This window comes from Bradyrhizobium sp. 18BD, from assembly GCF_054185225.1.
On the sequence record NZ_JAVAYL010000027.1, the window covers coordinates 1 to 55841 of the forward strand.

The window sequence follows — 55841 nt, forward strand, 5'->3', positions numbered from 1 at the left end:
ACAAAGCGAAGGCGTTCTTCCATGACCGAACTCGCTCTCCACGGCATCCACACCTCCCGCAGAACAAAAGCGGAAAGTGTAACCCATGTGTCCGGTACGTTCTGTCACCTATGTCTCGGGCCGCTCAAGGCCGGGGGGGGGAGTCCCCCCTACTTGCCCTGAATCTTCAGCCCATTGGGACCGACATGGTTCCCGGCTGTCGGGGAGCCGGCGCCGGATGTCAGCTTGCGGGAAAGACTGTGCGCCGGGCCCGTGCCAGCGTGTCTGAGGGCGCCTCGTGGAAGGTCGCGCGGTAGGCCGCGGCGAACTCGCCGAGATGATGGAAGCCCTGGGCGCGTGCGCATGTCGCAACCGACGTGCCACCGCTCCTGAGAAGCTGGGTGCGGGCGGCCCAGAGCCGCTTCAGGCGGATGTATTGATGTAGACTCATGCCGCGCACCTTGTTCACCGCACCGCTGAGCGTCCGGACCGAGACGCCGAATTCACCCGCGAGATCGGCAGTGTAGATCGGTGAGGTCGGATAGGCGGTAACGTAATCGTCGATCCGCTCAACCAGCCTGGCGCAGCGCGCGCCGGCACTCGGGGCGGTGCGGTCCGACAACGGGTCAATCCGAAACAGGTCATCGAGGGCGAGCAGCAGGCCCTCCTGCAGATGCGCGGCGACCTCCCTGGTTTCGAACATGTACGGGTTGACGGACGCGGTCCTCAGGATATCGAGCACGAGCTGTCGCGCGTGGAGGTGAGCCGCGGGGTCTGCGATGAGCACCCACACCGCATCGGCGCGATCGAACCAGCCGCGGTCTTTGAGCGCGGGGGAGAACATGATCAGCGCGTGATGATTGACCTTGGGTTCGACGAAATGGCAATCATGCGTGCCGCGCAAGGCCACGTAGAAGCGCGAGTCGAGCTCGATCCCGCTCGAGCTGGCCTGCAAATCGTCGGTCATGGGCAGGATCACCATGCCCCCCGGCGCGCGATAGACGGTATCGAGGATGCGCGCAAACGACCTCGCCACGATGATCCGGCATCCCGGCAGGTTCACAATTACGCGCGCCGCGGCAAAATTGGCGACGTCGAGCGGAATGCTCCGGGAGTCTTCCAAATGCTCGGCCGGCCGAAACGCATCGATGTCGGCAAACCGGACCAACTGAAGGGCGGAGGAGGGGGCGAGAGCGTCGAAAAACATGCGCTGGCCAAGTTCTGCAATATGACAATTAAATGAATGTCAGTACACGTAATCAATGGCGAAACTTGTCGCACCCGTAAACTGGATTCCTGGCCGTAGTATTGCGGACGTCATGCCACTAGGGCGCCAGATCATTGTCACCGTCAACGGTCTCGGCTCATCGGCTGGCCGGACGAAAGGTCGATGAAATGAAGCCGCGTGCAGGCGGGACAGGCAAAGGACTCGAAGCTGCGTCCTTCCGGTCTCTGCTGCTTTTCCAGATGCGTCTGCACATTCATGCCCGTCTGCGGGCATCTGAAAACAATTAAGTCGGCCATCGACGCAGAATGACGGCGCTGGGAATTTTCACTTTGATCTAGATCAGTTTTGGAGCTGCTCCAGGCTGGTCGCGCCGGTGCCTTCATCATCTCGCAAAAGCGAAGGGGCCCCGAGGGCCCCTTCGACGTCACCAGCGGCGATAGCCGTAATAACCATAGCGCGGGCCGTAGCCGCCGCCGTAATAGCGCGGCGGTCCATAATAGCGGGGGCCGTAGTACGGCCGCGGTCCGTAATAGCCATAATAGTTCGGACGCCAGAAACAGCGCCCCCAGGCGTCGCAGACCATGCGGACCTGCTCGACGGCAGAGACCTGCGGGACCACAGGTGCAGGCGCAATGGGCATGGCGGACGCCGCCGGCGATGCCAGGACGGCACCGAACAGGGACGCGGCGACGAGGCCAATCTTAAGCTTCATGATGATGTCTTCCTCTACTTACGCAAAACAGGTTATCGAAGTTGTTCTGATGAAATTGTGGCGGAACCGAAATGTAATGCTGATGAACAAATCTTCAGCCAACCCGCCCCGGACCTGATCCAACGCCGCTACACTAGCTTGGTCTTGCCCGGCTTGCCATGCCGCCACTGCCGAGCCGTCCGCACCGCAGCACATCGCTGTCATCCTTGATCCTGCGCAATTCGCACGCGCCGCTTCGTCCCTAGTCTTGCCGATGTGGGCAGCGTTGCGCGGAATGCGAAGCGCCGCCGGGCCGGCCCGCAACCGGTCAGGCCCACGGTTTGTTTGGAGCTGTGCAATGGACAAGATGAGAATCGACAAGGGTGACTGGCTGGTTGTGTGCGACGGGCGCAAGGCGCTGATTTTGGAAAACCTCGGCGACGAGATGTTTCCGAACCTCCACACCAGGGAGGTGCACGAGCAGCCCAATCCCGCGACCAGCGCGCAAGGCAGTGACGCGCCAGGCCGACTGCATGGCGCCGCAGGCGGTGCGCGCAGCTCGGTCGAGCAGACCGATTGGCATGATGAGGCCGAGCGCGCCTTCCTGCGGAGCCTCGCCGGCCGACTCGATGCCGCGGTCAACGCGGGAGAGACCTCGGCGCTGACCATGGTGGCTTCGCCGCGTGCGCTCGGCATGATCCGCGCCGATTATTCGGACGTCGTGCGCAAGGCGCTTCAGGGCGAGGTCGGCAAGGACCTCGTCAAGCTGCCGGTCTATGAGATCGAGAAGCAATTGCTGCAGTCGGGCGCCGCGAAATAGGGACGCCCGAAAGCCGACGCGCCGGTGCCCCTCAGAAGCAGGGATGCCGGCGGCGGTCCTGGCCGACATAGGCGGCCGAGCTCCGGTAGCAATGGTTGGTCGAGGGGCCGTCGTAAAAGGCGAAAGTGCCGGGGGCGATGCCGGGGCCGTAATTGTGCAGATAGCTGATCGGGTAGGGCAGCGGATTGGCGGCATGGTAGCGGTGGTACCGGTGATGTCCATTCGCCTCCGCAAGGCCAGGGACTAGGATTGCCGCCGACAGGGCAGCAACCGCGGCTACAAGCTTGAACTTGCTCATCTCGATTCTCCGGAACCCGCGCAAATAGCTTAGCCATTATAACCATTTCGAGCGGTCTGGGCACCGTCCGGCGGCCGGAATCCGGGGCCCGTCCCGCCGATTCCCGGGTGGGTGTGACAGAATTGCCGGAAGGGCCGTTCCGGCCTGCCCATTTTTGGCCTTTTCGGGATGCTTAACGAATTTCCCACACAAGTATGACCAAGAAGAATTCGGTAAAAGATTCCTGCGGGCCATTTGGGGTGCTTTGGGGTGCTCTTGAGGCCGGCCCGTTCCTGCAAGGTTTTCACCGTCCTGTCGCCATGCGCATCACGCTTCTGAGCCTGTTGTTGCTCTGCCTCGCCGCCGTCACGCCGGCGCGCGCCGATTTGCACATCACGCGCGACCACGGCGGCTATGTCGAGGAGTACAAGGTCAAGTACAAGCGCGTCCGCGAGAAGGGCGAGCGCGTCATCATCGACGGCATCTGCAACTCGGCCTGCACCCTCGTGCTCGGCATCGTGCCGATGAACAAGATCTGCGTGACCCCCCGCGCCAGCCTCGGCTTCCACCAGGCCTATTACGACAAGGCCTTCACCTTCGGCATCAAGGTCACCAGCGCGGAGGGGACGTCCGACCTGATGTCCTACTACCCCGACACGGTGAAGGACTGGATCCGCCGCAATGGCGGGCTCACCACCGACATGAAGAAGATCAAGAACGGCATGGATCTCTGGAAGATCATCGACCCCTGTCCGGAAGAATGGTGAGCGGCTGAGCCGCGCCGCGGTCCGACGCAGCGCAGCATCGCCGGACGAGAAATTCGCATTGCCGCATAGGCCCCCATCAGGCAATGAGGGCGGCAATGAACCATAATCAAGAAGCCCTGACCGCCCGCGCCGCGCCGATCCTGTTCGTGCTGCTCTGGAGCACTGGATTCATCGGCACCAAATACGTCATCCACAACGCCGATCCCTTGACCTATCTCGCCATCCGCATGGCGATCGTGGTCGGCCTGATGGCGATCATCGCGGCGATCGCGCGGCCGAAATGGCCCGATCGCATCGGCATCGCGCACAGCGCGGTCGCCGGCATCCTCGTCCACGGCTTCTATCTCGGCGGCACCGCGATCGCGATCGCGCATTCGATTCCGGCCGGGCTCTCCGCGCTGATCCCGGGGCTGCAGCCGATCCTGACCTCGACCATTGCCAACCGCTGGCTCGGCGAGAAGGTGACGCCGGTGCAATGGGCCGGCCTCGTGCTCGGTCTCGGCGGCGTGGTGCTGATCCTGCACGGCCGTCCCATGACCGGGGAGGCCGGGCTCGGCTGGCTCGCCTCGGTGGTCTCGCTGATCAGCATCACGCTCGGCACGCTCTACCAGCGCCGCTACTGCAACCACATCGACTGGCGCGCCGGCAATCTGGTGCAGTACATCTCCGTCACGATCTTCTTCACGATCGGTGCCTTCCTGTTCGAGGACCGCGTGGTGCACTGGACGCGCGAGTTCGTGCTGGCGCTGGCCTGGCTCGCAGTGGCGCTCTCGATCGGATCGATCGGGCTGCTCTACTGGCTGATCCGCCACGCCGCGGCGACGTCGGTCGCGAGCCTGTTCTACCTGGTGCCCGCCGTGACCGCGCTGATGGCCTATCTGCTGTTCGGCGAGAAGCTCGACATGCTCGCGATTGCCGGCATGGCGATGTGCGCGGCGGCGGTGTTCGTGGTCAACCGGAGGTTCTAGGCAGAAGGCAGCAATCGGGAATACATCCCTGACGTGCAGGGCGCCGCGTGCTAGGCTGGCCGCATTTCAGTTTCCCTTTCACACGGTGATTTCCATGAAGAAGGCGAGACGTGCGCTGCTCGGCCGGTCCTTAAAGCCGGTCCGGATTGCCTGCATCAACTATGCGGAGGAGAGCATCAGCGGCCGCATGATGAGCAAGCTCACCGCGGCGCTGCAGAAATGCTACGACCGGCATTTCCTGCCGGTGTGGGGGTATCCGGTCGATCTCTATGTCACGCGCAAGCCGAAGGCGACCGACTGGCAGCTGGTCTATTTCGACGATGCCTCGCACAAGAACATGCTCGGGCGCCACGAGCTGACCCATCGCGGCCAGCCCATCTCCAAGATCTTCGTCAAGGCGCTGGGCGAGGAGCCCGTCAGCGTCGCGGCCTCGCACGAGCTGTTCGAGATGGTGCTCGACCCCATGGCCAATCTCTGGGCCGACAAAAATCCGAACACCCAATACGCCTATGAGGTCTGCGACGCCGTGGAGGAGGATTCCTTCGTCGTCAGCGGCTTCGAGATGTCGAACTTCGTCTATCCATCCTGGTTCGAGCCGTTCAAGCATCCGCGCGGCACCAAATTCGACCACAAGGGAACGCTGACGGAGCCGTTCTCGATGACCGAGGGCGGCTATGTCATCAAGAAGGTCAATGGCAGGAAGGTGATCAAGGCATTCGGCTCGGCCGAAAAGAAGCGGCGCTTCAACGCCGAGGACCGGCGCGGTCATCGCAGCGAATTCCGCGATCCGCAAGGCGAGCATCATCCGGGCCGGCGCGCCGCCAAGCGGCGAGGGTAGGGAGAAGTCCCCGGGCGCGCCCGCACCCGGAGACCCCGCGCGTTGCGATCAGCGCTTGGCCTTCTTGGCCTTCTTCTTCGACTTGGGAGCCTTCTTCGCGGACTTCTTGGCAGCTTTCTTCGCGGCTTTTTTTGCCGACTTCTTTGCAGCCTTTTTCGAGGTCTTCTTCGCAGCCTTTTTGGCTTTCTTCTTGGAAGCCTTCTTCGGCGCTACTTTCTTCGCGACCTTCTTTGCAGCTTTCTTGGTAGCCTTCTTCGCCTTCTTCGCCTTCTTGACGGCGGTGACGGCGGCATCCTTGGTCGCCTCCACGGCGGTGGTCATCGTCTCCATCACCTGCTCGGTGACCGGCTTCTCGTCGTCCATATCGTCCCCCACGGTTTGTATGGAGCGATGACGATAGCGGGTTTCATAATTGTGTCAAAGCAACGCTCAACCTTTGCGGATGTTTGCGTAAGCGGCGAGCGCGCGCTCGCGTCCCTTGGTGTGATCGATGATCGGCAGCGGATAGGTCTTGCCGAGCGTGACGCCAACGCTTGCCAGCTCGATCGGTGTTGCCTGCCAGGGCTGGCGGATCAGCTTGGCCGGCCGTCCTTCAGCTCCGCCACCCAGCGCTGGACATGGCTTCCGTCAGGCCTGAGGTGCCCTCGCGGTCGGGGCGGTCGCGATCGCCGACATAGCCGCGCGCGATGTGCTTGACGAAGTCGCGCACGCGCGCGCGCCGCGGCCTCGCCCCGGGGGCCAGGTCTCGCGCAGGCCGCCGGCCCAATCCGGCTTGGCCGGCTCGAGCTTCCAGCTCTCCAACTTGTCGCTGGCGAGCATCAGTGCCGGGCGCAGCTCCTTCGGTGCGGGCAGGGGCTTTGGCGGATCGCCGAGCGACAGCCGCGGGTGGCGCTGTGAACCGTCGTTAATAGGGCCGTAAGCCGATTGCATGAATATGCAAGAATTCCGAGGGTGGTTCCATTCATGTCTAACTCATTAACGGCGAAGGTCTTGCCGCGCTTCAAGCTGGGCACCAAGGCCGTCCTGAGCGCGGTGCTGCTGATCGCCGTGAACACGGCGCTCGTGGTCGGTGCCGGCTATTGGTCGCTCACCTCCGCCTTCAACGACCGCGCGCTGCGCGACATCGAGGTCAATCTGCGCACGCTGGCGCTGGCCTTTGCCGAGATCGTGCCCGACGCCAGGATCACGATGCGGGACGGCGCGGTGGCGCGCATCGAGATTCCCAAAATGCCGGACTTCAGGGATCACGCCATCGTCGATCGCGCGGTGTCCTATGTCGGCGGCAATGCGACGCTGTTCGTGTTCGACGATGCGAGCGGGCAGTTCGTGCGCCGCTCGACCAATGTGAAGAAGGAGAACGGCGACCGCGCCGTCGGCACCCAGCTTGCCGCCGATCATCCGGGGCAGGGCGCGCTGCGCCGCGGCGAGGCCTATCGCGGCCCCGCCATGCTGTTCGGCAAGTCCTTCATGACCGCCTATTTCCCGGTGCAGGATGCGGCCGGCAAGGTCGTCGGCATTCTCTATGTCGGCATCCCCATGGCGCAGTTCGAGAGCATGCTGGCCCAGGCGATCTCGAGCATGGCGATTGCCGCAGGGCTCGCCGCGCTGCTGGTCCTGGCGCTCACCCTGCTGATCGTTCGCCGCGTCACCAAGCCGCTCAGCTCGGTCACGCACTCGCTGACGGCGTTGGCCAACGGCCGGAACGACGTCGAGATCGAGTGCGAGGATCGGGCCGACGAGATCGGCGAGATCGCCCGCACGGTCGCGGTGTTCAAGAGCAATTCGCTGGAGCGGGCGCGCCTGCGCAGCGAGCAGACCGCGGCGACGGCTGCCGCGGCCGAGCAGCGCAAGGCGGAGCTGCGCAACTTCGTCGAACAGTTCCGCGGCAGCGTCGGCGGCATCCTCGACAAGGTGCTGACCTCCTCGGGCGAGTTCGGACGGGCGGCGCGGCAGCTCACCGACGCCGCGCGCTCCACCGCCGATCTGTCGGCGCAGTCGGCTGGCGCCTCCGAAAGCGCGTCCGAGCATGTCCGCTCGGCCGCGTCAGCCTCCGATGAGCTGTCCCAGTCGATCTCCGAGATCACCCGCCGGGTGCAGGAATCCAACGAGATTTCGGCCGAGGCGGTGCGGCAGGCCGAGGCGACCGACCAACGCATCGCGCAGCTCTCCGAGGCGGGCGCGCGGATCGGCGACGTCGTCAAGCTGATCACCTCGATCGCCGAACAGACCAATCTGCTGGCGCTCAACGCCACCATCGAGGCCGCGCGCGCCGGCGATGCCGGCCGCGGTTTTGCGGTCGTGGCTCAGGAGGTCAAGACGCTCGCCGGCCAGACCGCGAAGGCAACCGAAGAGATCTCGAACCAGATCGCGAGCATGCAGCTTGCGACCGAGGAGTCGGTCGTGGCGGTCAAGGGGATCGGCCAGACCATCGAGCGGATCAGCGGTATCGCGAGCTCGATCTCGGCTGCGGTCGAGCAGCAGCGGAGCGCCACCCACAACATCGCGGCCAGCGTTCGCGCTGCGGCCTCCGGCACGGCCGATGTTGCGGTGAATGTCCGTCACGCCGCCAAGGGCGCGAGCGAGACCGGCGAGACTTCGAGCCGGATGTTTGCCTCCGCCCAGGCGCTGTCAGGCGAGAGCCTGCATCTGAAGGCCGAGGTCGACGGCTTCCTGGACCGCGTGCACGCGGCCTGAGCCAGGTCCCAATGCGCCGTGGCGCATTGGGGGAATCGATCGGTTGCTATCCGCAACCGCCAGAAGTCATTTCGGCTGCGGCACGATGCGGATGTAAGGCTTCGGTTCCTTCCAGCCCTGCGGATAGATCGTCTTGGCCTCGTCGTTGGAGACCGAGCCCGCGATGATCACGTCCTCGCCCTGCGACCAGTCGGCCGGGGTGGCGACGCGATGCTTGGCGGTGAGCTGCAGCGAGTCGATGACGCGAAGGATCTCCTGGAAGTTCCGGCCCGTGGTCATCGGATAGACCAGCACCAGCTTGATCTTCTTGTCCGGCCCGATGATGAAGACGTTGCGGACGGTCTGGTTGTCGGCCGGCGTGCGGGTGAGGGGATCGCCCGAGGTCGAGGCCGGCAGCATCTCGTACAGCTTCGAGACGTTGAAATCGGTGTCGCCGATCATCGGGTAGTTCGGGGCTGCGCCTTGCGTCTCCTTGATGTCCTCCGACCACTTGGAATGGCGGTCGACCGGATCGACCGAGAGGCCCATCAGCTTGACGCCGCGCTTGTCGAATTCCGGCTTCAACTTGGCGAGAGCGCCGAGCTCGGTCGTGCAAACCGGCGTGAAGTCCTTGGGGTGCGAGAACAGGAGAGCCCAGCTGTTGCCGATCCAATCGTGGAACTTGATCTTCCCTTCGGTGGTCTCGGCTTCGAAGTCAGGGGCGGTGGCGCCGATCGGAAGTGTCATGGTTCTACCTCATCTCATTGAATATACTTGAGAAATAGTCTGCGGCCGTCGCCCCCAGTATAGGGACTTGATGGCCCTAAGTGAACGGTGACTGAACTGCTTGAAGTAAAATGTGAATTCCTCCTCTGAAGGGCTGATCTTACAGCACATTTTTGTTACGGGGGCGGCTGCGGCGAAACATCTCCACCGGGGCTTCACGGTCTCGATTGCCGCGATAAAGCCTTTTATGACCCTCATCACGCTCGCCCGACGCTCTCTGGAACCCAAACGGTCCTCGTAGCGACTAATCGGCAACCATTGAGAAAAGTCGCGATCCCCGTATCGAATCCTTAACCGCCCCTTTACGCCCGCATGAAAATGCTGGTCGATCAGAAGAAATCTGGAAGTGAACTATGTCCGCCGCTGCGCCTAAGTCTGCCGACTCGCCTTCCCTTGAACCGTCCTGCCGCGATACCTCGGCCCACGCACTGACCATCGTCCGTGACGGCGTGATCACGGGCGAAGGCCCCACCACCAAGGGCCGGGTCCACTTTTCCCGCTCGCTCGATGCCGATGACACTGCCTGGTGCGTGCGCATCCTGACCGCGACCGCCGTCAACGATCAGCCGGTCAGCCGCGCTGAAGCCGAAGCCCTGTTCGAGATCAACGAAGCTGCGACCGAGCGCACCGATGGTGGCCGGTTCGACGATTTGCTGGCCAAGGCCGTGGCCCACTACGCCGCGAGCGCCTCGGGCCTGAAGGTGCCGCCGCGCAGCGTTGCGCTGTCGGCCGATAGCGACATCGAGAGCTGGGCGCCGGCCTATGCGTCGAAGGTGAACAGCGAGATGCTGGAGTGGATCGCCGGCCAGATGCGCGGCAAGCGCCAGAACAACCGTCGCCTGATGGCGATGGTGGCGACCTTCCTGGGCGCCACCGCACTGCCTCTGGCGGGCCAGCTGCCGAACGTGTTCGACATCGGCATGTAATGAAACGAGATTGTCGCGCCCCTTGCGGGGCGCGAGCGAAGCGGCGGGGGTTATTTCCCCGCCGTTTTTTGTTTGTCGGTGTCCGGCTCGAGGCCGAGCGTGCGGCCGGGGAAGCCGGCGGCATCGAAGTAACGCTGGCTGCCGACGCGCTGGACGTTGAGCACGGTCTCCAGACCGTTCTCGGACTTCTTCTTGGACCGCTCCACGGACTTGAATGCCTTCGGCACGATGCCGTTGGGCAGCGCCTCCGACATCACGCGGCCGACGAGGCCGCCGTTCTGCGCGCCGCGCAGGCCGAGCAGCTGGGCCGCGGTCATGCCGACGTCGGCGTTGCTGACCGGGATCTCGCTGACATAGGCGGTTTTGAAGTCCGGACCGATGGCGGCCATGAAGTTCATGGTGTCGCCGCGGCTGAAGCTGCCGTGCATGCCCTGGCCCTGGCGCAGCACGGTGTCGGCCACCTGCACCGAGCAGTTGGTCGGCGCCTCGCCGCAATCGCTGGCATAGGAGCGGAAGTTGACGACGATCGACGGCGTCGGCGTCGCCGACTTGCCGCGCAGATTGATGCTCGAGAGCGGCAGCGTGCCCGGGAAGCGGCCGAGCGAGTCCTCGACGAACAGGCCGGACACGTAGTCCTGCTCAAGCAGCGCCTTGATGGTCTTTGCCGCCAGCTTCTTGTCCTTGCTCGGCAGGTAGATCAGGTCGGAGCCGCCATTGGTGGCGACGACGAGGTCGGGCTTCTCCGGATCCTTGCCGAGCACGCCATTGCCGGCCTTCGGATGCTTGTTGCCTTCGATCTTCGCGTTCTTGTCGTTGGGGTCGAACAGCGGCAGGTCGAGCGCCTTGGCAAGGTCGATCGCCAGGAAGCCCATCGGCAGGAAGTCCTTCGGCGTGTCGTCATAGCTGAGCTTGGCCGAGGGGCTGGTCTTGCTCTCCTTGGAGATGGTCGAGAAGCCGTGGTCGGCCTGGATCATGATGTTGGTGCTCGCAGTGAGCCCAAGCTCGTCCAGCGCCTTGCGGATCTGGGCGAGGTTGTTGTCGGCGTTCTTGATGCTCGCCATCGTGCTCGGGCCGTTGATGCCCGGCTTGATCTGGTTGAGGCTGTCGCCCTGGTTATGCTGGGTTCCGTCAGGATCGCGCGACCAGAACACCAGCACGAAGGGCTTGTTGCGCGCCTTGAACATCGGCAGCACCACCTTGGTGGCGACGTCGGCGAAATAGGCCTGCTGCGCGACGTTGGCGACGGTCGTGCCGGGCGTCTTGGCATCGCCCGCCTTGGAGTTGTCGCCGCGCGGCGGCGTGGCAAGGGGCAGGCCGGCCTTGGTCAGCGCCGCCTTCACCTCGTCCGACAGCGACACGCCGTTCTTGCCGCCGGTGGAGTCGTCGAACACGACCGAATGGAGACCCGGCTTTTCGGGCTTGTCGGTGTGGTCGAACTGGTAGGTCGGACCGACCTTGCCGATCGCCGCGGTGCTGAGGCCCTTGTCGCGGGCCAGCTTCAGGATGGTCTCTTCGTTGAGATAATCGCCCTTGAAATGCTCGTCGATGTCGCCGAGCACGGCGTCGTTCTCGATGAAGGGGACGACCGTGTCGCCGGCGGGAGCGGAGGTGTAGTTGGTCCAGATCGTGTTGGAGAACACGCCGGTATCGCCGAGGTAATGGCCGGTCGACATCGCCGAGCCGTTGGCCATGGTGAAGGTCGGGAAGAGGGAGTGCGAGTTCTTGAAGTTGACGCCCTTGTCGCGAACCTCGGCCATCGCGGGGGCCGTCTCCGGCGTCACCTTCAGCGCGCGCAGGCCGTCCGGAATGAACAGGATCAGGTTACGTGGCGTGTTGTTGTTCTGGGCGGCGGCAAATCCGGTGGTCAGCACGGTCAGTCCGGCTGACAGCAACACCAGTGAACGGCGCATCAAGTCTCTCCTGCGATGAGGCGAATGGCCGCGGCCGCGGCCCCCGGCATCGTTTAGTTTTGCTGTATGACGGTTTTGTTACAAGAGCGGAGGTGCCTGCAAGAGGGTTGGGGAGGGACCTCGACCTCACGGACACGTCATTGCGAGCCGATGGGCCCGCGCGAAGCGCGGCCCGATGACTGGCTCGGCGAGGCGATCCAGACTGCTTCCGCGGGGACAGTATCCATTCCGTCATCCTGAGGTGCGAGGCGTGCGATGCGAAGGCATCGCATGCCGAGCCTCGAAGGATGAGCGGCCGAGATGCAGCCGGGCCGTCGCCCTTCGAGGCCTCCGCTTCGCTCCGGCACCTCAGGGTGACGGTCATCGATTGGTACTCGCGTCAAAAGATTCTCGAACAACAGACACACCTTCGCGTCCTCGCGGCTCATCTCGCCCGAGCTTTGCTTCTGCGCTTCACCCTCCAATGAAAGAGGGCGCAGGGAAGGCCGGGAGCCGGCTGGCTCCCATTGACCGCCATGCCATGAGCAGGTTGCGCTACAATGCACAGCGGGTAACAGGGCAGCCGGAGCATCCCGGCCTTCCCTGCGCGATGGTTGGAACGGCTTATGTCGTGCGCTCCCCGGGGAGCGATGCACTATTGCCCCCGTCGCCTTGCCGATGGCTGATGCGCGTATCCGGTTGGACAGCACGCATCACGACAAGGCTTGACGCACAGACCCCGGGCGTCAGGACCACACGATTTTGCCGTACGCGAACCGCATCTGTCGTTGGCGCGAGGTCTTCGCTCACGGTTGCCCGCCCTGCGAAGCTTTTTCGCGCCGATGTGGCCCACGTCCACCGCCGCCCGGCCCGCGTTCGTGACGATCGCGATACGCCCCTCTTCCTTGGGCCGGGTTGCGACGATGGATACGCCGTTTCCGAATTTCGGTAAAGCGGAATATTTTTGACGGACGGTCTCGACCAATGGATGGCGTGTTTTGCCCGTCGGGCAACGCAAGGTCTCGTAGCCCGGATGAGCGAAGCGATATCCGGGATCAACGGCACAAGCGGCCCCGGGTGTCGCTTCGCTCACCCGGGCTACGAACTGCCCGAGTGTTTCTCAGCATCGTCATTGCGAGCGCAGCGAAGCAATCCAGAATCTTTCCGCGGAAAGACTCTGGATTGCTTCGTCGCTTCGCTCCTCGCAATGACGGAGGAGGCGACAGCGGCGCTTGTTCAACTGGCAGCACGAACCGCGAAGGCACCGTCAAACGAAAAGACCCGCCGCTCGATGAAGCGGCGGGTCGTTCGACCGAAACTCCCTCGCTACCAGCGATAGACGCCGGTCAGCGTGCCGTTGTTGTTTCCTTCCGGGCCGACGTCGCCCTGCGTCGAACTCGGCGCCGGATGGTTGGAGCCGTTGAGGGTGCCATACGTCTCCGGATAGTACGCGCGCGGTTGCATCGGCTCATAGCCAGGCGCGGTGCGGTCCCAGCCGGCGCGCGGTTCGCTCCAGCCGTAGCCCTGCGCCGATGCGGCGGTGGTGCCCGCGATGAGTGATGCCGTGATCAGGCAGAGGAGTTTTGATGTGTTCTGCATTGAGGATGCTCCTTGCTTCTGGTCGGGGCCAACGGATGCCATGGAGGAGCGTTCCGGATAGATCGGGCCGTCGCGATCAACTCCGATCACCAGGTTATGAAGCGCCGTTCTTGGACGTTTCCCGGAACGAAGTGGCTGAAACCAGACGGGAATTCGGGGCGCCATGCCGCACCCTGTTCCCGGTTGATGTCGTGCCTTAACCAACAATTAATTATACATTTGCGGGCGGGCGACAGGGCGGCCTAGCGTGCGGTGGGGAGCCGCCGAAGCCGAACGAGTTGGTGCGTATCATGATGTCCAGATCATATGGGGCGCTGTGCGCCTTGCTCAGCGCAGCCGCGCTGCTCCTTGCTGCCAATGACAGCTTTGCGCGACCGGGCGGCGCCGCGCCGCATGGCGTAACTGGCGTGGCGCCAGCCGGTCCGATGGCGCGTCCGCCGATGGCGCCGGGCGCTCGGTTCCGCGGCCGCAACACGCCCTGGGTCTATTGGCCGGGCGGCGGCGGGTTCTTCTACGACAATGCGGGCTACAGCCAGCCCTTCGCCGATACCGCGCAGCCGGCCGCCTCCACCGATGTGCGCTACACCTACACCTACGACGTTCCCTGGGACTGGTCGCATCGCTTCCCGCCGAACGTCGTGCCGTCCGACCGGCCCTATGTGCCGAGCTGTCCGACGGAGCAGGTCACGGTGCCCGGCCGCGGCGGCGGCGAGCACACCGTCAACATCATGCGCTGCTATTAGGCGGCGCTAGCCTAACTCAAAGCTTGTCACGCCGAAGACGCGGTCGATCCGCAGCGGCGTGATGTCGCCCGTGTACATCCGCGCCGTTTCGAACACCGGCTTGAGGCTGAGCGTCTCCGCGACCGCGATCGCCTCGCGATTGATGGCGGGGACATCGAGGAATATCTCGCCGCCGCCCGTGCTTGCGAGCAAGGCGTGCACGATCGCTTCCGCCGCCGCACGATCGTCGGCGACGAGCGGGCCGATCTTGCAGCCGCTCCGGCACGGCCGGATCACACCCCATGCGGTGAGCTTGCCGTCGCGCAGCAGCGCGCGGCCGGCATGTCCTGGCGTATTGATCCAGGCGCGCAGGAAGGCGCTGCGCGCGGCGGGGAAGACCGTGGCGTCGTCGGCTTCCACAAGCGCGAACGGGATCGTGTCGAGCGCAACCACGCCGGCAGGCGGCGACGAAGCTGCGACAGTGCCGGCGTAGCGGATGTTGGCGTAGGCGAGCTGGAAGCCGGATTTCTTGTAATTGTCCTGCTGTGCCACGACGCCGTCGAGCCCGATCACGCGCGGGCCGGCATGCGCGATCGCCGCGTTCCAGATGCGCAGGCCGTGACCCGCGCCGCGCAGATTCCGGCGCACGATGTAGAAGCCGAGAAACGAGAAGCGATCGTCGTAATTGACGCAGGAGACCGTCGCGACCGGTTCGCCGTCGATCTCGCCGACGAAGAAGCCTTGCGCATCGGGGATCGCGAAACAGGCGGCATCCCGAAGGCCCGGATTCCAGCCCTCGGCCGCAGCCCAGTCGACGGCGAGAGAAATCTCCTCGGGGCGCAAATTGCGGATCTGCAGGTCGCTCATGACGGATGCCTTCGACGGTGGACCTGCCGGCAGGTCCGGCGGTAGAAGGCCTCATGATAGGCCGGGCCAGCGGCCCGCCTCAACTCCATCGCAAGGATAACGGTCATGGCAGCAGAGAAGGTCGCACTCGTCACGGCAGGCGGCAGTGGCATGGGGGCAGGGGCCGCGCGGCGGCTCGCCGCCGACGGCTTTCGCGTCGCGATCCTGTCGTCCTCCGGCAAGGGCGAGGCGCTGGCGGCCGAGCTCGGCGGCCTCGGCGTCACCGGCTCCAACAAGTCGAATGACGATCTGAAGCGTCTGGTGGATGGTGCGATGGCGAAGTGGGGACGCATCGACGTGCTGGTCAACAGCGCCGGCCACGGGCCGCGCGCGCCGATCACAGAGATCACGGACGAGCAGTGGCACGCCGGTCTCGATACCTATCTGCTCAACGTGATCCGTCCGACCCGGCTGGTGACGCCGGTGATGCAGGCGCAGAAGGCCGGCGCCATCATCAACATCTCGACCGCCTGGGCATTCGAGCCCAGCTCGATGTTTCCGACCTCGGCGGTGTTCCGCGCCGGGCTTGCCGCCTTCACGAAGATCTTCACCGACACCCATGCCGCTGACAACATCCGCATGAACAATGTGTTGCCCGGCTGGATCGACAGCCTGCCGCAGACCGACGTGCGCCGCGACAGCGTCCCGCTGAAGCGCTACGGCAAGGTCGAGGAGATCGCGGCGACGATCGCGTTCCTGGCGTCCGACGGCGCGGCCTACATCACCGGCCAGAACATCCGCGTCGACGGCGGACTGACGCGCTCGGTCTGAGCCGGCGCTCCGGATCTGGTGTGGAAGGGCCCGGCTCAGCCGGGGCCTTCTGTTTTGTGGCCGGATTCAGCGCGAGACCACAAGGTGCGCCAGCGCGGGCAGGATCTTGTAGCGAACGATCTCGTGCGGATATTCGCCGCGATTGGCGAGCAGGACGAAGCCGATCTGCTGCGCCGGCACGAGACCGAGATAGCCGGACGTGTTGTTCAGGCCGCCGGGCTTGTCGACGATGGCGACGCCGGGCAGGCGCACATTCTCCCAGGCCATGGCCTCGCCGAATTTCTCGTCGACGCGGAAGGTCTCGCGTTGCGTCATCCGCAGCGCCTCGCGCAATTGCGGATCGATGGTGCGGCCATCCACGCTGGCCGCAACGAATGTCGCAAGATCCCGCGCCGAAGAGAACATCTGGCCGGTGCCCGGGACGTCAAAATAGCTCTGCTGGTTGCCGGGCGGGCCGATCGCCATGCCCTGATCGGAATAGCCTTGCACCACGCGCGCCATCCATGCCGCATCCATAATGGCCCGGTTGTCTTCGCCGCGCTCGGGTAAGGAGGTCGCATTCATCCCCAGCGGTTTGAGGATGCGCTGTTCGAACAGCGTCGCGATCGGCGTGCCGTAACAGCGCTCGAGCACGAGCTGCAGCAGCACATAGCAGGCGTGGCTATAGATGCGCTGCTTGCCGGGGGCCTCGCCGGCTTCCGGCCTCCAGGTGTTGAACATCGCGATGAACTGGGCGCGCGAAAACGAGTCGTTCGGCCAGGGCGGATGGTCGGTCGCCAGCAGCATGCCCGACGTATGCGTGGTGAGCTGGCCGACGGTGACGCGGCGAACATAGTCGCCGGTAAGCTCGGGCAGATATTTCGGCAAGGCATCGTCGAGCCGCAGCTCGCCGCGGAGCGTGCCGAGTGCAACCAGCGTCGCCTCGAACGGCTTGCGCAGGGAACCGAGGTTGAACAGCGTGTCCGACGTGACCGGCCGTCGGGTGGCATCGTCGGCAAAGCCGTAGTTGAAGAATTCGACATGGCGTCCGGCATAGAGCGCCGCGGCGAGGCCGCCCGGCTGGTCCGGTGTCATTGTCGGCGCCAGCTCGGCGGCGACGATGTCGCGCATCTGCGCGATCATGTCGGAATCCGCATTTGCGCGCCGCGGCTGAAGCGCGATCGCAATCGGAATGAGTGCTGTCCGCGCGAAGGTTCGCCGGGTGATCGAGGATGAGGTGACAACAGGCGGCACGTGCTCTGACGAATCATGCTTCTGCGCCCCCGGGACACTTTTAGCGGGGAGGAGGCGAGGTCCCAATTCACGATTGCGCGTTGTGGGTTCCGCTCGGACGGTGTCGTAGCCCGGATGGAGCGAAGCGTAATCCGGGGCCGCTATAACTTGTGGCAAGACCCCGGATGGCGCTTCGCTCCATCCGGGCTACGGGAGCGGTGCGGCTAGCGACAATAAAGTTAGCCGTCGAGCTAACAATCATTGACGCCGTACGATGTCGGCCCTATAGTTAGCTTCATGGCTAACCAATTATCCCAACTCGACCAGATCTTCGCGGCTCTTGCCGATCCCACGCGGCGGGCGATCGTGATGCGGCTCTGCGCCGGCGAGGCCTCGGTCGGCGAGCTCGCCGAGCCCTTCGAGATGGCGCTGCCGAGCTTCATGAAACACATCCATGTGCTCGAGCTGAGCGGGCTCCTGCAGTCGGAAAAAGCCGGCCGCGTGCGCACCTGCCGCCTCAGCCCCGAGGCGCTCGTCGGTGCGGAAGACTGGTTCCAGCACCAGCGCGCGATCTGGGAGGCACGGCTCGATCGCTTCGAGGCCTACGTCATGAAGCTCAAGAAGGAGAGGGCGGCCGCCAAGGGCCCCTCCAAACCAACTGACAAGACGACGAACAAGACAACCAAACGGAAAGGTGCCTGACGATGACGAGTTCTGCCAATGCTGCCCAGTCGCAATGGTCGATGGACCGCGAGATCGTGATGTCGCGCGTGATCGACGCGCCGCGCGATCTGGTGTTCGAAGCGTGGTCCGACCCCAAGCATTTGCCGCAATGGTTCGGGCCGAAGGGCTTCAAGATCGAGACCTTCGAGATCGACGTGCGCGTCGGCGGTGTCTGGCGCTTCAACATGATCGGCCCCGACGGCACGGTCTATCCAAACCGCATGCGCTTCCGCCACATCGAGCGGCCGTCCCTCATGGAGATGGACCATGGCGTCGACCAGGACGATGATCCCGGCATGTTCCGCTTCACCCTCACTTTTGCCGAGCAGAGCAACGGCAAGACCGTGCTGATGATGCGTCAGCTGGCGGCGAGCACCGAGCAGCGCGACGGCATGATCGGCTTCGGCGCCGTCGAATACGGCTACCAGACGCTGGACAAGCTCGCGGCGTATGTGGCGGGGATGAGGAAGTAAGCTCCCGCAATATTCCGGGGACGCCTCGCACGGGCGCCCCGGAATTGGCTCTGTGAACGCGAGCAGAGAGCAGTCGCCGCCGCGATTATGACAGCGCGCAGGCCAATTATGACAGCGTCATAACGTAGATTTTTGTCGCGCCGTGCTACCGTATTATGACAGAATTGCTACCGTTGGATGTCACATCGATTTCGGCGGAGCGATTCATCATGTTGCAGTGGCAGGCGCGGTCAAATCCCCTCGCGTGGTGGTGGGGCTCTCTGACGCTTGTCAGCGCGGCCAACATCCTCGTCTGGTTCATGCTGTACCGCGAGTTCTATCCGACCGTTGCCAGCAGCCTCGGTGGCGGCTCCGATATCGGCCTGATGTTCCTGCTCTGCGCCGGCTATGTGTTCGGCTGCGCCTTCCGCTCGGTGCTGCCGCGCGCCGACGTGCAGCGCATCTGCCTGTTCGACACCTGGCTCTCCAGCGTCTTCGTCGGCCGTACCGTTGCGACCGTGGCCGAGCTCTGCTTCGCCGCGCAATGGGCGATCATCCTGCATCAGCTCGGTCAGATGACCGGCGCTGAGACCGCGGTGAACATTGCGCTCGTGATCGTGCCGATCATCATCATCGCGGAGTGCTTCTCCTGGTATGCGGTGGTGACGACCAACTTCCTCTTCAACGCGATCGAGAACTCGCTGTGGGCGGTGACTTTCTTCCTCGCCGGCATCGCGCTGTGCCGCCTGATGCCGGAATTCCAGGGCCCGGTGCGCTGGGCGCTGATCGCGGGCATCGTCGGCATCGCCTGCTTCCTCGCCTTCCTCGTCACCGTCGACGTGCCGATGTATCTCAGCCGCTGGCGGGCAGGGCATGCCGAGGGCAACAGGTTCCTCGGCTTCCTCGAGGGGCTGCATGATGTCTCAACGCGCTGGGTGGTGACCCACGACATCGCACACTGGAAGGGCGAACTGACCTGGATGTTCCTGTATTTCAGCGCCGCGGTGTGGTCGAGCCTCGCGCTCTGCGCGCTCTACGCCATGGAAGGCTATCTCACGCGCTATCTGGCCTAACGGTTATTTCCCAACCAGGCTGCACTTGCTGCGGTCGAGCGGGCGGAAGGCCTGGTCGGGCGGGATAGTGGCGACCAGCTTCACGAAGTCCCATGGGCCCTTGGACTCCTCGGGCGTCTTGACCTGCACCAGATAGAGATCGTGCACCATGCGCTGGTCCTCGCGGATGCGGCCGTTGGGCGTGTAGGCATCCGACACCGGCGTCGCCTTCATCCTGGCCATCACGGTGGCGCCGTCGTCGGAATCGGTGTCCTTCACGGCCTGCAGATAGTGGCGCACGGCGGAATAGACGCCGGCCTGGATCTGCGAGGGCATGGCCTTGCGTCGCGCGTAGAACGCATCGGAGAATTTTCGGGCCGCCGGCGAGACGTCCTCGAAGAACGAGGTGACGATGAGGTCGCCGCGGGTTGCCTTCAACCCGACCGCCTCGATGTCGACGTTCTGGAACGACATCGGTACGATCTTCATGCCCTGGTCGGCGAGGCCGAATTCCTCCGCCTGCTTGATCGCGGTGGCATTGTCGCCGGCGACATTAATTGCGAGGATCTTTGCGCCCGAGGACTGCGCCTGGAGCAGGAACGATGAGTAGTCGGGCGTGCCGAGCTGCGCCTTGACGCCGCCGGCGACCTTACCGCCGAGCGCGGCGATACGGTCGCGCGCGGTCGCCTCGATCGAATGGCCGAAGGCATAGTCGCCGGTGATGAAGAACCACGGCTCCTTGCTGGTCTGCATGATGCCGGAGACCACGGCGGTCGCGGTGGAATAGGCGTCCTGGGTCCATTGCACGCTGGTCGGCGCGCAGGCATCGTCGGTGAGTTGGTTGGCGCCCGCGCCGGAGACGAGGAAGATCTTTCCGTTGCCGCGTACCAGTTCCTGCACGGCGAGAGCGGCCCCGGAGCTGCCGCCGTCGGCGATCGCCTGCACGCCGTCGCTGAACCATTTTCGCGCGAGCGAGGCTGCAAGGTCAGGCTTGTTCTGGTGGTCGGCCTGCAGAATCTCGATCGGCTTGCCGTTGACCTTGCCGCCGAACTCCTCCGCCGCCATCCGCGCCGCCTCGAACGAGCCGGGGCCCATGGCGGTCGCGAACACGCCGTTCATATCGGTGAGAACGCCGATGCGAATGGCATCGCCCTTGATCTCGGCGCGCGAAGGGGAGCCTGCGAGCGCCAGCGTGACCAGCAGGATGGCGGTGGAGGTCGTGCGGATGGTGGCCATGGCGTTTCCCGATGTTGTTATGTTTGATTGGTTGGCGTTGGCGATCACGCCGGTTCGGCGATGACCCTGTTGCGTAGGGTTCCGATGCCGGAAATCTCGACTTCGACGGTGTCGCCCGGCCGCATCCACAAGGGCGGCGTGCGCTTGGCGCCGACGCCGCCGGGCGTACCTGTCACGATGACGTCGCCAGGGACGAGCGGGCAGATCGTCGAGATGTAGGCGATGAGGTCGGGGATCGCGGTGATCAGCAAATCCGTCGTCGTGTCCTGCACCACGGTGCCGTTCAGCCGCGTCTGCAAGGTCAGCTTCGACGGGTCGGGGATCTCGTCCGCCGTCACCAGCCACGGGCCGAAGCTGCCGCTCTCAGCAAAGGTCTTGCCGGAGAGGAACTGGCTGGTGTGGCGCTGCCAGTCGCGGATGCTGCCCTCGTTATAGCAGGCATAGCCGGCGATATGGTCGAGCGCACGGTGTGCTGCGATGTGGCGACCTTCCTTGCCGATGACGAGTGCGAGCTCACCCTCGTAGTCGAAATCGTCGCTCACCTTCGGCTTCACGATCGGCTGGAGATGGCCGACTTGGCTGCAGGGGAAGCGGACGAACAGCGCCGGCTTCTCGGTGACGGTGCGGCCGGTCTCGGCGACGTGGTCGCGGTAGTTGAGGCCGACGCAGATGATCTTGCCGGGATCGGGGATGACGGGCGCGAAGCTGATCCTGTCGAGCGGATGATCGGGCGCCGTGGACGCGACCAGCTTTGCCGCTTCAGTCACGCGACCAGCCTCAAGCAACTGCCGCAGCGTGGTGCAGGGCGCCATGCGCCTGCCGAGATCGACGACGCCATTGTCCTTGACGGCCCCGAACGAGGCGCGGCCGTCGACGATGAAAGAGAGCAGCTTCATGAGATATCCTCGAGAGATGTTCGGTCAGGCCGCGGACGGCACGTGGGTGGGGGCGTGATGGAGGCGATGAGCCGGTCGAATTCGGCATCGTTGCGGGCGGTGCCGCGGATGTAGCGGTCGGGGCGAACGAGCGCCGCGATGATGCCGTGCTCGCGCAGCCAGGGGCCGATGCCCTCGGCATCGTCGCTGGTCAGGATTTTCATTCCCGACTGCGAAACAGCGCGACGCGCTGCGGTGTCGACAAGCAGCACGTGGCCGTAGCCGATTAGGTCGTCGCCGCGGCTACCGTCATTCAGCATGAACTGCGGTGCGAGATGTCCGGCGAGCGGGAGATCGTCGAGCGCGAGCCCGGGGCCGAGCAGGGGCTTCTTCACCTCCAGCTTGACCGGCGCATTCTCGCGCGCCTCGCCGGCGGCGAGGCCCGCCTCGATCGCCTTGGTGTTGATGACGCCGCCCAGCCGAATGGCGAGCTTGATGAATTCGCGGACATGCGGCTGGCGTTCGCTCTGATAGGTGTCGAGCAGATCGGGTGCGGCGCTGCCGCGGATGGTGTCAACGAGCTTCCAGGCCAGATTGGCGGCATCGCGGATGCCGGCGCACATGCCCTGGCCGAGGAAGGGCGGGGTCTGGTGCGCGGAATCGCCCGCAAGCAGCAGCCGGCCGTTCCGCCATTGCTGCGCGATGACGGAATGAAAGGTGTAGACCGCGGCGCGCTCGAGCTCGGCATCCTCGGGCGTGATCCAGCGCGACAGCAGCTCCCAGACTTTTGCCGGCTGCGCGACGTCGTTCGAATTCTCGTCCGGAAGCACCGTGATCTCCCAGCGCCGTCGCGTGCCGGTGCCGCGGACATAGGTCGCAGGCCGTCTGGGATCGCAGTGCTGCAGGCTGTAGTCGCCGAGATCGTCGCGTTCGCGCTTGAGCAGCACGTCGATCACCAGCCAGCGCTCGTGGAAGCCGAGATCGTCCATGCCGGAGCCAATGAAACGACGGACGAATGATCGCGCGCCGTCGCAGCCGATCACATAGCCGGCACGGACCTCGCTGAGCTTGCCGTTGGACAGGTCCTCGTATCGGACGCGCACGCCGCTCTCGTCCTGATCGAGCGCGAACACGTCGCAGCGGCTGCGTAAGATGACATGCGGCCAGCGCGCGAGGCCACCGATCAGCAAATCCTCCAGATCGGGCTGGTGGAAGCGGTAGCTGAGATTCCAGCCCATCGGCGTCAGCGTCTGCGGCCGCGACCAGTGCAGCAGCATCTTGCCGTCGGCATCGAGGAACAGCATGCCGGGGCTGAGGATGACATGCGGCAGGATCGCGTCGGCAAGGCCAATGGTCTGAAACACGCGCATGCATTCGTCGTCGAAATGCACCGCGCGCGGCAGATGATAGGTCCGCGCCTCGCGCTCCAGCACCAGCGTCCGCACGCCGCAGAGGCCGAGCAGATTGGCGAGCGTGGCACCGACCGGGCCGCGGCCGACGATCACGACATCGAATTCCGAGACCACGGAGTTATTTTGCATGCGCCCATCCTTGTCCCCAGGCGGGCCGCCGCATCAACGCTGCCGCGCCGAGTGTCCGTCCAGCGGACACATGGCGCTGGGGGCCCCGATGTGTCGATTGGATGAGCCCTGTGCGGGGGGGCCCTTGCAATCGGCACTCGGCCGCATATATGTACATTTGAACATATATGCGGATGATCATGGTGAAGGCCAGGAAGAAGGCCGTTGCGCCGCCCCGCCCGAGAGGGCGCCGTAGCAAGGATATGCCGGATGGCCGCCAGGCCCTCCTGGCGGCGGCCACCCATGCGTTTGCCTGCCACGGTTTCGATGGCGCCGATCTGCGCAGCGTCGCTGCGACTGCCAAGGTCAGCGCCAACCTTGTTCGCGTTCACTTCGGCAACAAGGCTGCGCTCTGGGAGGCTTGTCTGGATCGGATCGTCGCGCTCGGGCTTCCTGCCATGGCCGGCGTCCAGAAGATCGCTTCCGATTCCACGCGCTCGCTGGGTGAACGGCTTTGCGGCGTGATCTCAGAGATCGCCGCTTTCTATGCCGCTCATCCGGATGTCAGGGATTTCGTCGTCCGGCATGCCACGGAAGTGCCGGAGCGGGCCGTGCTGGTGTCGGATCGCCTTCTGCGTCCGGCCTATGCGACGGTGCGAGAGCTTTTCTCTGTCGGCATCGAAGCAGGCATCATTCGCAGTCGCCATCCGGCAGTGTTTTTCGCTCTCCTCAACGCCGCGCTGAATCAGCCGCCGGCGTTTCCGATGCTGCTGAATCGGATTGCGCCCGAAATCGACCCGGAAACCTCTCGCGATCTCCTGATCGAGACGACCATCGCGACGTTTCTTCACCTTCCACCATGACGCTGGATGACATCGCCAGCCTTGCCAAACGCCAACCCAAACCCGAGAGTGAGTATCCTCATGCAATTTCGTCTCGTTCTTGCCTTGCTGAGTGCAACGATCACGCCGGCCATTGCCCAGTCCGGGCCGAGCGAAGCTGACCAGCGGCAAGCCTGCATGGGAGATGCTCTTCGGCTTTGCGCCGCTTATGTTCCAGACCGCGCCCAGATCAGGAGTTGCATGGCCGCTCAGCGCGATCAGCTCAGCCCGCAATGCCGCGCCGTCTTTGACGCGTCCTCTGAGGCCCTGAAGGCGCAACGGCGTGCCGGGTCGAGAGCGCCCTAAAGCGCGATGAGATCAGGATGAATCGTCATCGCGCTTTAAGTTGTTGTTTGAGCATGATCTTTCCGGAAAACCGCTGCGCACTTTTCCGGATCATGCTCTAGGATTCGATCGAGATGGCCGCCGCCATTTCGCGCAGCGGTGCAACGAACCCGGCGACGGCTTCGTCGAGCGAAAGCGCTGACCGGATCCAGATGATCGAGATGCACCCGAACACGATTTCATCGCGGACGATCGGCACGGCGATCGACGCCGTCTTTGGATTGTATTCGCCCTCGCCGCGGACCGCGTAACCGCGCGCGGCGGTCTCGGCGATCATCTGGTCGAGCCGGCCCTGGTCGAGGAAGGGGCGGTCGTCGGCTTCGTCGATGCGGCGCAAATGGCTGACGATGAGGTCGCGCTCGCGCGCCGGGCAGGCGGCGAGATAGGCACGGCCCGCCGAGGTCCGCAGCATCGGCAGGCGTTTGCCGATCATGCCACGGTCGATCGAGAGCGGGCTGCGCGAATGCGTGGTCTCCTGCACCACCATCGCCGCGTTCTCGTAAGTCGAGAGATCAACCGGCCAGACCAGGGTCTTGCTCAGCTCGGCGAGATAAGGTGCGGCCGCCTGGCAGATCACCACGCCGGGGTCGTAGCCATCGCCGAGGCTCAGGGCGAGCCGGGTGACGCGAAAGCGGTCGTCGCTGGCACTGCGGGCGACATAGCCGAGTTCCTCCAGCGTTTCGAGCAGGCGGTAGACGGTCGGGCGGGGCAGGTCGAGTGCGCGGGCGACGTCACCGGCGCGGATGCCGCCGGAGCGGTTGACCTCCTGCAGCACGTCCAGCCCGCGCTTGAAGGCGCGGACGCCTTCCAACTGCCGCGGTTGGCCGTTCCGCGTCCGCTCCTTGGACACTTCGTATTTCCTCCCTTGTGGCGCGCAGCGTCGCGATTATCGTCTTTGCGAACGCGAAGCGATTGCGGGATGCCACCGTAGGATCGCGTGCGGCCGGTATCAAGTTCGCCGCAGTGCAGCGGATGCGATGCCCTTGGGAGAACGTCGATGGAAATCACCGCGCTCGGCTATATCGGGATCAATTCGTCGCAGCTCGAACAGTGGGGGCAGATGGCGACCGGCCTGCTCGGCATGCAGCAGGTCGATTGCGGCGGCAAGATGCGCGCCTTCCGCATGGACGATCGCAAGCAGCGCTTGATCGTCGATGGCAGCAGCGATGCCGGCCTCGCTATCATGGGCTGGGAAGTTCCCTCGACCACGGAGCTCGACCAACTTGCAGGGCGACTGGAGAGCCACGGCGTCAGGGTCACGCGCGGCTCGCGCGCGCTTGCCGACGAGCGGCATGTCGCCGAACTGATCGCGTTTGCTGATCCTGCCGGCAACCGATTGGAGGCCTTCTGCAAGCCGGAGCTTGCCAGCGATCCGTTCAAGCCGGGCCGCCCGATCTCGGGTTTCCGCACAGGCGTGCTCGGCATGGGACACGTCGTGCTCAATGTCGAGGACGTCGAACCGCTGGTGCCGTTCTATCGCGACGTGCTCGGCTTCCATGTCTCCGATTTCGGGCTGAAGCCGTACGGCCTCTATTTTTTCCACGTCAACGGCCGCCATCACTCCTTTGCGATGGTCGGCTCGGGCCGGAAGGCGCTGCATCATTTCATGGTCGAGCTCGGCAGTCTCGACGATGTCGGGCAGGGCTACGATCTCGCGCAGCTCGAAGATGGCCGCGTCGTCTATACGCTGGGCCGGCACACCAACGACCACATGACTTCGTTCTATGTGAACACGCCATCCGGCTTCTTCATCGAATATGGCTGGGGCGGCCGTATCATCGATCCCGAGACCTGGCAGCCGCACGAGACCTTTGACGGCCCGTCGCTGTGGGGCCACGAGCGGCTCTACATGCCGGATGAGCAGCGCAAGCGCCTGCGCGACATGCGGCTCGATGCAGCGGCTCGTGGCGTCCGCGTCGCCGATCCGCGCGTGCCGCCGCTGAATTGCGCATGGCTGGACTCCGTCGTCGCGCGCGAATGATCCGCGGCGACACGGTCGAGGCGTTTGCACCTGACGGCGCCAAGCTGGAGCCGTGGGCGATCAGACCTCGGTCAAAATCCCCTGCCGCAACGCCAGCCGGACCAGCTCGATATCGGAGCCGACGCCGAGCTTGTCCTTAATCAGCGAATGCAAATTCGCCACCGTCTTCGGGCTGACGTGGAGCGTCTCGGCGATCTCCTCCGTGGTGTTTTCCGCGAGCAGCAGCCGCAGCACCTCGAACTCGCGCGGCGTGAGCACGTCGGCGGCAGAGCTTTCGCCGCTGATCCGGCTCAGCGCCAGCTCGTGGTCGATATCGGGGCTGATCGCGATCTTGCCGGCGAGCACGTCCATCACGGCGCGCACCAGCGTCTCGGGCGGGCTGGTCTTGGTGACATAGCCTCGCGCACCGGCGCGGATCGCCTGCAAGGCGAAGCCGGCGTTCTCATGCATGGTGAAGACGAGGATCTTTGCGGACTTGTCCCATTGCCTGATCCGCCTGATGGCCTCGATGCCACCGATGCCGGGCATGCTCAGATCCATGATGACGAGGTCGGGAGCTTCGGACTTGTACAGGCGGTAGGCCTCGGCGCCGTCGCCGGCTTCGGCGATGACGCGCAATCCCGGCTGCTTCTGGAGCACCGAGCGATAGCCTTCGCGGACGACGGAATGGTCGTCGACCAGCAGGATCGTCGCGGTCATGCCGCGCGCTCCAGCACGGGGTGATCGGTGGCCGGGAGCGGAATGACGACGCGCAGTGCGGAGCCGCCGTTGGGGCCGGCCTCGAAGCTGAGCCGGCCGCGCAGGGCCGCGACGCGCTCGCGCATGCCGAGCAGACCCATGCCGGATTTCGTGGCCGGATCGTGCGATCGTCCGTCATCGTCGATCGCCAGCGCGATCTCGTCGGCGCGCATCGCCAGTTCGAGGCTCACCTTGGTGGCGCCGGCATGCTTGGCGGCGTTGGTGAGCGCCTCCTGAACAATGCGGTAGAGGTTGGCGCTGATCGTGGCCGGCACGCTCTCGAACGAGCCGTCAAAGCGGATCGTAAAGCGCGTCTCGCCGCGGCTGCGTCCGTTCCAGCCGGCAACGAGGCCTTCGAGGCTGGCGACGAGCCCGAGCTCCTCGACATCGGGTGGCCGCAGCCGGAACAATGCGCCGCGCAGCGTCTCCATCATGCCGGTTGCGGTCCGTGAGATGCCGTCGCATTCGGACAGCAGGGACGGGCAGTCCTGCGCGGCGGTCTGGCGCGCGGAGGAGGCGAGCGCGCGGATGGCGGCGAGCGACTGGCCGAACTCGTCATGCAGCTCGCGCGCGAGGTGGCGGCGCTCCTCGTCCTGAAGCGCGATCAGCTTTCGCGTCAGCTCACTGCGCTCGGCGAGCGCCGTGTCGAGGCTCTCGGCGAGATGGTTGAAGACGTCGCGGAGCGCGGACAGTTCGGCGAGGTCGAACGGCGGCAGCCGGGTGGTGAGGTCGCCGGCGGCAATCCGCTCGAGGCCGGTGCGGATCATATGCGTCGGGCGCAGCGCGCGGGCGAGGGCGGCATAGACCAGCGCGCACAGGAGCGGCAGCGCGATCGCGAGAGCGATCATCAGGCGGCCGGCCTCGTGCCAGGCGTCCGCCGTCTGCACGGCCGGATCGACCGAAACCACGGTCTCGCCGAGGCTGACGCCGCGCACGATCACGGGCCGTGCCGCCTCGCGGCCGGGGTCGAACAGGCTGCGGTAGAAGGCGGCGAAGGCCTGCGGCGGCGGGTTCGCCGGGATCGGCGCGCCGCTACAGAATCGCTGGAGCATGTCGCCGTTCGTGCCGCGGAACCCCAGGCACAGTCCGGGTGTCATGACATAGGCCGAAACAGGATCGAGGTTGGGAAAGTCCGAGCGAGGGCTCGCCACCCACTGGATCTTGCCCTGCTGCAGCTCCAGCGTCTTCGCCACGATGGCGGCGATATCGTCGAGCCGGGCATGGGCCGCGCGGTCGGCGGTGATCAGGAAATACGCGGAGATCGCGGCGAAGCAGGCGGCTGATATCGCGGCCACGCGCAACGTCAGACGGACCTTGAGATCGAACCTCGGGCGGTTCCACATCGGCGGCACCTGGCGCGAACGGAATTGTCGCTGCTGCATTAAACGGCAGAACGGAAGCGGCGGAAAGCGCAAGGCTTACTGCACTGCAACGTCGTGAAATTTTCCCGGTGTTGGCCGGGACGGGCACGGATGCATGGCCTGAGGTTACCACCCAGATTGCGCCGCCGCTCCATCATACGAGGCCTGCATGCGCCGCACCTGGTTGATCCTCTCAGCTCTTTTGCTTGTCCTCCCGGCGGCCCCGCCGCCAGCCGGCGCCGAGGCCGCCATCGGCGTCGCCATGGACGACTTCAGCTACACGGATACCTCGGCCGAGCCGGCCAACCAGACCGCCGCCCATGAGCGGCGGCTGGCGGCGTTCATGACCGCGCTGAGGCGGGACATCGGCGAGGGCGGGCGCTACCGGCTCGTCGCCTCCGCCCAGGACGGCGCGGCGTTCAAGGTCATCGGCGGCATCCAGAAGACCAGCACGTTGGTGCAATGGGCCAAGGTCGCCGTGATCGACGTGAACGCCAGGAAGCTGGTGATGGACAAGCTCTACACCTTCCGCGGCGACAATGATGAATCATGGGAGCGCGCCGAGATGTTCGTGTCTCGTGAGGTCACGGCCGCGCTCGCCACGCCCGCGCCGGTCGCTCTGGCGGTGTTCAATTTCGAGCTCGAGGACACCACGGCCGCTTCGGTGGGGGCGTCGGCCACATCGGATGCGTCCACCCTCGCCGAGGTCACCGGCGGCGTCCGCGAGGCGCTGGGCCAATCCGAGCGCTACCGCCTCGTCGATGTCGGTGGGGCGAACGAGCCGGCCGCGAAGGCGCATGCGCTGCGCGACTGTGAAGGCTGCGAAGCGGCGATCGCACAAAAGCTCGGCGCGGACCAGTCGCTGATCGGCGTGGTGCGGCGGGTCAGCCGCACCGAGTACACGCTCGGCTTCCAGGTCCGCGACGCCAGGACCGGTGCGGTGCTGGCGCGCGGCGACAGCGGCTTGCGCCTCGGCGCCGACTATTCGTGGAAGCGCGGCGCCGTGCGGCTCGTGAGCGACCGGTTGATCGAGCGGCAGTAGCGCTCATTCTTTTGAGCATGATCTTTTCGGAAAACCGCTGCGCACTTTTCCGGATCATGCTCCGAACGTCAACTGCACCTTCATCGATTGCGAGCGGTCGCTGGCCAGTTCAAACGCGGCGACCGCGTTCTCGAACGGCATGGTTGCCGTGATCAGCGGTTTGACGTCGATCAGGCCTTCGCCCATCAGCCGCACCGCGAGCTCGAACTCGGGATCGAAGCGGAAGGTGCCGCGGAGCTGCAATTCCTTGGCGACGATGGCGTTGATCGGCAGCGTCATCTCGCCGCCGAGGCCGAGCTGCACCAGCGTTGCGCCGGGACGGAGCACGTCGAGCGCGGCGCGCAGCGCGGCTTGGTTGCCGGACGCTTCGAACAGCGTGTCGAACACGCCCTTGCCGGCGCGCCAGGGATCGAGCGCGGTGGCGTTGGTCGCGACGTTGATGGCGTGGGTGGCGCCGAGCTTTTTGGCGACCGCGAGCGGGGCGTCGGCGACGTCAGTGACGACGATCTCGGAGGCGCCGCCGAAACGCGACACCAAAATCATAAGTGCGCCGATCGGGCCGCAGCCGGTGATCAGCACGCGCTTGCCGAGGAGGGGGCCGGCCTGCTTGCCGGCATGCAGGCACACCGCGAGCGGCTCGGCGACCGCGGCTTCCGCCAGCGACAGCTTGTCGGAGATGGGAACGGCCTGCGTCGCATCGACCGTGATGAATTCGCGAAAACCGCCCTGCACATGGGGAAAGCGCATCGCGCTGCCGAGGAAGCGCATGTCGAGGCACTGGTTGCGCATGCCCTCCTGGCAATGCAGGCATTGGCCGCACGGCTTGCTCGGATTGACCGCGACGCGCGTGCCCGGCTTGACGGCGGTGACACCGTCGCCGACCGCCGCAACAACGCCGGCGATCTCGTGCCCCAGCGCCATCGGCTGCTGGATGCGCACGACGCCGAAACCGCCGTGGTGGTAGTAGTGCAGGTCGGAGCCGCAGATGCCGCCATTGGCGATCTTGACGCGGACCTCGCCCGGGCCGGGCGCCGTGTCAGGATAGGTATCGATCCGCAGATCCTTCGGGGCGTGAATGACGACGGCGCGCATGGTCTCGTTCCCTTGTTCGCGATTACATCGCGGCGATCATGCCGCCATCGACATAGATGATCTGGCCGTTGACATAGGTCGAGGCGTCCGAGGCGAGGAAGATCGCAGCACCGACCAACTCGTCCGGCTTGCCCCAGCGCTTGGAGGGGATGCGGCCCATCAGCCAGTTGTTGAAGTCGGTGTTGCTGACCAGCGCCTCGTTCATGTCGGTGAGCATGTAGCCCGGGCCGATCGCATTGGCCTGGATGCCGTGCTGGGCCCATTCCACCGCCATCGAACGGGTCAGGTTCTTGATGCCGCCCTTGGCGGCGGTGTAGGGCGCGATGGTGGGGCGCGCGAGCTCGCTGCCGAGCGAGCCGATATTGATGATCTTGCCGTGTTTGCGCGGGATCATGCGCTTGGCGGCCTCGCGGCCGATCACGAAGGCGCTGGTGAGATTGGTCTCGATCACCTTGCGCCATTCGTCGGTGGTGAATTCCACCAGCGGCTTGCGGTGCTGGATGCCGGCATTGTTGACGACGATGTCGACGGCAATGCCCTTCTTGTCGAAATCGTTGAACGCCGCGACGATCGCGGGCTCGTCGGTGACATTGAAGGCTGCGCCCTCGGCCTGATGGCCGGCGGCGCGAAACTCGGCGACGGCCTGCTCGACGCGCTTGGGATCGACGCCATTGACGATGATCCTGGCGCCGGCCTTGGCCATGCCTTCGGCAATGGCGCGGCCGAGGCCGCGGGAGGAGCCGGTCACGAGCGCGGTGCGGCCGGAAAGGTCGAAGAGGGCGGTGCTCATCTCAAAAGATCCTCAGACGTTGGAGCGGCGCACGGTCAGATCGGAACGATCGAAGACGGCGGGCAGGAGGTCGACGCCAAGGCCGGGGCCTTCCATCGGGAAGACGTAGCCGTCCTTGATGGTGGGCATCGTGGTGACAAGCTCATTGTACCAGCCCCTGTAGAAGGCGCGCACCGATTCCTGGATCAGCGTGTTGGGCTGGCTGAACGACATGTGGATGGCGGCGATGAAGCCGATCGGGCCGATGCAATCATGCGGCGCGAAGGGCCGGTGATAGGTCTCGGCCATCGCCGCGATCTTGCGGCCCTCGGTGAGGCCGCCGGTCCAGCACAAATCCGCCATCACCACATGCATGGCGTCGCGGTCGAGCATGTCCTTGTAGGGGAAGCGCGAGCCCAGAGTCTCGCTGGCGCAGACCCAGACGTCGGTCGAGCGGGCGTATTCGGCGAGCGCCTGCGGCGAGTTCATGCGGATCGGGTCTTCGTACCAGGTCGGCTTGTAAGGCTCGAGCGCGCGTGCGATCTGTTTGGCGGTCGGCAGGTTCCAGAGCGAGTGGAGCTCGACCATGATCTCCATCTTGTCGCCGACGGCCTTGCGGATCTTCTCGAACGGCTCGATCGCCTGCTTCATCTGCGCGGCCGTGATGTAGAGGCCCTTGTTCTCCTGCGCCGCAGGATCGAACGGCCAGATCTTCATTGCGGAGATGCCGCTTTCCAGCAGGCTTTCGGCGAGCGCATCGGCGCGGTTCATGAAGCCGTCGAGGTCTTCGTAGGGGCCTTTGTTGGCCCCGAGATTCCAGTTCGCGACCGGGCTGATATTGGTCGAGCGAACATATTGAGTGCCGGCGCAGGTGTTGTAGATGCGCTGCTTGTCGCGGCAGAGGCCGCCGAGCATCTGGTGCACCGGCTGATTGCAGACCTTGCCGAACAAGTCCCACAGCGCGATGTCGATCGCGGAGGCCGCGCGATATTCGACGCCGGTCGAGGACTGCGCCATCGGCAGGTTCAGCATGTCGCGATGGATGGCCTCGATGTGCAGGGGATTGCGGCCGAGCAGGCGGCCGGCAAAGGTGTCGTGGATCTGCGCTTCGACTGCGCCCGCGCCATAGAAGGTCTCGCCGAGGCCGATCATGCCCGTGTCGGTGTGGATGCGCACCCAGATGACGTTGGAGAATTCCTCGGTACGCAGCGTCTCGATCGACGTGATCTTCACGGCACTTGTCCTCCCATCGAAAGGCGCATCGCGCCAAAATATTTTCATTCCGCACTGCAGCATGTAGCGGATCGACGAGAGTCTTACGCCTGCTTGTAATATATCACAACATGTTTTAAGGGTGCCACAAATAAGGCGCCGCCCAGCAACGAGAGCGCAAGGCAAACGGGAGAGAACGACATGGCACGCCGCAAGCGCGCGCTCGAGGTGGTGAGAAACGACGACGACGGTGAGGGCAAGCCCTCGCGGCGCAACCGGCTCAACTTCTTTGAGCTCGCCTATCAGAAGATCGAAGAGCTCCTTGTTCATTGCGAGCTCAAGCCCGGACAATTCATGACGATGCTGGAGTTGCAGCAGATCACCGGCTTCGGGCGCACACCGGTGCACCACGCCGTCAATCGTCTGTCCGCCGATACGCTCATCATCATCCGCCCGCGCCACGGCTTGCACATCGCGCCGATCGACCTTGCGCGCGAACGCATGCTGCTGGCCCTGCGCCGCGACATGGAGCGTTTTGTCGTTCGCCTCGCGGCGGAACGCGCCAGCCTTTCTCACCGCAATCAGGCGCTGCACATCGAGCGTTTGCTGCGCGAACGTCGCGCCACTTTGACACTCGACGAGTTCAACAGCCTCGATCGCCGCATCGATGCGCTGGTGCTGGAGGCCGCGGGCGAGCCGTTCCTGGTGCATACGCTGCGGCCGCTGCACACGCTGTACCGCCGTATCGGATACATCCATCACCGCTTCATGCCGGGGCAGACTGATCTGTCCGGCACGATCGATCACCACCTCGCCATTCTCAGTGCGGTCGCCGGACGGCACGTCGAGGCCGCCGTGACGGCGAGCGATGCACTGATCGACTACATGGATTCGATGTTCACGGGCATGGAGGCAGGGATCGACCCGCGCCTGCTCGACTGCAGCATCGAACCGCTACTTGGCGCCTAAAAAGGACTTGGCGCGTAAAGGGTTTTGAAGAGAGGACCAAACATGTCAACGATGGCGATGCCACAACCGACCGTGAACGAAACCGCGGTCCGCTACCTGATTACGAACTACAGTCCCAAGGGCAACAAGGTCGGCTGGCTGATGATGGCCTCGATCCTGGTCGAAGCCTGGGACCTCTATTCGATCGCCTTCGTGCTGATCTTCATCAAGGCACAGTACAATCCCGAACCGCTGATGCTCGGCCTTGCCGCGGCCGGCACGCAGGGCGGCGCCCTGATCGGCGCGCTGCTCGGCGGCTGGCTGTCCGACAAGATCGGCCGCCGCGTGATGTTCCTGGTCACGATGGTGATGTTCATCGTGCTGGCGCTGGCGCAGGCCTTCGTGCCCGACATTACCTGGCTGATCGTGATCCGCTTCCTGCTCGGCATTCCGCTCGGCTCGGACATCTCGACCGGCTACACCTACATCATGGAATCCATGGCCAAGGGTGAGCGCGAGGTCATGGGCAACCGCTGGCAGTTCATGTTCGCCGTCGGCGAGGTTCTCACCGTCGGCGTCATCGTGATCTTCCTCCTGATCGACATGAACCACGAGATGCTGTGGCGCGTGACGCTCGGCCTCGGCGCAGTGCCGGCGCTGATCATCCTGATCATGCGCCATGACGTGCCGGAAACGGCAGTGTGGCTGGTGCAGAAGGGACGCTACCGCGAGGCCAAGCAGGTCGCGCGCGAGATGTTCAACGACAATCTCGACATGTTGCCGGACCATGACGTCGAGGTGCCGAAGGTCTCGACCCGCGCGTTCCTCGCCGACCTCAAGAAGGACCCGATCCGCTGGCGCGCGACCGTCTATGGCTGGATCGCCTGTTTCGCCCAGGGCAGCGAATTCTCGACCTTTGCCTTCTACCTGCCGGTGCTGTTCGTGATGGTCGGCGTGTCGAGCGTGCTCGGCACCAATCTGGTGACGATGGCGCTGTTCTCCTTCGCCGCGCTGTCCGGCTGGGTCGGCCCGCTGCTGACGCCGAAGATCGGCCACCGCGGCATCGCGATCGCCGGCTTCGGCATCGTGCTGGCCTCGCTGCTGGTCGCGGCGTTCGCGCTCTACACCGACAACAAGATCCTGCTGCCGTTCGCAGCCGCCGCCATGCTGTGGGGCCATTATTGGGACGCGTCGAACTGCATGACGATCCCGACCATGGTCGCCAAGCCGAAATATCGCGGCACCGCCAGCGGCTTCGCCTACATGTTCGTGAAGCTGCCGTCGTTCCTGGCGATCTTCCTGTTCCCGACGGTGTTCGCCGCGATCGGGCAGGCCAATGCCACGCTGATGGTCGCGATCTTCCCGCTGATCGGATTGCTCGCCGCAATCTTCATCCTGCCGGAAGTCTACGGCTACGAGAACGACTAGAGCATGATCCGGAAAAGTGTGTAGCGGTTTTCCGAAAAGATCATGCTCAAACAATAGAGTCTGAACGTGACCCGGTCGCGGCTGTATGGCCGCGATCGGGCTCTCTCTCGACGAGCTGCTACGGGCTCAGGAAGACGGGATCGATCCCGCTGCCATGGCCGAGCAGGCCGATCGCCTGAAGCTGGGCGCTGTGCAGGTCGATCTCGACGATCGCGAACAGGGTCAGCAACACCACGACCGAGACGACGAGCAGCGGATGGGATGTCCCGGCGCCTTGCGCCGGCGCGGCAATACGCTGAAACGCGCGGCGCAGGGAAAAGCTCTGCGGCAATGCCTTCGATTGGATCTGCATGATCGACCTCCTTGCCGCGTCCTGTGAGGCTGCGCGACAAGGTGAAGTATAGGTCCGCCGTTCCCGGCCACATTGATGCGCCGCAGACTGCGCGCGATTAATGGATCGCGGCTGCCAGCGCGGCAATCAGCGCAGGCGGCGTCACCAGGATGCCGAGCTTCAGGAACGGCCAGGCGCCGAGGTCGATCTTCTCCCGCCGCAGCGCCACCAGCCAGAGGATGGTGGCGAGCGAGCCGGTGACCGACAGATTGGGGCCGAGATCGACGCCGATCAGGATGGCGCTGAGGACGGGCGCGGGCAGATGATCGCTGGCGGCGATCGAGCCGGCGACGAGGCCGACGGGCAGATTGTTGGCGATGTTGTCGGCGATCGCAGTGGCGATGCCGACGCTCCAGGCGGCCTTGGTCACGGATTGCGCGACGGCCTGGTGCAGCAGCGCGCTGAGCTGGCCGATCACGCCGGTCTTGATCAGCGCCTCCACCATCACGAACAGACCGCCGACCAGCGGCAGCACGCTCCAGGACACGCCCTTCAGCACGGGCAGCGGCGACTGTCGGCTGAGCAGCAGCACGATCGCCGCCGTCACCACGCCGCAGATGAAGGTCGGCAGGCCCAGCTGCTTGTCGAGCGCGGAGGCCGTGAGCAGCACGATGCCGATGGCGACGATGCCGACCGCTGTCAGCTTGCCGCCTCGGCCGAGCTTTCGATGCGGCACGCTGCGCGCGATGGTCTCTTCCTTCAGCGTACGGTGCTGACTCAGGCGCAGCACGATATAGGTGAGCAGGATCGAGGCGACCGAGGGCAGGGCGAACAGGCGCAGCCATTCGGTCAGTTGCGGCATGCGCGCGCCGAACACGACGAGATTGGCCGGGTTCGAGATCGGCAGCGCGAAGCTCGCGGCATTGGCGATGAAGGCGCAGACGAACAGATAAGGCAGCGGCTTGGCGCCGGCCGCGCGCGTCGCCGCATAGACCGCCGGCGTCAGCACGATCGCGGTGGCATCGTTGGAGAGCAGCACGGTGACGATCGTGCCGACGATGTAGATCAGCAGGAACAATCGTTGCGGCGAGCCGGCGGCATATTCCACCGCGAGCGCGGCCAGATAGTCGAACAGGCCCTCGAGCCGGGCGAGCTCGGCGATCAGCATCATGCCGATCAGGAACAGATAGACGTCGACGCCTTTCTCAATGCCGGTGAGCGCATCCTGCCATGGCAGAAAGCCGAGCAGCACCAGCGCCGCAGCGCCGATGACGGCCCAGATCGCTTCAGGCAGCCGAAAAGGGCGGATGATGACGCCTGCGGTTGCGGCGACGATGATGCTCCAGGCCCAGATGGCGTCAGACGGCACGTTCAGTCCTTGAGATGAAAGGCTTCATTCGGCAGCGATAGCCGAAGCCGGCCCCGCTGTCTTCCCCCGAGAGCGTGGGCCGCCATCTGCGATTTGCCGCGTCTCGGGCAGGGCGAGGATGCAGATGACGGCGCCAATGGCGGCGACCGCGCCGAGTGTGACGAACGCCGCACTGTAGCCCGCGCCAACCACGACGAGGCCGGCCAGCGTCGTCGACAGCGCTGCGCCGATGCTCTGGGCCGTGATCACGGCGCCTTGCGCGACGTTGAAGCGGCCGGTGTTGCGCATGAGGTCGGCGACGATGACGGGAAAGATCGCGCCAAAGATGCCGGCGCCGACGCCATCCAGGAGCTGCACGCCGACCAGCCAGAATGGATTGTCCGAGAGCGTATAGAGCGCTCCCCGGATTGGCAGGATCAGGAGTGCGGCCAGGAAGAAGCGCTTGTGGCCCCAGCGGTCGGCCCTGGCGCCGACCAGCATGGCGAACGGCACCATCACGACTTGGGCTGCGACGATGCAGGCCGACATCAGGCTGGTCCCCATGTTCTTGTCCTGCAGCGCCAGCTTCTGCCCGACCAGCGGCAGCATTGCGGCGTTGGAGAGGTGGAACAGCAGGACGCAGATCGCGAACACGAGCAGGGGACGGCAGGTCAGCAGCACGGCAAGACCTGAGGGCTGGTCGCGCTGCGTCCCCGTGTCGGCGTCATGCAGCCCGCGGGCGAGATCGTGGTCGATGGCGTGAGCGGGGATCGCGAGGATGCTGGCGAGGCTCGCGATCGCCATTGCGCCGAGAAGATAGAACACCACGGTAGACCCGAACCAATAGGCGGAGAGACCTGCGAGCCCGGCCGCGACCGCATTGCCGGCGTGATTGAAGGTTTCGTTGCGGCCGATGCGCCGGGTGAAGGCGGCATGACCAAAAATGCCGAGCGAGACGGCGGCGATTGCCGGCGGAAAGACTACGGCCGCGGCCTGCGCGATGCCTTGCGAGATCGCGACCGCCAGGAAGCCGGGAAACAGCGGCAGCGACAGCGACGCCAGCGTCACCAGGATCGCCGCGATCACCATCACCAGCCGCTTCGCCCGCGTCGCGTCGACCAGTGCGCCGGCCGGCGTCTGCGCCACGATGCCGGCGATGGTCGCGATCGACATCACGAGGCCGATGCGCGCCTCGTCCCAATGCTGCTCGGTGAGGAGATAGACGGCGAGATAGGGGCCGAGTCCGTCGCGGACGTCGGCGAGGAAGAAGTTCGCCGCGTCGAGCGCGCGGCCGGCCTGCCTTGCCTGATCGGGGATTTCGCTCGACATCTGTCTCTCGATCGAGGCCGCGCCCTGGCAGCAACCGATCTCACCGCAGTTTTGTTCCCGACTTAAAGCTTCACGGCCAGCAGCACCGCGCCGGCGCCGATCATGGCGATGCCGATCCAGCCCTGCGCTGTCGGGCGCTCGCCGAGAAAGGCGAAAGCGAAGATGGCAACCAGCACGACGCTGAGTTTGTCGATCGGCGCCACCAGCGTCGCGGGGCCGAGCTTCAGCGCGCGGAAGTAACACAGCCACGACGCCCCGGTCGCAAGCCCCGACAGCACCAGGAACAGCCATGTCCGCGACGAGACCGCGGAGGGCACGGCGAATTGTCCGGTGAAGAACAGCAGCACCGAGAAGGCGAGCAGCACCACGATGGTGCGAATGAAGGTGGCGAGATCCGGATTGATGTTCTCGACGCCGACCTTGGCGAAGATCGCGGTCAGCGCGGCAAAGCAGGCGGAGAGAAGCGCCCAGGTTTGCCAGGCGGAGAAGAGGGCGGGTTTCATGTCATACAAAGCCTATTGGAGTGTCGCTGCATCGCCGCGCCGTCATTGCGAGGAGCGCAACGACGAAGCAATCCAGAATCGCTCCGCGGAAAGATTCTGGATTGCTTCGCTGCGCTCGCAACGACGGAGTCTTTGGCGGCTTCCCGGGCTCATAACACTCACCTTGCCACCGACAGCTTCTCCGTGATCGCCTTGCGCAGGATGCGCGAGAGCGACTCCACTGAATAGGGCTTCTGGATCAGCTCGAAGCCGCGGTGGGCGTTTTCCGCCAGCACGTTGCTGTAGCCGGAGGTGAGCACCACCGGCAGGCCCGGATAGCGCTCGCGGATGACGCCGGCGAGCTCGACGCCGTTCATGCCGGGCATGATGACGTCAGAGAACACGAGGTCGACGGCGAATTCGTTCTCGCCGAGGATCGCCAGCGCTGCGTTGGCATTGGCGACGCGGCGGACGACATAGCCGAGGTCTTCCAGGAGCTCGGTCGAGAACTGGCCGACATCGTCATTGTCCTCGACCACGAGCACGCGGTAGCCGCGCCCGGTGGTCGCGGCCTCGCTGGCGAGCGATGCGGCTTCCTTCTCCGAGGTCGGGCTCTGCACCTGCGGCAGATAGATGGTGAAGGTCGCGCCCTGTCCGTGCGTGCTCGTCACCGCGATGTCGCCCTCGGACTGCTTGGCGAAGCCGAACGCCTGGCTGAGGCCGAGGCCGGTGCCCTTGCCGACCTCCTTGGTCGTGAAGAACGGTTCGAAGATGGCATTGAGGTTCTCGGGCGCGATGCCGCTGCCGGTATCGGCGACCGAGATCGCGACATAGTCGCCGCCGCGCGCGGACTGGGCGCGCAGGCTCGGGATGCCCGCGACCTTGCGCACGCCGATGGTGAGGCGGCCTTCGTCCTCCATGGCGTCGCGGGCGTTGATGGCGAGGTTGATCAGCGCGGTCTCGAACTGCGCGATGTCGGCGACGGTAAAGCAGTCGGCATCGTCGATCTCGACGACGATCTCGATGCGGCCGCCGACCAGCGGCCGCACCAGCTGCGCCACGCCCTCGACCTGGCTGCCGACATTGAAGATCTGCGGCTTCAGCGGCTGGCGGCGCGCAAAGGCCAGTAGCTGCGCGGTCAGCTTGGAGGCGCGCTCGACGGTGTCGGAGATCGCATCGACATAGCGGCGGCGGCGCTCCTCGGGCAGCTCGCGCCGGCGCAGGAAGTCGGTCGCCGAGCGGATGATGGTGAGGAGGTTGTTGAAATCGTGCGCGACGCCGCCCGTGAGCTGGCCGATCGCCTCCATCTTCTGCGACTGCCGCAGCGCTTCTTCGCCGCGGCGGCGCTCGGTGATGTCGACGGCCTCGGGCACTGCGCCGGTGATGTTGCCGTGGCGGTCGAGCACCGGGCGCATGCCGAACTCGAAATCGCGTTCGCCGATCGGCAGGCGCAGCCGCATCTCCATCCGTACCGCTTCGCCCTTCAACACGGTGTCGAAGGCCTCGCGCACGGTTGCGCTCATGCCGTGAGTGCCTGTGAACCACGGCGTTTCCCACAGCAGCTTGCCGATCACGTCTTCGGAGCGCGCCTTGACGCCGTCGAGTGCGGTCTTGTTGGCGTAGAGCAATTCGCCTTTCAGGTTGACCAGGCCCTGATACTGGTTGCTGGTCTCCAGGATCGCGCGCAGCCGCGCTTCGTTGGACTCGAGCTCGGCGGTGCGCTCGGCGATGCGCTCTTCGAGGGTCTCGTTGAGTTGCCGCAGCTCGATCTCGGCCCGCTTGGCGACAGTGATGTCGTGAGCGACGCCGATGAAGCCGATATGCTTGCCGGTCGGGTCCCAGCGCGGCTGCGATTCCGAGCGTAGCCAGCGCCATTCGCCGGATGCATCCTTGTAGCGCGCTTCCAGCACGAACGGTTTCAGCGAGGCTTCGCCTTGCACCGATTGCTGCAGCACATGCGGCAGGTCGTCCGGATGCAGCACCTTGCGCCAGTCGAAGGCGATGGCCTGGTCGTAGGGCAGGCCCACGAAGTCGACATAGGCCCGGTTGGCGAAGGAGCGCGTGCGGTCGAGTTTGGTGACCCAGATCGGCACCGGCGCGCTGTCGGCGATCAGCCGGAAGCGCTCCTCGCTCTCCCGCAGCGTCTCGCGCGCCAGCGCCTGGTCGGTGATGTCGATATGGGCGCCGACGAGGCGGATGGCGCGCCCGCTGCCGTCACGCTCGAATTTGGCGACGACACGGATCCAGCGGGTCTGGCCGTCGCTGGGGCGGATGATGCGGTATTCGGCGGTGTAGTCCTCGCTTGTCCCTGACAGCGCCTCGAAGAAGTGTTTCACCGCGGCGTCGCGATCGTCAGGATGGATGCGGTTGACCCAGTCCTCGTGCGATTCATCGGCGGCGTCAGGCGGCAGGCCGTGGATCATCAGATATTCGGGCGAGCGGCTGTTCTTAAAACCCTCGCGGAAGTCGACCTCGAGGCCGCCGACCTTGCCGATGCGCTGGATGAGCGCGAGCTCAGCCTCGCGTTCCTGGAGCGCATGATAGGCATTGTCGCGCTCGCGCGCGATTTCTTCGAGGTGCTGGCGCAGCCTTTCGGCGGCAATGGTCTCGGGCAAAGGATCGTTCAAGGCGTCGGCCGTTGTGATGCTGGAGCGCACGTGCCAAGCCGATATTCACACAGACAAAGCGTGATAGCCATTGCTCAAAAGGAAATAGACTGGGAAACGCCCCGCCGAACGGCGGGTATGAACGAACGGCGGGTCTGGCAATTTGTTCCAAACGTTGGAACGATGAGGCCCGTGGGCGCATATCTGCGAGGCGGCACAACTGATATTCGTAAGACTCCCTTTCCCAAGAGGCTAAAGCTTGAAGCTCTTTGTCTGCCAGTCCTGCGGCAACGTCCTCTATTTCGAGAACCGCGCCTGCGAGCGTTGCGGTCACCGCGTCGCCTTCCTGCCTGAGAAGGAAACGATGTCGGCGATCGAGCCTGACGGGCAGGGTGGCGGAGGGACCTGGGCCACGCTCGCTGACAAGGGCAAGGGCCGGATGCTGTGCCGCAATGCCGAGTACGATGCCTGCAACTGGCTGACCGATGTTAGCGATACCACCGGCTTTTGCCGCGCCTGCCGTCACAACGGCATCGTGCCTGATCTGTCCGACCCCGCCCAGCTCGCCGGCTGGCGCGAGCTGGAGGTGGCGAAACATCGCCTGTTCTATTCCCTGATCCGCTGGAAGTTGCCGCTCCAGACCCGGCAGGAAAACCCGGAGCATGGGCTGATTTTCAACTTCCTCGCCGACGATCCGAACAGCGGCCACAGGGTCATGACCGGCCACGACAACGGCCTGATCACGATCGCGCTGACCGAGACCGACGACATCGAGCGCGAGCGGCGCCGGCTCGAGATGGGCGAGCCCTATCGCACACTGCTCGGGCATTTCCGCCACGAGGTCGGGCACTATTTCTGGGATGTGCTGGTGCGGGACGGCGGCAAGCTCGAAGAATGCCGTGCGGTGTTCGGCGACGATTCCGCCGATTACGGCCAGGCCCTGCAGCGCCATTATGCCGAAGGCGCGCCGCCCGACTGGCAGCAGAACTTCGTCTCGGCCTACGCCACCATGCACCCCTGGGAAGATTTCGCCGAGACCTGGGCGCACTATCTCCACATCGTCGACACCCTGGAGATGGCCGCCGAGTTCGGCATGGAGGTGCGCCCCAAGGTCGACCGCGACGGGGAGTTGACGGCGCGCATCCGTTTCAACCCCTACGAGGCCAGGGACGTCGAGGCGCTCGTCAACGCATGGCTGCCCTTCACCTTCGCCATGAACAGCGTCAACCGCGCCATGGGCGCGCGCGACCTCTATCCCTTCATCCTGTCGCCCGCCGTGGTCGCCAAACTGGGCTTCATTCATAGCCTCGTCCGGGATGTGGCCAGGGAAAGTGCCAAGGATCGGGTCGAGGCCGGGAAGCCGCAGGCCGCCTCGGGGGCTCGATAGCCTATTTGGGTCTTGCGCTGGTACGCCAGAGGGGCCGGATTTAGACCGTTGCCTCCGGCCCATTTTGATGTACCACGGGAGCCACACGGCCCGTCCCATAGGCCTTTACGGCCGGGGAAGGGTCCCGCCCAAGGTCGAGACTCAAGAAAAGCATGTTCAAACGCATTCTGATCGCCAACCGCGGCGAAATCGCCTGCCGGGTCATCAAGACCGCTCGCCGCATGGGAATTCAGACGGTTGCGGTCTATTCCGAGGCCGACCGCGATGCCCTCCATGTCGAGATGGCCGACGAGGCCGTGCTGATCGGCCCGCCCGCCGCGGCCGAGAGCTATCTGGTGATCGAGAAGATCGTCGAAGCCTGCCGCAAGACCGGCGCCGAGGCCGTGCACCCCGGCTATGGCTTCCTGTCCGAGCGCGAGGCGTTTCCGCGCGTGCTGGAAGCCGCCGGCATCGTCTTCATCGGCCCGAACCCCGGCGCCATCGCCGCGATGGGCGACAAGATCGAATCCAAGAAGGCCGCCGCGAAAGCCAAGGTCTCGACCGTGCCGGGCTACCTCGGCGTCATCGAAGACGACAAGCACGCGGTGAGGATCGCCGACGAGATCGGCTATCCCGTCATGATCAAGGCCTCCGCCGGTGGCGGCGGCAAGGGCATGCGCATCGCGCACTCCAAGGCCGAGGTCGCCGAAGGTTTTAACCTCGCCAAGGCCGAAGCCAAGGCGTCGTTCGGCGACGACCGCGTCTTCGTCGAAAAATTCATCGTCGATCCCCGCCACATCGAGATCCAGGTCCTGGGTGACAAGCACGGCAACGTGATCTATCTCGGCGAGCGCGAATGCTCGATCCAGCGCCGCAACCAGAAGGTCATCGAGGAAGCGCCGTCGCCGCTGCTCGATGAAGCCACCCGCCGCAAGATGGGCGAGCAGGCGGTCGCGCTGGCCAAGGCCGTGAACTACGATTCCGCCGGCACCGTCGAGTTCGTCGCCGGCCAGGACAAGAGCTTCTACTTCCTGGAGATGAACACGCGCCTCCAGGTCGAGCATCCCGTCACCGAGCTCGTCACCGGCGTCGACCTCGTCGAGCAGATGCTGCGCGTCGCCGCCGGCGAGAAGCTCGCGATTGCGCAGAAGGACGTCACGCTGACCGGCTGGGCCGTCGAGTCGCGTCTCTATGCGGAAGACCCGTTCCGCAACTTCCTGCCCTCGATCGGGCGCCTCGTGAAATATCGCCCGCCAGCGGAAGTCAGCAAGGACGGCATCACGGTGCGCAACGACACCGGCGTGCAGGAGGGCGGCGAGATCTCGATCCATTACGATCCGATGATCGCAAAGCTCGTCACGCATGCGCCGTCGCGCGCGGCGGCGATCGAGGCGCAGGCCACTGCGCTGGATTCGTTCTATGTCGACGGTATCCGCCACAACATCCCGTTCCTGTCGGCGCTGATGCATCATCCGCGCTGGCGCGAGGGTAATCTGTCGACCGGCTTCATCGCGGAAGAATTCCCCAGGGGCTTTGCGGTGCGCGTGCCCGAGGGCGAGGTCGCGCTGCGGATCGCCGCGGTCGGTGCCGCCATCGATCACGTGCTCGGCGAGCGCAAGCGTCAGATTTCTGGCCAGTTGGGCGGCCGCATCGTGCAGCGCGAGCGCCGCCGTGCGGTCTGGCTCGACCGCCAGGAGATCTCGCTCGAGGTCGCGCGTGAGGGCGATGCGATCGCGATCCGCTTCATCGACGCCGACGGCAAGGCCGGCAATGCGCACCTGCTGCAATCGCCGTGGAAGCCCGGCGATCCGGTCTGGCAGGGCACCATCGACGGCCACTTCGTCGCGGTGCAGGCGCGCCCGATCGCCAACGGCATCCGCCTGGCGCATCAGGGCGTCGAGGTGCCGGTCTATGTCTGGACCGAAGCCGAAGCCGCCTCGGCGCGGCTGATGCCGGTGACGACGGCGTCCGACACCGGCAAGAAGCTGCTGTGCCCGATGCCCGGCCTCATCGTCTCGATCGCGGTGACCGAGGGGCAGGAGGTCAAGGCCGGTGAGACGCTGGCCGTGGTTGAAGCCATGAAGATGCAGAACGTGCTGCGCGCCGAGCAGGACGGTACCGTCAAGAAGATCCACGCCAGCGCCGGCGCGACGCTCGCGGTGGACGCGCTGATTTTGGAGTTTGCGTAAGGGAGTGAGTGGGGCCCCGTTGGCCCCACCGACACCGTCATTGCGAGCGCAGCGAAGCAATCCAGACTGCCTCTGCGGAAAGACTCTGGATTGCTTCGCTGCGCTCGCAATGACGGAGTATGTTGCGGCTGCGTCGCAATTGTTGAGAGGGCACCATGGCCTTTCGTTCCCGCCGCGAGAAACTGCGCTCCATCCTGTCGGGCGGGGCTTGCGTCCATCCCGGCTCGGTCTACGACGCGATCTCGATCCGCATTGCCGAGGATCTCGGCTTTCCGCTCGGCATGTTCGGCGGCTCGGTCGCTTCGCTCGCGGTGCTCGGCGATCCCGACGTCACGCTGATCACGCTCACTGAACTCGCTGAGCAGATGCGTCGGATGTCGCGCGCGGCGACGCTGCCGGTGCTGGTCGATGCCGACCATGGCTATGGCAACGCGCTCAATGTGCGCCGCACGGTGCAGGAGCTGGAGACGGCGGGCGCGGCCGCCCTCACCATCGAGGACACGCTGCTGCCGGCCGCCTTCGGCGAAGCCAAGGCGCAGTTGATCTCACTGGAGGAGGGCATCGGCAAGATGAAGGCCGCGCTCGACAGCCGTGGCGATGCCTCGCTGGTCATCATGGGCCGCACCGGTGCCGCCTCGATCACCTCGATCGAGGATACGATCCGCCGCGCCAAAGCTTATGAAGCGACCGGCGTCGATGCGCTGTTCTTCACCGGCATCAAGTCGCGCGCGGAGCTCGAGGCGATTGTCGCCGCGACGAATCTGCCGATCGTGCTCGGCGGCGCGCCGGACGAATTGAACGCGATCGACTATCTCGCCAGCCAGCGCGTCCGCATCGCGCTGCAGGGCCACGCGCCGATCGCAGCCGCGACGCAGGCGATCTATGAGGTCCAGAAGGCGTTGCGCGAGGGCACGGCGCCGAAGGCGCTGAAGGGATTGCCGTCAGCCGAGCTGACCAGCCGCGTCATGCGCGACGCCGAGGTCAAAGCGCGCAGCGCTGACTTTCTCGGGCTGAAGAAATGAGCCGGGCGATCCTTCAGGTCATGATCCGCGGGCGCGTGCAGGGCGTCGGCTATCGGGCCTGGGTCGAATACCAGGCGACTGCGAGCGGCCTCGAGGGCTGGGTCCGCAACCGCCGTGACGGCAGCGTCGAAGCGCTGTTCGCGGGCGCGCCGAAGCACGTTGCGGACATGGTCGCGCTCTGCCGCCACGGCCCGCCATCCTCGCGAGTCGACAGCGTGACGAGTGAAACGGCGAGCGTGGATGAGCTGAACCTGCGCAGGGCGGGGGAAGCGTTCTCGGTGTTGCCGACGGTGTGAGGGCGCAGCCGCTCCGCGCAGCCGGTGCGCTCCCTCGCCCCGTTTGCGGGGAAAGGCGAAGAAGAATCACCGCGGCAGCTTCGAGATCGCCTCGCTCAGCTCGTGGATCTCGTACGGCTTGCGCAGGATCGGGAAGTCGCCGCGCACGCCGGCGGCAACTTCGCTATAGCCGGTGGCGAGCAGGATCGGCAGGCCGGGGCGGATCTGGCGCAGACGATGGGCGAGGCTGAGGCCGTCCATCTTGCCGGGCATCACGATGTCGGAGAACACGAAGTCGACGCCGTTCTGCTCGATCTCGCGCAAGGCGGCTTCGGCATCGGCGACGCGCCGCACCTGATAGCCGAGCTGCTCCAGCAGTCCGGTGCTGACGAGGGCGACGTCCGGATTGTCCTCGACCAGCAGCACCGTTCCGCTGCCGCGAAACGGGGTTGCTCCCGTCGGCTCCCGGCCCGGCGCATCCGTGCCGCGCGGCAACAGGATGGTGAAAGTCGTGCCCTTGCCGAGCTCGCTTGCAACCTTCACCGTGCCGCCGGCCTGATGCGCAAAGCCGTGCACCTGGGAGAGGCCGAGGCCGGTGCCTTTTCCGATCGGCTTGGTGGTGAAGAACGGCTCGAAGATCTTATCCACGACGTCGGCGGGGATGCCGAGCCCGGTATCGGCGATGTCGATCGCCACGAACTCACCGGCGAGCGATGTCTCTCCACGCGCGACATTGCGGGCGCGGATCATTACCGTGCCGCCGTCGGGCATCGCATCGCGGGCGTTGATGACGAGATTGAGCAGCGCGGTCTCGAGCTCGGAGACGTCGGCCGTGATCGGCCACGTCTCGGGATGGATGTCGAGGGCGAGCCGCACGGTGCTGCCGACGCCGGCGTCGAGCACCTCGCGGATGGCGGCGATACGTTCGGCGATATCGATCGCCTGCGGGTTGACGCTTTGTCGCCGCGCGAATGAGAGGAGTTGGTTGGTCAGCGCCGCGCCGCGCTTGGTCGCCGCCTCGATCGCGGATATGGCGCGTTCGAGCCTGGCGTCGTCGGGGGGCCCCTTCTTCAGGATGTGAAGGCTGCCGCTGATGATCATCAGCAGATTGTTGAAATCGTGGGCGACGCCGCCGGTGAGCTGGCCCAACGCATCGAACTTCTGGGATTCGGCGAGCTGCTTCTGCATCGCTTCGAGCTTGAGCTGGGCGTTGCGGCGCTCGGTGATGTCGCGCGTGATCTTGGCGAAGCCGACCAGCTCGCCGTCCTCGTAGATCGGATCAATCACGACGCTGGCCCAGAGGAACGTGCCGTCCTTGCGAACGCGCCAGCCTTCCTCCTCGTAGCGGCCCTTTTCGCGCGCGATACCGAGGGCCCGCGCGGGCTTGCCGTTGGCGCGGTCGGTCTCGGTGTAGAAGCGAGAGAAATGCTGGCCGAGAATCTCTTCGGGCGAATAGCCCTTGATGCGTTCGCCGCCGATGTTCCAGCTGGTGATGGTCCCGCCGGGATCGAGCATGTAGAGGGCGTAGTCGGCAACTCCTTCAACCAACAGCCGGAAACTGCGCTCGCTTTCGAACAAGTCTCTCTGCTGACTGAACTTTTTCGCCATTCTCGACCCCGCCTGGAACGGGGCAAACGTCCCCAAAGGCGTTTGGTTCCCGTCTCAGGGATGTTTTCTAGGCAAATACGACCGCCGGTATGCACGACGCAAGCCGTCCGACGCCCTTGACAGTGGATCATTCTGGTCAGATATTTCTGTCATGACAGAAATAACCGGAAAGAAGAAACTCCCCGCTGCCGTCGAGCGCTTCATCCTGCATTGGGGCGACATGGGGGATCAGTGGGGCGTCAACCGCTCGGTCAGCCAGATCCACGGGTTGCTCTATCTCGCCGAGGCGCCGATGACGGCCGAGGACATCGCCGACACGCTCGGCATGGCGCGCTCCAACGTCTCCAATTCGCTCAAGGAGCTGCTCGCCTGGAACCTGATCCGGCGGGTGCCGATCCTCGGCGATCGCCGCGATCATTATGAGGCCGAGACCGACATCTGGGAGGTTGCGGCGCGCATCGCGGCACGGCGCAAGGAGCGGGAGCTCGATCCCGCGATCACGGCGCTGCGGGCCTGCGTGTCCGATGCTGCCGAGGATCCGGCCATCAATCCGGTCGCGAGCAAACGGCTGAAGGAGATGCTCGCCTTCACCGAGCTCGCCGACCACTGGTTCATGCAGATGCTGAAAGTGCCACGCCCGCGGCTGGTCGCCTTAATGCGGCTTGGCGAAAAGATCGTCAACCTGCTGCCGCTGGGCAAGGCCAAATAGTTTTTTGGAGGTTGCGATGACGTCGGCGAGATTATCAGGCTCCAACGCTCCAACCTCCGCTCACATCAAGCTGCTCGACGACCGCCGCTTCCGCGCGCTGCTGTCGGACGAGGATTGGGGCCGCCTGCCGCTCGCGACCTGGCGGCGCTTCTCCAAGCGCGTCGCCGATGGTGACAGCGTGGTTTATGTGGGAATCGTCGACGAGGTCTCTTTCAGCGACATCGGCTGGTGGTTCGCGCAGGCCGCGCGCCTGATCGGCGGGCCGCTGCCCACGGGGCGCGACACCGGCGTGCCCATGATCGTGACTGTTACCGAGGACGGCGCGACCGGCGGCCAGACCTGGACCCGCATCTGCGCGCGCAAGCGCGGCTTTCCGCAGGTGATCCATTCGGCCAAGCGCTTCGCCGGCCCGACCGGGCTCGAGGAGTATGTCGGCTTCGGCGTCTCGATGGCACTGCGCATCGCGGTCGAAGGCGAGGCGCTGACCTTTCGCAGTGCCGGTTATGGCCTGCAGCTCGGACGGCTCTGGATCCCGCTGCCGCAATGGCTCACGCCGGGCGATCTCACCGTGACGCACAGCGATCTCGGCGAGGGCGCGTTCCGCTTCACCCTCGATGTCATTCATCCGCGTTACGGCGCGCTGATCCACCAGTCTGCATTGTTCAGGGAGGCCGTGTCATGACGCCGTTATTGTGGACGCTCATCGCCATCCAGATCGCGATGGGCGTGTTCGACACCTTCTATCACCACGAGTTCACCGAGCGCCTGGCCTGGCGCCCGTCGCAGCGCTTCGAGCTGAAGCTGCACGGCATCCGCAACATGCTCTATGCGCTCTTGTTCCTGTTGCTCGGCTGGCTCGAGGTCTATGGCGTGCTGGCGGTGCTGGTCGTTGCCGTGCTGGTCGCCGAGATCGTCATCACGCTGATGGATTTCGTCGAGGAGGATGTGAGCCGCAAACTGCCGCCGAGCGAGCGCATCAATCACACGCTGCTCGCGATCAACTACGGCGCCATCCTGGTGCTGCTGCTGCCGGTGCTGATCGACTGGGCGATGCAGCCCTTCGGCGTGAGCGTCGTCTATCAGGGCCTGCTCAGCATCGCGGCGACTGCCTGCGCGATCGGCGCCGCGCTCTGTGGCGTCAGGGATTTTGCGGCGATGCGCCGGCTCGGCCGCATGAAGAGCGTTCCTGCAGAAGGACTCGTTGAGAAGATCCCCGGCCGTAAGACTGTGCTGATCACCGGTGCGACCGGCTTCATCGGCAGCCGCCTTGCGGCGAGCCTCGGTGGAGCAGGGCACAACGTCATCGCGCTGATCCGCAACCCCGCCAAGGCCGAGATGCTGCCGCCGCCGGTGACGCTGATCACCAGCCTCGATCAGCTTGCCTCTGGCACGCATATCGACGCCATCGTCAATCTCGCGGGCGAGCCGATCGGCAACGGCCTCTGGACCGAGGCAAAGCGCGCCAAGATCATCGGCTCACGTATCGACATGACCGGCGAGGTCGTAAAACTGATCGCGCGGCTTGAGCGCAAGCCCGAAGTGCTCGTCAGTGGCTCCGCGATCGGCTGGTACGGATTGTGGGCCGACCAGGTGCTGACGGAGTCCGCGAAGTCGCATGCCTGCTTCAGCCACGAGTTGTGCGCAGCCTGGGAGAAGGCGGCGCGGCCGGCGGAGGAGCTTGGTGTCCGCGTGGTCTGCTTGCGCATCGGTCTCGTTCTCGGCACCGAAGGCGGCTTCATCACGCGCATGCTGACGCCGTTCGAGTTCGGCCTCGGCGGTCCGCTCGGCACCGGGCGGCAGTGGATGTCCTGGATCGAGCGCGACGACCTCATCCGGCTAATCGCCTATGTGATGGCGACGCCCGATCTCGCGGGGCCCGTCAACGCCACCGCGCCGATCCCCGTCACCAACGCAAAGTTCACGGAAGAACTCGGCCGCCACCTGCATCGGCCCGCGGTGTTTCGCATCCCCGGCGGCCTGCTGAGGCGGATCGGCGGCGGCTTTGCCGACGAGCTCCTACTCGGCGGTCAGCGCGTGCTGCCGAACAAGGCGCTCAGTCGCGGCTTTGTGTTCAGGCACGAGACGCTGCGCAGCGCATTCGAGGCGATCCTGTGAGCGCTCAGGTGGTGGCGACACTCCGGAACGTCGCCGCCACCGCGCGCAGCGCTGCGAGCTTGGCGGGATCGCTGACCTTCGAATGCAGCATCACCTTCGAGTTGCCGAGTTTCGGCAGCATGTGCGCTAGCCCGATGTCGATCAGCCCGGGCGGCGCGATCCGCCGTGCCAGCGGCGCGATGGCAAGTCCGGCAAGCGCGGCCGCGACCACCGCGGTGACACCGCCGCCGACAAAGCGCTCGCGCCAGGCGAGGCCGGCCTTGTCGAGCGCGCGCACGGCGATGGCGCGGACGCCGCAGGGCGGGGCGAGCGTCGCAAGCGGCAGCGGCCCGCCCTTCGGCAGGGTGAAGCGTCGCGACGCGAACCAGCCGAACTCGTCCGCGGTCAGCTTCTCGCCGCCGCGGCGGCTGCCTTCCTGGCGGACGATCACCGCATCCAACTCGCCCGCGTCATAAGCATCCTGCATCTCGCGCGAGAAGCCGATGGTGACGGCGAGGGTGAGGTTCGACGACATCGCGTGCAGGCGTTCGAGCAGCGGCACCAGTTCGGGGCCCGCGGCGTGATCGGAGATGCCGAGCGAGAGCGATTGCGCGGCTGGTGCCTCGCCCGACAGCGCGCGGTCATGCGCCGTCATTAGTGCGCGGGCGCGATCGAGAAAGCTGGCACCCTCGGCGGTGAGCCGGACCGCGCGCGGCGAGCGCTCGACGAGGCGTTTTCCCAGCAAAGTTTCCAGTCGTTGCAGCTTGAGGCTGACCGCGGCCTGCGTGGTGCCCAGCGCCTCGGCGGCGCGCGTAAAACTCTGGAGGTCGGCGACCAGCAGGAAGGCCTGGACGGTGGCGATATCGAGTGTGGCTGTCATTATGAAAGGTTATCACTGGTATCAATATGGATAAGATACCAAAATGACGAGGAGAGGTCTACCTTCTCACCAACGCCGCGCAAGACTGCGCAGCATCTTGAGGAGAACGACAATGCCGCTGATCACCGTATCCTATACGTCGTCCCGCCAGTCGCCGTCGCTGAAGGCCGACATCGCGAGCGCCGTGGCCGAGCTCACCGCTGGGATCTTGCACAAGGATCCCAAGGTCACCGCCATCATCGTGAAGTCGGTGGACGCGGGCGACTGGTTTGCCGGCGGCAAGTCGCTCGCCGAGCAGAAGCTCGCCAGCTACTGGATCGACATCCATATCTCTGAAGGCACCAACACCAAGGACGAGAAGGCGGCCTATCTTGCCGCGATGTTCAAGCGCATGGCCGAAATTCTGGGCCCGCTGCATCCCGAGACCTATCTGCATGTCGACGAGGTCAAGGGCGATTCCTACGGCTTTGGCGGCCTGACCCAGGAGCGGCGTTACATCGCCGGCAAGCTCGAAGTGTCGCTCGCTGCGGCGTGAGGCTGCAAGCCGCGGGTGAGCAAAACTCACCCGCGGCCTTGCTGTCAGCTTGCCGCGCGGAACTGAACTTCTGACTTGTTCAGGAAACACGTCTTGTCGAACAGGTTCAAATCCAGCGGGTTCGGCAGCCTGACATCGCTGAGATCGGGGCAGGGCTTGATCGCGGGATCATAGGACCGGTCGATCTGCGAGATGAAGACGACGATCAGCCCCTTGTCGCGCGCAAAGGATTTCAGCGCGCGTACCTGAACCGTGAGGTCGGGGTTTTCGCGCCTCTGGTCGAGCAGTTGCAGATAATCGATCACGACGATTGTGCCGCGGGGCGCCGTGGCCATCTGCTTCACGACGTAATCGGCGCTGATGACGTCGGAGCAGTCGACCTCGAACAGCCTGTCGAACTGCGAAGGTTCGACGCCGATCGCCCGCAAGCGGTCCTGCACGTCTTTCTCGGTGTATTCGAGCGAGAAGAACGCGGCACGATGGCCAGACTTCATGGCCTCCACGGCGAGCTCGAGGCTCATCAGCGTCTTGCCCTGGCCGGGGCGCGCACCGACCAGCACGAGGTCGCCGGGCCGGAATTGCGGGAACAGCTTGTTGGCCGGCGTCATCGCCGCAGCCTTCGCCGCCAGCATGCTCCAGGCGGAAAAGCCTTCCGTGGCGGCGACGCGGTCAAGCGCGTCGTGCAGCGGAATGCCTTGCTCGCGCGACAGGCGTTTTGCGCGTCGCTTCAGATGGTAGATCGGGGCAGACAATTTCATCGTCAAAACCTCCCATTGCGAGCTGAAACGCAATCCCTCCTTATGCCCAGTGCTCGAACAGTCGGTCCGATGGTTTAGTCGCCCGGCATGACGTGTACTTTCCCGGCGGAGGGGGGAGGCGTGGGCGGCACCTGACGCAAGCATAGCCGATTCCACGGCACGCAGAGAACGCGCGCGATCAGGACCGAACAGGAAAATGTTAGACGGCTGCTTCCGGCAGCAACGCTTCGGTCGGCCCGAACAGCTCCTCGAAGGCCTGCCGAAGCGCGACGTCGACATCGGCCATCGTCACGAGCTGGCCGAGATCGACCAGCGACGTCACGCCGTAGCGGGGATCGGCAACGCCGCAAGGAACGATGCCGGCGAAATGCGACAGCTCCGGCTCGACATTGATGGCGATGCCGTGGAACGAGACCCAGCGCTTCAGCCGCACGCCGATCGCCGCGATCTTGTCCTCGTGCTCCGGTCCCTTGTCGGGCCGCTTCACCCAGACGCCGACCCGGTCCTCACGCCGATCGCCACGGACGTTGAAGGCGGCGAGCGTCTTCAGGATCAGCTCCTCCAGGCTCGCGACATAGGCCCGCACGTCCGGCCGGCGGCGCTTGAGGTCGAGCATGATGTAGGCCACCCGCTGGCCGGGCCCGTGATAGGTGAGCTGCCCGCCGCGCCCGGTGGCGAAGGTCGGGAATCGGGCATCGAGCAGGTCCGAGTCCTTGCCCGAGGTGCCGGATGTGTAGAGCGGGGGGTGTTCGAGCAGCCAGACCAGCTCCGGCGCCTCGCCAGCGGCAATTGCGGCGACGCGGGCCTCCATGGCGGCCACGGCCTCGGGATAGGGCACCGGGGCGTCCGAGATTCGCCATTCGACCGGCGCGCCGCCCGAGGCGGAAAACGACGTCAAATCGAGGTCTTGGCGGGGGTTTTGGCGGGGGTTTCGAGGCGAATTAACCATTGGCTAACCATAACGTGGTGATCATTGCGGGAGCAAATGCCAAGTCCTTTGGCCCTGGTCCCAAGTTGCGGCGGTCCTGACAGTGCCCACTCTCGATAAAGTCACCGTGGATCTCATGGTCGTCCTCGGGACGACCACCATGCCGATCCATCAAGTATTACGTCTTTCCCGCGGCGCCATCATCGAGCTGGACGCAACCGAGGCCGACGAGGTCAAGGTTCTCGCCAATAACCTGCCGGTGGCCTCCGGCGTCGTGCTGGTCGACCGCAACCGAATCGCGGTCGAGGTCAAGCAGATGCTGCCCCGCACGCAGGGGACGCGGTAGCGCCTGGGGACGCGGTCGCGCCCCGGGGGGACACGGTAGCGGTCCGCGCAGCCGATAGGACCGATCCGGGCAGGGATCGGATTTTCCTGCCAAGCTTGTGGAATTCAGGGCCTTTGCAGGCTTGTATCCCCCTGATGGATTTGTTAGATCGGCGGCCGCTGATCCGGCCAGCCTAACGACCTCAGGCCGGTATCTCCTAGCGCTCGTGGCGGAACTGGTAGACGCGCTGCCTTGAGGTGGCAGTGGGTAACACCGTGGGGGTTCGAGTCCCTCCGAGCGCACCAATGGCTATAAGCCATTAATATCAAAAAATTTCGTGATTCCCTGCTCCACATCGTTACCGGCAGCGAACGGTGGCGTAGCCAAGCGTAGAAATCGGCGGGCTCGTACCCTCGTCCGTGAGCGCTACGCGGTCTCCATAGCTGGTCAGCAGCTGTACCGGCAGGTCAAGGAGATAGCGCTTCTTGGGCACTTCAGCGGCTACCCGATTGCCGGCCGGTATCTTCCAGAAGACCGCGCATCGCGCCGATCTCTTTGCCGAAGCCTGTCCAATCACCGGATCTCAACCGGTCCATGGCCCGATTGTAGTGATCGAGCGCCTCCTGCGCCCGTCTTGCGGCGGACGCGTCGCCTGGTGTTTCGGTTGTCGCATTCGGCGCTGCCAACCCAGTTCCGCTTTCCGCGAAGAGTGCCGACAGCGCCTCGGCAAGGGTTTCCTTCATGACGAGATTCTCACCGTAGGCGGCGATCACCCGCTTGAGCTCCGGCAAATGTCCTTGCTCGGCCCGCAAGTACAGGGGTGACACGTAGAGGATCGAATTCTCGATCGGGACGACAAGCAGGTTTCCCCGGATCACCCGTGATCCCATCTGGTTCCATAGCGATATCTGCTGGGAGATTTCCGTGTTCTGGTGGATTCTTGCCTCGATCTGGAACGGTCCGTAGACCAGTTTCTCCTTGGGAAATTCGTACACGATGAGCTTGCCGTAGTCGGGCGCGTCGCAGCGCGCGGCAAGCCACGCTATCATGTTGTCGCGACGACTCGGCACCATGGGGATCATGATGAAGAACTCGGCTTGCGCTTCTCCGGGCAGCCGCATGACGATGTAGTAAGGGACCATCAGACTAACGCCGTCCATCGCAGAGACGCCGTCGCCAGCCGGCTGGCGCGGAAATTGCCAGAGGTCCTCGCGGTTATAGAATACGTCGGCAGATTCCATGTGGTAGGTTTGGAAAAGCCGCGCCTGAATCAGGAAAAGGTCTTCGGGATAGCGAATGTGCTTTTGCAGATCGGGCGGCATGACCGCGAACGGCTTGAACAGTCCCGGGAAGATTCGCTGATAGGAAGCCGCGATCGGGTCGGCCGGGTCCATCAGGTAGAAATCGACCGTGCCGTTATAGGCGTCTATCACGACCTTCACCGAGTTGCGGATGTAGTTGAGGTTGAGGCCGGGCGCAGGCTGCGCGGAGGGAAAATAATCGCTCGTCGTATAAGCGTCCTGTATCCAGAACATCCGGCCTTCGCTGATGACCAGATAGGGGTCGCGATCGAGGCTGAGGAACGGGGCGATGGTGCCGACCCGTGTCTGGATGTTTCGCCGAATCATGATGCGGCTGCTATCGGTGATGTAGTCTGAGAGCAGCAGGTTTACGTCGTTGAAATGCTGGGCGAAGATCAGTCTCCGCACCGTCCCCGACAGCGGGATACCACCGGAGCCGTCATAGTCCGCATAGACGTTGTCCTTCCCCTTTGGATAGTCGAACTCCGGAACGGCTCCCTTGACGATGACGTAGTCGTTAGTCTCCTTCCCGTAATAGACGCGCGGCTCGCGAATTTCGGGGCCCCCGTGCGCAACCGGGGGAATATCGCGCAAATAAAGAGGCGGAAGCCCTTCACCGCTTTTTTGGGTTACCGGACTCATCACCGCACCATTGCCGTGGGTGAACAGGATGTGCCGGTTTACCCATGTCTGTGCATTGGGCGGAAGCAGCGACGCATTGAGCTCGCGTGCTGAAAGCATGACGCTTTGGTAAGCACCGCCAAGCCAGTAGCGATCGACATCAAGCTCGCGCAGTTTGTAGTAGGTGCGAATTTCCTGAAGCTGGGCGTAGGTATCGGCCAGCGGCTGCCAGTCCCACAATCTTATGTTGTCGATCGTTGCCTTGTTGGCCCTGAGGGTCTCAGGGGTCAGATCCTGTTCGGCGGGAAATGGTCTCGTCACGATCCGATTGAGATTGTAGGCCTCCCTGGTCAGCGTGATGCTGCGCCGGATGTAGGGCCGCTCCCACTCCAGCTCGTTGGGCTTCACGTAAAATCGTTGAAACAAT

General features: G+C 64.8%; 53 protein-coding genes, 1 tRNA gene and 1 pseudogene (1 of these 55 running past the window's edge). 26 read left to right on the top strand and 29 right to left on the bottom strand.

From position 1 onward, the window contains the following. Positions 1–220 precede the first annotated feature (220 nt). On the bottom strand, positions 221–1186 hold the full coding sequence (locus RAD16_RS35300) for a helix-turn-helix domain-containing protein (protein WP_458162472.1): 966 nt from the start codon (positions 1184–1186) through the stop codon (positions 221–223). A 445-nt stretch (positions 1187–1631) separates the two neighbouring features. After that, positions 1632–1919 (bottom strand): hypothetical protein, encoded by a 288-nt coding sequence (locus tag RAD16_RS35305; RefSeq protein ID WP_458162473.1) that lies wholly within the window; start codon positions 1917–1919, stop codon positions 1632–1634. A gap of 337 nt (positions 1920–2256) precedes the next feature. Between RAD16_RS35305 and RAD16_RS35310 the strand changes: the two genes are divergently transcribed. Further along, the gene (locus RAD16_RS35310; protein ID WP_458162474.1) at positions 2257–2718 is read left to right on the top strand and encodes a host attachment protein; all 462 of its coding nucleotides are present in this window, start codon (positions 2257–2259) and stop codon (positions 2716–2718) included. Positions 2719–2749: 31 nt separating this feature from the next. On the opposite strand, the gene RAD16_RS35315 is transcribed toward RAD16_RS35310, so the two are convergent. Next, on the bottom strand, positions 2750–3016 hold the full coding sequence (locus RAD16_RS35315) for a hypothetical protein (protein WP_458162475.1): 267 nt from the start codon (positions 3014–3016) through the stop codon (positions 2750–2752). 299 nt (positions 3017–3315) lie between these two features. On the opposite strand from RAD16_RS35315, the gene RAD16_RS35320 reads away from it, so the two are divergent. From RAD16_RS35320 to RAD16_RS35330, 3 genes are all read left to right on the top strand, one after another. After that, positions 3316–3762, top strand: a complete 447-nt coding sequence (locus tag RAD16_RS35320) for a hypothetical protein (RefSeq protein WP_458162476.1) — start codon at positions 3316–3318, stop codon at positions 3760–3762. Between the two features lie 95 nt (positions 3763–3857). Further along, a complete protein-coding gene (locus RAD16_RS35325; RefSeq protein WP_458162477.1) occupies positions 3858–4730 on the top strand; it encodes a DMT family transporter in 873 nt (290 codons plus the stop codon). Between the two features lie 94 nt (positions 4731–4824). Then, positions 4825–5568: a hypothetical protein gene (locus tag RAD16_RS35330; RefSeq protein WP_458162478.1), complete on the top strand. Its 744-nt coding sequence runs from the start codon at positions 4825–4827 to the stop codon at positions 5566–5568. 48 nt (positions 5569–5616) lie between these two features. On the opposite strand, the gene RAD16_RS35335 is transcribed toward RAD16_RS35330, so the two are convergent. Both RAD16_RS35335 and RAD16_RS35340 read right to left on the bottom strand, forming a co-directional pair. Continuing rightward, a complete protein-coding gene (locus tag RAD16_RS35335; RefSeq protein ID WP_458162479.1) occupies positions 5617–5931 on the bottom strand; it encodes a histone in 315 nt (104 codons plus the stop codon). A gap of 66 nt (positions 5932–5997) precedes the next feature. Continuing rightward, a pseudogene (locus RAD16_RS35340) lies at positions 5998–6447 on the bottom strand (FAD-binding domain-containing protein); the annotation flags it as partial. Between the two features lie 84 nt (positions 6448–6531). Between RAD16_RS35340 and RAD16_RS35345 the strand changes: the two are divergent. Beyond that, positions 6532–8262 (top strand): methyl-accepting chemotaxis protein, encoded by a 1731-nt coding sequence (locus RAD16_RS35345; RefSeq protein ID WP_458162480.1) that lies wholly within the window; start codon positions 6532–6534, stop codon positions 8260–8262. A gap of 66 nt (positions 8263–8328) precedes the next feature. On the opposite strand, the gene RAD16_RS35350 is transcribed toward RAD16_RS35345, so the two are convergent. Next, on the bottom strand, positions 8329–8988 hold the full coding sequence (locus tag RAD16_RS35350) for a peroxiredoxin (protein WP_061847701.1): 660 nt from the start codon (positions 8986–8988) through the stop codon (positions 8329–8331). Positions 8989–9380: 392 nt separating this feature from the next. On the opposite strand from RAD16_RS35350, the gene RAD16_RS35355 reads away from it, so the two are divergent. Then, the gene (locus tag RAD16_RS35355; RefSeq protein ID WP_458162481.1) at positions 9381–9953 is read left to right on the top strand and encodes a hypothetical protein; all 573 of its coding nucleotides are present in this window, start codon (positions 9381–9383) and stop codon (positions 9951–9953) included. Between the two features lie 50 nt (positions 9954–10003). Here the strand turns inward: RAD16_RS35355 and RAD16_RS35360 are convergent, their stop codons facing one another. Then, the gene (locus tag RAD16_RS35360; protein ID WP_458162482.1) at positions 10004–11863 is read right to left on the bottom strand and encodes an alkaline phosphatase family protein; all 1860 of its coding nucleotides are present in this window, start codon (positions 11861–11863) and stop codon (positions 10004–10006) included. 1305 nt (positions 11864–13168) lie between these two features. After that, positions 13169–13441, bottom strand: a complete 273-nt coding sequence (locus tag RAD16_RS35365; protein ID WP_458162483.1) for a hypothetical protein — start codon at positions 13439–13441, stop codon at positions 13169–13171. 290 nt (positions 13442–13731) lie between these two features. On the opposite strand from RAD16_RS35365, the gene RAD16_RS35370 reads away from it, so the two are divergent. Then, positions 13732–14184: a hypothetical protein gene (locus RAD16_RS35370; protein ID WP_458162484.1), complete on the top strand. Its 453-nt coding sequence runs from the start codon at positions 13732–13734 to the stop codon at positions 14182–14184. A gap of 6 nt (positions 14185–14190) precedes the next feature. Here RAD16_RS35370 and RAD16_RS35375 read toward each other — a convergent pair whose 3' ends face one another. After that, on the bottom strand, positions 14191–15030 hold the full coding sequence (locus RAD16_RS35375; RefSeq protein ID WP_458162485.1) for a GNAT family N-acetyltransferase: 840 nt from the start codon (positions 15028–15030) through the stop codon (positions 14191–14193). 105 nt (positions 15031–15135) lie between these two features. Here RAD16_RS35375 and RAD16_RS35380 point away from each other — a divergent pair, with 105 nt between their 5' ends. Next, the gene (locus RAD16_RS35380; protein WP_458162486.1) at positions 15136–15840 is read left to right on the top strand and encodes an SDR family oxidoreductase; all 705 of its coding nucleotides are present in this window, start codon (positions 15136–15138) and stop codon (positions 15838–15840) included. 66 nt (positions 15841–15906) lie between these two features. On the opposite strand, the gene RAD16_RS35385 is transcribed toward RAD16_RS35380, so the two are convergent. Continuing rightward, positions 15907–16962 (bottom strand): serine hydrolase, encoded by a 1056-nt coding sequence (locus RAD16_RS35385; RefSeq protein WP_458162487.1) that lies wholly within the window; start codon positions 16960–16962, stop codon positions 15907–15909. A 387-nt stretch (positions 16963–17349) separates the two neighbouring features. Between RAD16_RS35385 and RAD16_RS35390 the strand changes: the two genes are divergently transcribed. The 3 genes from RAD16_RS35390 (at position 17350) to RAD16_RS35400 (ending at position 19300) form a co-directional block, all read left to right on the top strand. Then, on the top strand, positions 17350–17754 hold the full coding sequence (locus RAD16_RS35390; RefSeq protein ID WP_458162488.1) for an ArsR/SmtB family transcription factor: 405 nt from the start codon (positions 17350–17352) through the stop codon (positions 17752–17754). Between the two features lie 2 nt (positions 17755–17756). After that, on the top strand, positions 17757–18248 hold the full coding sequence (locus RAD16_RS35395) for an SRPBCC family protein (protein ID WP_458162489.1): 492 nt from the start codon (positions 17757–17759) through the stop codon (positions 18246–18248). A 209-nt stretch (positions 18249–18457) separates the two neighbouring features. Next, positions 18458–19300, top strand: coding sequence for a hypothetical protein (locus RAD16_RS35400; protein WP_458162491.1), 843 nt, complete (start codon positions 18458–18460; stop codon positions 19298–19300). Positions 19301–19303: 3 nt separating this feature from the next. Here RAD16_RS35400 and RAD16_RS35405 read toward each other — a convergent pair whose 3' ends face one another. From RAD16_RS35405 to mhpA, 3 genes are read right to left on the bottom strand one after another with little or no spacing between them, the layout of a single operon-like run. Next, a complete protein-coding gene (locus tag RAD16_RS35405) occupies positions 19304–20515 on the bottom strand; it encodes an ABC transporter substrate-binding protein (protein ID WP_458162492.1) in 1212 nt (403 codons plus the stop codon). A gap of 44 nt (positions 20516–20559) precedes the next feature. Then, positions 20560–21411 (bottom strand): fumarylacetoacetate hydrolase family protein, encoded by an 852-nt coding sequence (locus RAD16_RS35410; protein WP_458162493.1) that lies wholly within the window; start codon positions 21409–21411, stop codon positions 20560–20562. Continuing rightward, positions 21408–22931, bottom strand: coding sequence for a bifunctional 3-(3-hydroxy-phenyl)propionate/3-hydroxycinnamic acid hydroxylase MhpA (mhpA, locus tag RAD16_RS35415; RefSeq protein ID WP_458162494.1), 1524 nt, complete (start codon positions 22929–22931; stop codon positions 21408–21410). The genes RAD16_RS35410 and mhpA overlap by 4 nt, the downstream gene beginning before the upstream one ends. Before the next feature lie 173 nt (positions 22932–23104). Between mhpA and RAD16_RS35420 the strand changes: the two genes are divergently transcribed. Then, positions 23105–23773 carry a TetR/AcrR family transcriptional regulator gene (locus RAD16_RS35420; protein WP_458162496.1) on the top strand — a complete coding sequence of 223 codons (669 nt, stop codon included), beginning with the start codon at positions 23105–23107 and terminating at the stop codon, positions 23771–23773. 421 nt (positions 23774–24194) lie between these two features. Here the strand turns inward: RAD16_RS35420 and RAD16_RS35425 are convergent, their stop codons facing one another. After that, positions 24195–24986 (bottom strand): DNA-binding transcriptional regulator, encoded by a 792-nt coding sequence (locus RAD16_RS35425; RefSeq protein WP_458162497.1) that lies wholly within the window; start codon positions 24984–24986, stop codon positions 24195–24197. A 147-nt stretch (positions 24987–25133) separates the two neighbouring features. Here RAD16_RS35425 and RAD16_RS35430 point away from each other — a divergent pair, with 147 nt between their 5' ends. Continuing rightward, positions 25134–26117 carry a VOC family protein gene (locus RAD16_RS35430; RefSeq protein ID WP_458162498.1) on the top strand — a complete coding sequence of 328 codons (984 nt, stop codon included), beginning with the start codon at positions 25134–25136 and terminating at the stop codon, positions 26115–26117. A 60-nt stretch (positions 26118–26177) separates the two neighbouring features. Here the strand turns inward: RAD16_RS35430 and RAD16_RS35435 are convergent, their stop codons facing one another. Then, positions 26178–26816, bottom strand: a complete 639-nt coding sequence (locus RAD16_RS35435) for a response regulator (protein WP_458162500.1) — start codon at positions 26814–26816, stop codon at positions 26178–26180. Then, positions 26813–28198: a histidine kinase gene (locus tag RAD16_RS35440; RefSeq protein WP_458162501.1), complete on the bottom strand. Its 1386-nt coding sequence runs from the start codon at positions 28196–28198 to the stop codon at positions 26813–26815. Before RAD16_RS35440 ends, RAD16_RS35435 begins: the two co-directional genes overlap by 4 nt. A 187-nt stretch (positions 28199–28385) precedes the next feature. On the opposite strand from RAD16_RS35440, the gene RAD16_RS35445 reads away from it, so the two are divergent. After that, positions 28386–29258: a DUF2380 domain-containing protein gene (locus tag RAD16_RS35445; RefSeq protein ID WP_458162502.1), complete on the top strand. Its 873-nt coding sequence runs from the start codon at positions 28386–28388 to the stop codon at positions 29256–29258. A 54-nt stretch (positions 29259–29312) separates the two neighbouring features. Here the strand turns inward: RAD16_RS35445 and RAD16_RS35450 are convergent, their stop codons facing one another. Genes RAD16_RS35450 through RAD16_RS35460 form a run of 3 tightly spaced genes read right to left on the bottom strand, consistent with a single transcriptional unit; the run spans position 29313 to position 32352 of the window. Then, entirely contained in the window at positions 29313–30350 is a 1038-nt protein-coding gene (locus RAD16_RS35450; RefSeq protein WP_458162503.1) for an L-idonate 5-dehydrogenase, read from the bottom strand. A gap of 22 nt (positions 30351–30372) precedes the next feature. Next, positions 30373–31140 (bottom strand): SDR family oxidoreductase, encoded by a 768-nt coding sequence (locus RAD16_RS35455; protein ID WP_458162504.1) that lies wholly within the window; start codon positions 31138–31140, stop codon positions 30373–30375. Positions 31141–31152: 12 nt separating this feature from the next. Next, positions 31153–32352, bottom strand: coding sequence for a mandelate racemase/muconate lactonizing enzyme family protein (locus RAD16_RS35460; protein WP_458162505.1), 1200 nt, complete (start codon positions 32350–32352; stop codon positions 31153–31155). Positions 32353–32532: 180 nt separating this feature from the next. Between RAD16_RS35460 and RAD16_RS35465 the strand changes: the two genes are divergently transcribed. Both RAD16_RS35465 and RAD16_RS35470 read left to right on the top strand, forming a co-directional pair. After that, positions 32533–33300 (top strand): GntR family transcriptional regulator, encoded by a 768-nt coding sequence (locus tag RAD16_RS35465; protein WP_458162507.1) that lies wholly within the window; start codon positions 32533–32535, stop codon positions 33298–33300. A 42-nt stretch (positions 33301–33342) separates the two neighbouring features. Then, the gene (locus tag RAD16_RS35470) at positions 33343–34707 is read left to right on the top strand and encodes an MFS transporter (protein ID WP_458162508.1); all 1365 of its coding nucleotides are present in this window, start codon (positions 33343–33345) and stop codon (positions 34705–34707) included. A gap of 118 nt (positions 34708–34825) precedes the next feature. Here the strand turns inward: RAD16_RS35470 and RAD16_RS35475 are convergent, their stop codons facing one another. From RAD16_RS35475 to RAD16_RS35495, 5 genes are all read right to left on the bottom strand, one after another. Beyond that, positions 34826–35059 carry a hypothetical protein gene (locus tag RAD16_RS35475; RefSeq protein ID WP_458162509.1) on the bottom strand — a complete coding sequence of 78 codons (234 nt, stop codon included), beginning with the start codon at positions 35057–35059 and terminating at the stop codon, positions 34826–34828. Between the two features lie 97 nt (positions 35060–35156). Beyond that, the gene (locus RAD16_RS35480; RefSeq protein WP_458162510.1) at positions 35157–36407 is read right to left on the bottom strand and encodes an arsenic transporter; all 1251 of its coding nucleotides are present in this window, start codon (positions 36405–36407) and stop codon (positions 35157–35159) included. A gap of 24 nt (positions 36408–36431) precedes the next feature. Then, positions 36432–37715 carry an MFS transporter gene (locus tag RAD16_RS35485; protein ID WP_458162511.1) on the bottom strand — a complete coding sequence of 428 codons (1284 nt, stop codon included), beginning with the start codon at positions 37713–37715 and terminating at the stop codon, positions 36432–36434. A 62-nt stretch (positions 37716–37777) separates the two neighbouring features. Then, on the bottom strand, positions 37778–38218 hold the full coding sequence (locus RAD16_RS35490; protein ID WP_458162512.1) for an EamA family transporter: 441 nt from the start codon (positions 38216–38218) through the stop codon (positions 37778–37780). A gap of 158 nt (positions 38219–38376) precedes the next feature. Then, positions 38377–40854, bottom strand: a complete 2478-nt coding sequence (locus RAD16_RS35495) for a PAS domain S-box protein (RefSeq protein ID WP_458162513.1) — start codon at positions 40852–40854, stop codon at positions 38377–38379. A 208-nt stretch (positions 40855–41062) separates the two neighbouring features. Between RAD16_RS35495 and RAD16_RS35500 the strand changes: the two genes are divergently transcribed. The 4 genes from RAD16_RS35500 to RAD16_RS35515 all read left to right on the top strand — a co-directional run bounded on the left by RAD16_RS35500 (position 41063) and on the right by RAD16_RS35515 (position 45676). After that, positions 41063–42190, top strand: coding sequence for a zinc-binding metallopeptidase family protein (locus RAD16_RS35500; protein ID WP_458162514.1), 1128 nt, complete (start codon positions 41063–41065; stop codon positions 42188–42190). A gap of 152 nt (positions 42191–42342) precedes the next feature. Further along, on the top strand, positions 42343–44358 hold the full coding sequence (locus RAD16_RS35505) for an acetyl-CoA carboxylase biotin carboxylase subunit (protein ID WP_458162515.1): 2016 nt from the start codon (positions 42343–42345) through the stop codon (positions 44356–44358). A 155-nt stretch (positions 44359–44513) separates the two neighbouring features. Then, the gene (locus tag RAD16_RS35510; protein WP_458162517.1) at positions 44514–45380 is read left to right on the top strand and encodes an isocitrate lyase/PEP mutase family protein; all 867 of its coding nucleotides are present in this window, start codon (positions 44514–44516) and stop codon (positions 45378–45380) included. Beyond that, the gene (locus RAD16_RS35515; protein WP_057751581.1) at positions 45377–45676 is read left to right on the top strand and encodes an acylphosphatase; all 300 of its coding nucleotides are present in this window, start codon (positions 45377–45379) and stop codon (positions 45674–45676) included. Before RAD16_RS35510 ends, RAD16_RS35515 begins: the two co-directional genes overlap by 4 nt. Before the next feature lie 66 nt (positions 45677–45742). Here RAD16_RS35515 and RAD16_RS35520 read toward each other — a convergent pair whose 3' ends face one another. Next, positions 45743–47263: an ATP-binding protein gene (locus RAD16_RS35520; RefSeq protein WP_458162518.1), complete on the bottom strand. Its 1521-nt coding sequence runs from the start codon at positions 47261–47263 to the stop codon at positions 45743–45745. Between the two features lie 151 nt (positions 47264–47414). On the opposite strand from RAD16_RS35520, the gene RAD16_RS35525 reads away from it, so the two are divergent. From RAD16_RS35525 to RAD16_RS35535, 3 genes are read left to right on the top strand one after another with little or no spacing between them, the layout of a single operon-like run. After that, complete coding sequence (locus RAD16_RS35525) at positions 47415–47972, top strand: GbsR/MarR family transcriptional regulator (RefSeq protein ID WP_458162519.1); 558 nt, start codon at positions 47415–47417, stop codon at positions 47970–47972. 16 nt (positions 47973–47988) lie between these two features. Then, entirely contained in the window at positions 47989–48654 is a 666-nt protein-coding gene (locus RAD16_RS35530) for a DUF4166 domain-containing protein (protein ID WP_458162520.1), read from the top strand. After that, entirely contained in the window at positions 48651–50087 is a 1437-nt protein-coding gene (locus RAD16_RS35535; RefSeq protein ID WP_458162521.1) for a TIGR01777 family oxidoreductase, read from the top strand. The genes RAD16_RS35530 and RAD16_RS35535 overlap by 4 nt, the downstream gene beginning before the upstream one ends. A gap of 4 nt (positions 50088–50091) precedes the next feature. On the opposite strand, the gene RAD16_RS35540 is transcribed toward RAD16_RS35535, so the two are convergent. Further along, positions 50092–50946, bottom strand: coding sequence for a LysR family transcriptional regulator (locus RAD16_RS35540; protein WP_458162522.1), 855 nt, complete (start codon positions 50944–50946; stop codon positions 50092–50094). A gap of 112 nt (positions 50947–51058) precedes the next feature. Between RAD16_RS35540 and RAD16_RS35545 the strand changes: the two genes are divergently transcribed. After that, a complete protein-coding gene (locus RAD16_RS35545) occupies positions 51059–51481 on the top strand; it encodes a tautomerase family protein (RefSeq protein ID WP_458162523.1) in 423 nt (140 codons plus the stop codon). A gap of 44 nt (positions 51482–51525) precedes the next feature. On the opposite strand, the gene RAD16_RS35550 is transcribed toward RAD16_RS35545, so the two are convergent. Both RAD16_RS35550 and lipB read right to left on the bottom strand, forming a co-directional pair. After that, positions 51526–52239, bottom strand: a complete 714-nt coding sequence (locus RAD16_RS35550; protein ID WP_458162524.1) for a DNA helicase — start codon at positions 52237–52239, stop codon at positions 51526–51528. A 199-nt stretch (positions 52240–52438) separates the two neighbouring features. Then, complete coding sequence (lipB, locus tag RAD16_RS35555; RefSeq protein ID WP_458162525.1) at positions 52439–53188, bottom strand: lipoyl(octanoyl) transferase LipB; 750 nt, start codon at positions 53186–53188, stop codon at positions 52439–52441. 82 nt (positions 53189–53270) lie between these two features. On the opposite strand from lipB, the gene RAD16_RS35560 reads away from it, so the two are divergent. Together RAD16_RS35560 and RAD16_RS35565 are read left to right on the top strand one after the other, a co-directional pair. Next, positions 53271–53513 (top strand): FliM/FliN family flagellar motor switch protein, encoded by a 243-nt coding sequence (locus RAD16_RS35560; RefSeq protein WP_008141759.1) that lies wholly within the window; start codon positions 53271–53273, stop codon positions 53511–53513. A 199-nt stretch (positions 53514–53712) separates the two neighbouring features. After that, a tRNA-Leu gene (locus RAD16_RS35565) sits at positions 53713–53797 on the top strand. Between the two features lie 189 nt (positions 53798–53986). Here RAD16_RS35565 and RAD16_RS35570 read toward each other — a convergent pair. Continuing rightward, positions 53987–55841: the 3' portion of a UPF0182 family membrane protein gene (locus RAD16_RS35570; protein ID WP_458162526.1), read on the bottom strand. 944 nt of this gene lie beyond the right edge of the window; the window shows 1855 of its 2799 coding nt (coding positions 945–2799); the start codon falls outside the window, past its right edge; it ends in the stop codon at positions 53987–53989.

Coding starts and splice junctions, on each gene's coding strand:
- RAD16_RS35475 (WP_458162509.1), bottom strand. CDS start 35,059: ATGCAGATCCAATCGAAGGCATTGCCGCAGAGCTTTTCCCTGCGCCGC.
- RAD16_RS35445 (WP_458162502.1), top strand. CDS start 28,386: ATGCGCCGCACCTGGTTGATCCTCTCAGCTCTTTTGCTTGTCCTCCCG.
- lipB (WP_458162525.1), bottom strand. CDS start 53,188: ATGGTTAATTCGCCTCGAAACCCCCGCCAAAACCCCCGCCAAGACCTC.
- RAD16_RS35440 (WP_458162501.1), bottom strand. CDS start 28,198: ATGTGGAACCGCCCGAGGTTCGATCTCAAGGTCCGTCTGACGTTGCGC.
- RAD16_RS35305 (WP_458162473.1), bottom strand. CDS start 1,919: ATGAAGCTTAAGATTGGCCTCGTCGCCGCGTCCCTGTTCGGTGCCGTC.
- RAD16_RS35395 (WP_458162489.1), top strand. CDS start 17,757: ATGACGAGTTCTGCCAATGCTGCCCAGTCGCAATGGTCGATGGACCGC.
- RAD16_RS35465 (WP_458162507.1), top strand. CDS start 32,533: ATGGCACGCCGCAAGCGCGCGCTCGAGGTGGTGAGAAACGACGACGAC.
- RAD16_RS35540 (WP_458162522.1), bottom strand. CDS start 50,946: ATGACAGCCACACTCGATATCGCCACCGTCCAGGCCTTCCTGCTGGTC.
- RAD16_RS35320 (WP_458162476.1), top strand. CDS start 3,316: ATGCGCATCACGCTTCTGAGCCTGTTGTTGCTCTGCCTCGCCGCCGTC.
- RAD16_RS35315 (WP_458162475.1), bottom strand. CDS start 3,016: ATGAGCAAGTTCAAGCTTGTAGCCGCGGTTGCTGCCCTGTCGGCGGCA.
- RAD16_RS35335 (WP_458162479.1), bottom strand. CDS start 5,931: ATGGACGACGAGAAGCCGGTCACCGAGCAGGTGATGGAGACGATGACC.
- RAD16_RS35490 (WP_458162512.1), bottom strand. CDS start 38,218: ATGAAACCCGCCCTCTTCTCCGCCTGGCAAACCTGGGCGCTTCTCTCC.
- RAD16_RS35360 (WP_458162482.1), bottom strand. CDS start 11,863: ATGCGCCGTTCACTGGTGTTGCTGTCAGCCGGACTGACCGTGCTGACC.
- RAD16_RS35370 (WP_458162484.1), top strand. CDS start 13,732: ATGATGTCCAGATCATATGGGGCGCTGTGCGCCTTGCTCAGCGCAGCC.
- RAD16_RS35470 (WP_458162508.1), top strand. CDS start 33,343: ATGTCAACGATGGCGATGCCACAACCGACCGTGAACGAAACCGCGGTC.
- RAD16_RS35420 (WP_458162496.1), top strand. CDS start 23,105: ATGATCATGGTGAAGGCCAGGAAGAAGGCCGTTGCGCCGCCCCGCCCG.
- RAD16_RS35350 (WP_061847701.1), bottom strand. CDS start 8,988: ATGACACTTCCGATCGGCGCCACCGCCCCTGACTTCGAAGCCGAGACC.
- RAD16_RS35325 (WP_458162477.1), top strand. CDS start 3,858: ATGAACCATAATCAAGAAGCCCTGACCGCCCGCGCCGCGCCGATCCTG.
- RAD16_RS35390 (WP_458162488.1), top strand. CDS start 17,350: ATGGCTAACCAATTATCCCAACTCGACCAGATCTTCGCGGCTCTTGCC.
- RAD16_RS35355 (WP_458162481.1), top strand. CDS start 9,381: ATGTCCGCCGCTGCGCCTAAGTCTGCCGACTCGCCTTCCCTTGAACCG.
- RAD16_RS35455 (WP_458162504.1), bottom strand. CDS start 31,140: ATGAGCACCGCCCTCTTCGACCTTTCCGGCCGCACCGCGCTCGTGACC.
- RAD16_RS35485 (WP_458162511.1), bottom strand. CDS start 37,715: ATGTCGAGCGAAATCCCCGATCAGGCAAGGCAGGCCGGCCGCGCGCTC.
- RAD16_RS35505 (WP_458162515.1), top strand. CDS start 42,343: ATGTTCAAACGCATTCTGATCGCCAACCGCGGCGAAATCGCCTGCCGG.
- RAD16_RS35345 (WP_458162480.1), top strand. CDS start 6,532: ATGTCTAACTCATTAACGGCGAAGGTCTTGCCGCGCTTCAAGCTGGGC.
- RAD16_RS35430 (WP_458162498.1), top strand. CDS start 25,134: ATGGAAATCACCGCGCTCGGCTATATCGGGATCAATTCGTCGCAGCTC.
- RAD16_RS35410 (WP_458162493.1), bottom strand. CDS start 21,411: ATGAAGCTGCTCTCTTTCATCGTCGACGGCCGCGCCTCGTTCGGGGCC.
- RAD16_RS35520 (WP_458162518.1), bottom strand. CDS start 47,263: ATGGCGAAAAAGTTCAGTCAGCAGAGAGACTTGTTCGAAAGCGAGCGC.
- RAD16_RS35385 (WP_458162487.1), bottom strand. CDS start 16,962: ATGATCGCGCAGATGCGCGACATCGTCGCCGCCGAGCTGGCGCCGACA.
- RAD16_RS35435 (WP_458162500.1), bottom strand. CDS start 26,816: ATGACCGCGACGATCCTGCTGGTCGACGACCATTCCGTCGTCCGCGAA.
- RAD16_RS35300 (WP_458162472.1), bottom strand. CDS start 1,186: ATGTTTTTCGACGCTCTCGCCCCCTCCTCCGCCCTTCAGTTGGTCCGG.
- RAD16_RS35380 (WP_458162486.1), top strand. CDS start 15,136: ATGGCAGCAGAGAAGGTCGCACTCGTCACGGCAGGCGGCAGTGGCATG.
- mhpA (WP_458162494.1), bottom strand. CDS start 22,931: ATGCAAAATAACTCCGTGGTCTCGGAATTCGATGTCGTGATCGTCGGC.
- RAD16_RS35365 (WP_458162483.1), bottom strand. CDS start 13,441: ATGCAGAACACATCAAAACTCCTCTGCCTGATCACGGCATCACTCATC.
- RAD16_RS35550 (WP_458162524.1), bottom strand. CDS start 52,239: ATGAAATTGTCTGCCCCGATCTACCATCTGAAGCGACGCGCAAAACGC.
- RAD16_RS35330 (WP_458162478.1), top strand. CDS start 4,825: ATGAAGAAGGCGAGACGTGCGCTGCTCGGCCGGTCCTTAAAGCCGGTC.
- RAD16_RS35375 (WP_458162485.1), bottom strand. CDS start 15,030: ATGAGCGACCTGCAGATCCGCAATTTGCGCCCCGAGGAGATTTCTCTC.
- RAD16_RS35530 (WP_458162520.1), top strand. CDS start 47,989: ATGACGTCGGCGAGATTATCAGGCTCCAACGCTCCAACCTCCGCTCAC.
- RAD16_RS35535 (WP_458162521.1), top strand. CDS start 48,651: ATGACGCCGTTATTGTGGACGCTCATCGCCATCCAGATCGCGATGGGC.
- RAD16_RS35515 (WP_057751581.1), top strand. CDS start 45,377: ATGAGCCGGGCGATCCTTCAGGTCATGATCCGCGGGCGCGTGCAGGGC.
- RAD16_RS35310 (WP_458162474.1), top strand. CDS start 2,257: ATGGACAAGATGAGAATCGACAAGGGTGACTGGCTGGTTGTGTGCGAC.
- RAD16_RS35510 (WP_458162517.1), top strand. CDS start 44,514: ATGGCCTTTCGTTCCCGCCGCGAGAAACTGCGCTCCATCCTGTCGGGC.
- RAD16_RS35525 (WP_458162519.1), top strand. CDS start 47,415: ATGACAGAAATAACCGGAAAGAAGAAACTCCCCGCTGCCGTCGAGCGC.
- RAD16_RS35545 (WP_458162523.1), top strand. CDS start 51,059: ATGCCGCTGATCACCGTATCCTATACGTCGTCCCGCCAGTCGCCGTCG.
- RAD16_RS35400 (WP_458162491.1), top strand. CDS start 18,458: ATGTTGCAGTGGCAGGCGCGGTCAAATCCCCTCGCGTGGTGGTGGGGC.
- RAD16_RS35405 (WP_458162492.1), bottom strand. CDS start 20,515: ATGGCCACCATCCGCACGACCTCCACCGCCATCCTGCTGGTCACGCTG.
- RAD16_RS35450 (WP_458162503.1), bottom strand. CDS start 30,350: ATGCGCGCCGTCGTCATTCACGCCCCGAAGGATCTGCGGATCGATACC.